The sequence below is a fragment of the Pseudomonas migulae NBRC 103157 genome (assembly GCF_002091715.1).
Taxonomy (GTDB): domain Bacteria; phylum Pseudomonadota; class Gammaproteobacteria; order Pseudomonadales; family Pseudomonadaceae; genus Aquipseudomonas; species Aquipseudomonas migulae_A.
On the sequence record NZ_BDAG01000018.1, the window covers coordinates 57,091 to 114,761 of the forward strand.

Consider the following 57,671-nt stretch of genomic DNA (forward strand, 5'->3'; position numbering starts at 1 on the left):
GATACGCACCTCATCCACCCGGCATTCGACAATCAGCAGCTGGACCCCGGCCGCCTCGGCCTCCAGCGCGACACTGCCGACCACGCTGTCGAGCCAGCTGTTAGCCTGGATATTCTCCCGGGTGATCACCGTCGCACCGCGCTCGAGACTGGCGTAGGTCAGCAGCTCCGACACCATCTCTTCCAGCTCGCCGAGGTCGGCGTACATGTCGGCAATCAGCTCGCGGTTCTGGGTCGGATCAGGCTGCTGCTTGAGCTGGTCGAGCTCGAACGACAACCGCGCAATGGGCGTACGCAATTCATGGGACACCGCGTTGGTCAGCTCACGCTGATTGGCGATCAGGCCTTCGATACGCGCAGCCATCAGGTTGAAGTGTTCAGACAGGTCGCGGATGTTCGAGCGTTTCGACAATCGGATGCGTGACGACAAATCGTTATCGCCAAAACGCTCGGCCGCCAGGCGCAGTTTTTCCAGATCGCGCCAGTGTGGACGTACCCAGAAAATCAACACCAGCCCGATCATCACCGCAATCATCAGATAGGCCGCGGCAATGTAGAACGGCATCAGACTCGGCTCGGCCGGCAACTTGATGCTGAGCAGCTGCGAACCGTCGTCAATGCGCGAGATGAACTGCGTGTACTTGTCGCGCAGCACCAGCTGGCCTTGGGCCAACTCGGCTTTTTCCTGATCGGTCAGGGCCAGTTGATCGGTCTCGACCAGGCTCAGGCCCAGGCCGTAATGGGGGCGCACGGCTTCCAGTTGGCGTTCACGGGCCGCACTGTCCAGGCCGCGCAATTGCTCCACCAGCGACCAGGCCTGGCCACGTACCGCCTCGCGGTTGTAGCTCTGCATCTGACCGTCGAGCAGCGCATCGAACGTGCGCTCGACGGTTTGCAGCCCCAGGATCAGGCCAACCGTCATCACCAGAAACAGCCCGAGAAATAACCGCAGCATCTACAGCTCCCACGCAAACGGATTGAACAGGTAACCCTTGCCCCAGATGGTCTTGATGCACACCGGTTCGCGCGGGTTGTCCTTGAGCTTGCCGCGCAACTTGCTGATGTAGACGTCGACGCTGCGGTTGAGCCCATCGAAAGCGATGCCGCGCATGCGGTTGAGAATGTCATCGCGGGACAGGATCTTGCCCGCGGCGCTGGCCAGCAACCACAGCAGCTCGAACTCCATGGTGGTCAACTCGATGCCCTCGCCCGCCAACCGCACTTCACGGCAACTGCGGTCGATACTCAGATGGCCGAACTCCAGCGCGCTGCACACGCTGCTGTCCGGCGTTTGCCGACGTTGCAACGCACGCAGGCGGGCCAGCAACACCGGTGGCTTGATCGGCTTGATCACGTAGTCGTCGGCGCCGGATTCCAGGCCGAGGATGTGGTCGAGGTCATCTTCCTTGGCGGTGAGGATGACGATCGGCGTGTCGGACACGCTGCGAATTTCGCGGCACACGTGCAGGCCGCTCTGGCCCGGCAGCATCAGGTCGAGAACAACGATTTTCGGTTTGAAGTCGAGAAAAGCTGCCAACGCGAGGTCGCCGCGGTGCACCTGCAAAACCTCAAAGCCATGTTGAGACAGGAAATGCGCTATCAGCCCGGAGAGCCGCTCGTCGTCTTCCACCAGCAATACTTTGCCAAAACCCAGGTTATCCATAACGAACGCTTGCCAACCCTTGAGTGAAGTGGGCGGCATTATGGCGCCAATCAGTGACGGGGCGGAGATGACGGACAGCAAAAACCGGCCTCTTGGGCCGGTTTTCAGTAATCTTTCATACTCTTAAGAGTTTTTAACAATATTGAATCAAGACGCGACATTTGTAGGAGCCGGCTTGCTGGCGATGGCGTCTCTGAGATCGCTATCGCCAGCAAGCCGGCTCCTACAGGTTATGCGGCAACTGGGACGCCGCTGTGGAAGCGAAACTCCACGTCTGGCGACTCGATCAGCTCCTGCTCGGCGGCCCGGACCTTGTCGATCACCTGGGCAATATCCTTGGCATCACCATACTGGTAAGCCAGTTTCAGATAACCCTGAAAATGCCGGGCCTCGCTTTTCAGCAAGCCAAAGTAGAACTTGCCCAGCTCTTCGTCCAGGTGCGGCACCAACGCCTCGAAACGCTCGCAGCTGCGGGCTTCGATGAACGCACCGACCACCAGGGTATCCACCAGTTTCACCGGCTCGTGGCTGCGCACCACTTTGCGCAGGCCCGAGGCGTAACGCCCGGCAGACAGCTGACGCAACTCGATCTTGCGCTTTTTCATCAGGCGCATGACCTGTTCGTGGTGCACCAGCTCTTCCCGGGCCAGACGCGACATCAGGTTGATCAGGTCGACGTGAGAGTGGTATTTGGCGATCAGGCTCAATGCCGTGCTGGCCGCCTTGAATTCGCAGTTCTTGTGGTCGATCAGCAAGGTTTCCTGATCGGCCAGCGCGGCCTGGACCCAGCCGTCCGGGGTGCGGCAACCGAGGAACTCGTGAATTTCGGGAAGGATCATGGGGCTCACGGACAAAAGGTTCAAAACGAAGGGCGCCGATTATACCGGCCCGCCGCCAGACCACCAGCCACGACCGTTGATATGCATCAAGTCCCGAATGCGCAACCAGCAACTATAGTTGTGCAACGCCATGCTTTTTTACCCTATGGAGGTCCCGATCATGCAAGCCATTCGCAGCATTCTGGTGGTCATCGAACCCGAACACTCGGAAAGCCTGGCGCTCAAACGGGCCAAATTGATTGCCGGCGTGACCCAGGCGCATCTGCATCTGCTGGTCTGTGACCGCAAGCATGACCACAGCGGCATGCTGGGCGTGCTCAAGGCGGCGCTGATTGAGGACGGCTACAGCGTCACGACCGAGCAGGCGTGGAACGAAAGCCTGCACGAAACCATCGTCGATGTGCAGCAGGCCGAAGGTTGCGGGCTGGTGATCAAGCAGCATTACCCTGACAGTTCATTGAAAAAAGCCCTGCTGACCCCGGCGGACTGGAAACTGCTGCGCTTATGCCCGACGCCGGTACTGCTGGTCAAAACGTCGAAGCCCTGGACGGGCGGCGTGATTCTGGCAGCGATCGACGTGGGTAATACCGACGACGAACACCGCCACCTGCACAACACCATCATCGATCACGGCTATGACATCTCCAGTCTGGCCAAGGCGCATCTGCATGTCGTCAGCGCCCATCCGTCACCGATGCTGTCGGCGGCCGACCCGACGTTGCAGCTCAGTGAAACGATCGAGGCGCGCTACCGCGAACAGTGCAAGGCCTTTCAGGCCGAGTTCGACATTGATGACGAGCACCTGCATATCGCGGAAGGTCCGGCGGATGTGTTGATTCCGTACATGGTGCACAAGCTGGGTGCAGCAGTGACGGTGATTGGCACGGTGGCGCGGTCCGGGTTGTCCGGGGCGTTGATCGGCAATACGGCGGAAGTGGTGCTGGATGCGGTGGAGAGTGATGTGCTGGTGTTGAAGCCGCAGGAGATTGAGGATCACCTGGAAGAGATGGTGTCTCATCATTGAGAATTGCGGTGAGGGGTAGATCCCATCGCCAGCAAGCCGGCTACTGCAGGTAACCGCGTCACCCTGTAGGAGCCGGCTTGCTGGCGCTGCTTTTCAGATTCAACCGCCAAAGGCATCCTTGAGGAATCCCGGCGCAATGTAGCGCTGGTAATGCGCCTCCGAGAGCAAAAAGAACTCCCGATCAATCGCATCCCGCAGCTCCGGCAGGTTCCAGTCGCGAAACTCCGGCAGCAGGACCATCCCGTAGGCGTCCAGATTATTGATCACCCGCGCGCCCCGGGCGATCAGCTGATAAGCCCAGCAATATTCCGACTGATGCGGCACGAAGCGGATCTTTCGCTGTTCCAGCTGCATTCTCAGCAGCGCCGGATCAAAAATTTCCACCTTGCCGGCCATCACCTGGGACAACAGCTGCTCGAGACGCAGCCACACCGCGCGTTTTTCTTCCTCGTTGTAACCGTTCCAATGGATCACTTCATGGTGGAAACGCTTGCAGCCACGGCAGACCAAGTCACCGTAAACAGTGGAGCAAAGGCCGACGCAGGGGGTCTTGATGGTCTGATTGGGCATAGGTCAGGAAAACACGGGAAAGCAGAACAGGCCGGCATGTTAGCCCTTTGTCTAACATTCATCACCCCTCAAAATTGAGAGCCCAACTTACCTTTAAATTTTTTTTGCCGTAGAATCAGCCAGCCTTTTAAGGCGCCAATGTCCGTTAGAAGCTGTTTTCAAAGCGTCACGAGCACAGTCGTTCCTTCAGAGCGGTGTTGGCGAAGGGTTTTTCCAGCGGGGAAAAGCTCTACGCCAACCCTCATCAGCTCCCCGTTCTGCAGGCGTAAAACTTTGAAAGCAGCTTCTGTAAGGAATTGTCGGTAATTCTGGCTAAGTGGCGCACAACGCCACGCAGCGCATGAGTACGGCAATTTCGGGATGAGCGTCCCGGACACCCATTTGGGACCACTGATGAGGGTAATAACTGTGCTTGAAGCCTACCGCAAACATATCGAAGAGCGTGCAGCACTGGGTATCGTTCCCCAGCCGCTTAACGCCGAACAAACTGCAGGCCTGGTCGAGCTGCTGAAGAATCCCCCGGCTGGCGAAGAAGCTTTCCTCGTTGACCTGATCACCAATCGCATTCCGCCTGGCGTGGACGAAGCAGCCTATGTAAAGGCCGGTTTCCTGTCTGCCCTGGCCAAAGGCGAAGCTACCTCCCCTCTGATCGACAAGAAACGCGCTGTTGAACTGCTCGGCACCATGCAGGGCGGCTACAACATCGTGACCCTGGTTGACCTGCTCGACAACGCCGAACTGGCTCCTGTCGCCGCGGCTCAACTCAAGCACACCCTGCTGATGTTCGACGCGTTCCACGACGTCGCGGAAAAAGCCCGCAACGGCAACGTACACGCCAAAGGCGTGATCCAGTCCTGGGCTGACGGCGAGTGGTTCCGCAACCGCCCTGTCCTGGCCGACAAGATCAGCCTGCGCGTGTTCAAGGTCACCGGCGAAACCAACACCGACGACCTGTCCCCTGCCCCGGACGCCTGGTCCCGCCCGGATATCCCGCTGCACGCCCTCGCCATGCTGAAAATGGCCCGTGACGGCATCGTGCCTGACGTCCAGGGCGTTACCGGCCCGATGAAGCAGATCGAAGAAATGCGCGGTCAAGGCTTCCCGATCGCCTACGTCGGTGACGTGGTCGGTACCGGTTCTTCGCGCAAGTCCGCCACCAACTCGGTGCTGTGGTTCTTTGGCGACGACGTTCCTTACGTGCCGAACAAGCGTGCTGGCGGCTTCTGCTTCGGCAGCAAGATTGCTCCGATCTTCTACAACACCATGGAAGATGCCGGCGCACTGCCGATCGAATTCGACGTCACCAACATGAACATGGGCGACGTGATCGACCTGTACCCGCATGCTGGCAAAGTCTGCAAACACGGCACTGACGAAGTCCTGACCACCTTCGAAATGAAGACTCCGGTGCTGTTGGACGAAGTTCGTGCCGGCGGCCGTATTCCGCTGATCATCGGCCGTGGCCTGACCGACAAGGCTCGCGCCGAATTGGGCCTGGGCCCTACCGATCTGTTCAAACTGCCTGAAGCACCTGTCGATACCGGCAAGGGCTACACCCTGGCACAGAAAATGGTCGGCAAGGCGTGCGGTCTGCCAGAAGGCAAAGGCGTTCGTCCTGGCACCTACTGCGAACCGAAAATGACCACCGTCGGCTCTCAGGACACCACCGGTCCTATGACCCGTGACGAACTGAAAGACCTGGCGTGCCTGGGCTTCTCGACCGATCTGGTAATGCAGTCCTTCTGCCACACCGCGGCCTATCCAAAGCCGATCGACGTGACCACCCACCACACCCTGCCAGACTTCATCATGACCCGCGGCGGCGTTTCCCTGCGTCCGGGCGACGGCATCATCCACAGCTGGCTGAACCGCATGCTGCTGCCGGACACCGTCGGCACCGGTGGTGACTCGCACACCCGTTTCCCGATGGGCATTTCGTTCCCGGCCGGTTCCGGTCTGGTTGCGTTTGCTGCAGCCACCGGCGTTATGCCGCTGGACATGCCGGAATCGATACTGGTGCGCTTCAAAGGCAAGATGCAACCGGGCGTCACCCTGCGTGACCTGGTTCATGCCATTCCCTACTTCGCGATTCAGGCTGGCCTGTTGACCGTTGAGAAGAAAGGCAAGAAGAACGCTTTCTCCGGCCGCATCCTGGAAATCGAAGGCCTGGACGACCTGAGCATCGAGCAGGCTTTCGAGCTGTCCGACGCCTCGGCTGAACGTTCGGCTGCCGGTTGCACCATCAAGCTGTCGAAAGAGTCGATCACCGAGTACCTGAACTCCAACATCACCCTGCTGCGCTGGATGATCGGCGAAGGCTACGGCGATGCGCGTACCCTGGAACGTCGTGCTCAAGCGATGGAAGCCTGGGTTGCCAACCCTGAGCTGATGGTTGCCGATGCTGACGCCGAATACGCTGAAGTCATCGAAATCGACCTGGCCGACATCAAAGAGCCTGTGCTCTGCGCGCCGAACGACCCGGACGACGCCCGTCTGTTGTCCAGCGTTGCTGGCGAGAAGATCGACGAAGTGTTCATCGGTTCGTGCATGACCAACATCGGTCACTTCCGCGCTGCCGGCAAGTTGCTGGATCAGGTCAAAGGTCAGCTTCCAACCCGTCTGTGGCTGTCGCCGCCGACCAAGATGGACGCTCACCAGTTGACCGAAGAAGGCTACTACGGCATCTACGGCAAGGCCGGCGCACGCATGGAAATGCCAGGCTGCTCGCTGTGCATGGGTAACCAGGCACGTGTTGAGCCGAACTCCACTGTGGTGTCGACGTCGACCCGTAACTTCCCGAACCGTCTGGGTGATGGCGCGAACGTTTACCTGGCTTCGGCTGAGTTGGCGTCTGTTGCTTCCATCCTGGGTCGCCTGCCGACCGTCGAGGAGTACATGGAATACGCTGGCAAGATCGACAGCATGGCGGCTGATGTTTACCGCTACCTGTCCTTCGACCAGATTGCCGAGTTCCGTGAGGCTGCTGCGAACGCCAATATCCCGGTTGTTCAAGCCTAAGGCTTTCTCGTTGTAGAAGACGCCGCGTGTCGTGAGATGCGCGGCGTTTTTTATGTTTGGTTTTTTGTGTAAGCGTACGCATCCCCTGTGGCGGCGACGGAAGCAGGTCGGTTTTCAGGCCGCCTCGCTTTGGCTTTTGTTTTTGATCTTGATCTTGATCTTGATCTGCCCGGCGGAAGGCCGTACGTCAGGGGCGCAGGCGCTTGGTTACCTGGCGCTTTTCCAAGTAACCCGCCGTCAGGGCGGAACCCATAGCGGCCGTTACCGCAGGAATGGATATGTACCCCCTCAAAAAACAAGTCGCCTGACGCTCAGCCATCGCTAGCAAGCCAGCTCCTACAAGGGTTCCGGGTACATCTGCAATAACCGACACTCGCCCCAAAAAAAACGGCCAACCCGCAGCGCGGATCAGCCGTCATTCATTCCAGCAAATCAAATCAAACGAGCGGCACCGATCAGGCACTCAGCGAATAAATCAACGCCGAAATAGCCACCAAACCCACGGCCGTCACAAACACATTCGACGCCTGACCCCGAAAGCGCGCCATCGCTGGCACCTTACGAATCGCATACATCGGCATCAGGAACAGAATCGCCGCGATGATCGGCCCACCCAAGGTTTCAATCATCCCCAGAATGCTCGGATTCAACGTCGCCACGATCCAGCACACCACCAGCATAAACGCCGCGGTCATGCGATCCAGAGTCTTGGACGCCGGACGCTTGCCACTCTTCACGATCAGGCCTTTAAGCCCCTCACTGGCACCGATGTAATGCCCGAGGAACGACTTGGAAATCGCCACAAACGCAATCAACGGCGCCGCAAACGCAATGGTCGGATTGCTGAAGTGGTTAGCCAGGTACGACAGGATCGACAGATTCTGCGCCTTCGCTTCCGCCAGTTGCGCCGGCGACAGGGTCAGCACGCAGCTGAACACGAAGAACAGCACCATCACCACCATCAACACATGCGCGCGGGACAGGATCTGCGAACTGCGCTCCTCGGCATGGTCACCGTAGCGACGCTTCTGGTCCACCGCGAACGCCGAGATGATCGGCGAATGGTTGAACGAGAACACCATCACCGGAATCGCCAGCCACAAAGTGTGCAACAGCGCCGACGGCTCAGGCACCGTCGATGCCGTGGTCAGGATGCCGCCATTCCAGTGCGGAACCAGGAACACCGCCAGGAACAGCAACGCCACGATAAACGGATACACCATCAGGCTCATGGCCTTGACGATCACCTGCTCACCGCAACGCACCACGGCCAGCAGGCCGAGGATCAGCACAAACGACAACACCGCGCGCGGTGGCGGCATGATGTGCAGTTGATGCTCAAGGAAACTGCCGACGGTGTTGGTCAGCGCCACGCTGTAGATCAGCAGGATCGGAAAGATCGCAAAGAAGTACAGCAAGGTGATCAGCGCACCGGCCTTGATGCCGAAGTGCTCTTCCACCACTTCGGTGATGTCCGCGCCTTCGCGCCCGGACAATACGAAACGGGTCAGGCCACGGTGTGCGTAAAACGTCATGGGGAACGCCAGCACCGCCAGGATCAGCAACGGCCAGAAGCCGCCCAGACCCGCGTTGATCGGCAAAAACAACGTGCCGGCCCCGATGGCCGTGCCAAACAGGCCGAGCATCCAGGTGGTGTCATGGCGGTTCCAGCCTTCAAGGCTGACAGGTTTCGCCGCTACATAGCGTTCGTTGACGCTATTGGCCTGATCATTCATCCGGTGGGATCTCCGCATTCCGGTCAGTTGCTACCCGGTCAGGACGAGTCGGAAAAATCCGACAGGCAGCGCCCTGGCCGAAACAGGGGCGCGATTGTCCGGGATTAATGAGCAGAAGCAAAGACTTAGGTGAGGAATGGTTGTGCGGATCAGTCAATCTGGAGCGAACACAACCTTGTAGGAGCTGGCTTGCTAGCGACGGGGTCGGAAGGACACCGCAGTATCCAAAATCTTTCGCCAGCAAGCCGGCTCCTACAATTTCGAGTGAGCCTCAATCCCGCACAAGCGTTTCATCGCCAAATGCAGACTCGACTTGATAAAGGTTTCCCGTCATGTATTTTGAACTAATCTTCATTCTGCATGAGGGAAATGCCATGCCACTGGTTCGCATCGATATCAAAAAGCATCAGGACCCCACTCACGCCAAACGCGTCGGTCAGCTGGTTTACGCCGCCATGCACAGCGCCATCGGCGTACCGGAAAACGATAATTTCCAGATCCTCGCCGAACACGACGAGCAGCACTTCATCTTTGATCCGCAATATTTGGGGATCCCTCGCACCGATCAACTGGTGGTGATCCAGATCACCCTGAGCGAAGGCCGAACCGTCGAGCAGAAGAAGCTGCTCTACAAAACCATCGCCGAGAGCCTGAACGCTGAACTGGCGGTGCGACTGGAGGATGTATTCATTAATCTGGTCGAAGTGAAAAAAGAAAACTGGTCGTTCGGCAACGGAATTGCTCAGTACGCCCTCTGATCGCCATCCTCTATCTTTGTGAGCCGCCAATGCCCCGTGTTTCCCGCAAGCAAGCCGAACTCAACCGCGAGATCATCGTCGAGGCGGCCACGCGGCTGTTTCGCGAACGGGGTCTGCACGGTATTAGTGTGATTGATGTCATGGGCGCGGCGGGCCTGACCCATGGCGGCTTCTATGGGCATTTCGAGTCCAGGGAAGCCCTGGCTCAGGAGGCCAGCGGCCGCGCATTCCAGCAATCGGCAGACCGCTGGAAAGACTGGATTGCCGCCAACGAAGACAAGAACGCCGCCCGTCGGGCCTTGATCGGCCCCTACCTGTCGGCCACCAGCCGCGACAATCCGGGCGATAGCTGCCCGGTGGTGGCGTTTGCCGGTGACATATGCCACGAAGCCGCCGACAGCAGCCTGCGCCAAACCTTCATGGAAGGCCTCGGGTCATTGCTCGACACGTTCACGCCCCTGATGGATACCGGCGACGACGCCCGCGATCGTCAACAGGCGCTGGTGCAATATTCCCTCATGGTCGGCGCACTGACGCTCGCCCGGGCCACCCGGGGCGATGCCTTGTCCGATGAAATTCTGGAGGCCGCGCGCACCTTTCTGACAGCGCGCTAACCTGGCGCTCCTGTTCCGCTATGATCATCTGGCAGTGCTGCGATCTTTAATCGTTGCCCATGCGTTTTGAAGCCAGCAATCTCTAAGGATATTCAAGCCACAGGAGCCCAGCATGCCCGCCACTGTCCTGGTACTGGTCGAAACGATCAATGATTACCTGCCGATTCTCGAACATCAGGGTTTTCACCTGATATTGGCGCCAACCCCCGCCGAACGGGCCGAAGCCATTTCGACCCACGGTGCACGTATCGATGCGGTACTGACCCGCGGCCCGCTGGGCCTGTATGCCGATGAAATCGCTGCACTGCCGGCACTGAAGATCATTTGTGTGATTGGTGCCGGTTACGAACAAGTCGACCTGCAGGCCGCTGCCGACCGGGGCATCACGGTCACCAACGGCGCCGGGGTCAACGCCTCTTCTGTCGCCGACCATGCAATGGCGATGCTGCTTTCGATGGTGCGTGACATCCCCCGTTGCGATGCTGCCGTGCGCCGGGGCGAGTGGCCGAAAATCATGCGCCCTTCCCTGGCCGGCAAACGCATGGGCATTCTCGGCCTCGGAGCTGTCGGCATGGCCATCGCCAAACGCGCCGCCAACGGTTTTGACATGACCGTCAGCTACCACAACCGCCAGCACCGCAGCGACGTGCCGTACAGCTTCTGCTCGACACCGACCGAACTGGCCCGCGCCTCGGACTTCCTGGTGGTGGCCACGCCCGGCGGGCTCGGCACCCGTAGCCTGATCAACCGATCGGTGCTGGATGCGTTGGGGCCCAACGGATTTCTCGTCAACATCGCCCGGGCCAGCGTGGTGGTGACCGCCGACCTGATCAGCGCTCTGGAGCAACGACGCATTGGTGGCGCGGCGCTGGATGTCTTCGATCATGAACCACAAGTGCCGGATGCCCTGAAATCGCTGAGCAATGTGATTCTCACGCCACACGTCGCAGGCCTGTCGCCCGAAGCGACCCAGAGCACCGTCGAACTGGTCGGGCGCAACCTGATGGCGTTTTTTTCCGGTCAGCCGGTGCTCACCCCCGTCAGCCTGCCGACATCGGCATCGGCGACGCCGCCCGAAAACAACGCCGCGCTGTAGGACAATTCAAACAGGTGTATCAAAAGCAATGATTGCCCGGCAACACCCTCACCTATAAGGGCCGTTCGTGGTTGTGGCTGCGGGGTGTGCGCATTAGATTAGCCAATAGTTTCAGGCCTCCAGAATAAGCAGAAGGGATAAGCATGGCGCTTACTGACCAGTCCACCCGTATCCGCACCGGCGAAGAACTCGATGCCAGCCTGATCGATCCGTACCTCAAGGCCCACATTCCGGGCCTCAGCGGTTTGCCGCAGATCAGCCAGTTCCCCGGCGGTGCGTCGAACCTCACTTACTTGCTGGAATACCCCGAACAGGAATTCGTCCTGCGCCGGCCGCCGTTCGGCCACAAGGCGAAATCCGCCCACGACATGGGCCGCGAATTTCGTATCCTCAATCAACTGCGCGATGGTTTTCCGTACTGCCCGAAAGCCTATGTGCACTGCACCGACGAATCGGTGATCGGTGCCGAGTTCTATGTGATGGAACGGGTCAAGGGGATCATCCTGCGCGCCGAACTGCCACCGGAACTGGGCCTGGATTCGGCGAAAACCGAAGCCTTGTGCAAAAGCTTCATCGACAAGTTCGTCGAGCTGCATCAGGTTGACTACAAGGCTTATGGCCTGGGCGACCTCGGCAAGCCCGAAGGCTATGTGGCACGACAGATCAAAGGCTGGAGCGACCGCTACGAAAAAGCCCTGACACCGGACGCGCCGCAGTGGGAAACGGTCAAGGCCTGGCTCAACGACAAGATGCCCGCCGATCACCCGACGTCGAGCATCGTCCATAACGACTACCGTTTCGACAACGTGATCCTTGACCCGAACAACCCGATGCAGATCATCGGTGTGCTCGACTGGGAACTCACCACCCTCGGCGACCCGCTGATGGACCTGGGCAACACCCTCGCCTACTGGATCGAAGCCGACGACCCGGCACCGGTGCAACTGATGCGCCGCCAGCCGAGCCACGCACCGGGCATGCTGACCCGCCGCGAATTCGTCGATTACTACGCCCAGCGTTCGGGCATCCAGATCGACAACTTCGACTTCTACTACACCTACGGCCTGTTCCGTCTTGCCGGCATCGTGCAGCAGATCTACTACCGCTTCTTCCATGGTCAGACTCAGGACAAACGCTTTGCGCAGTTCATTCACATGAACAAACTGCTGGAGCAGATGAGCTTGCAGGTCATCCAGAAATCCAGCCTCTGATCCTGATGCGGCTCACTGAAGTCAACTGCAGGAGCGAGCAAGCTCGCTCCTGCAAGGGCCCCTATTCGCTTGAGTGAACAGCATCAGCCTCTGATCCAGACCTCCAAAAACAAGGGAAAACCCATGTCCAAGACTCAGTTGTTCGACCTCGACGGCAAGATCGCTTTCGTCTCCGGCGCCAGCCGTGGCATCGGTGAAGCCATCGCCAAACTCCTGGCCCAACAAGGCGCCCATGTGATCGTTTCGAGTCGCAAACTCGAGGGCTGCCAGCACGTCGCCGACGCGATCATCGCCGCCAGCGGCAAAGCCACTGCCGTCGCCTGCCACATCGGTGAAATGGAACAGATCAGCCAGGTCTTCGCCGGCATCCGCGAACAGTTCGGCCGCCTGGACATCCTGGTCAACAACGCCGCGACCAACCCACAATTCTGCAACGTGCTCGACACCGACCTCAGCGCCTTCCAGAAAACCGTCGATGTGAACATCCGCGGTTACTTCTTCATGTCGGTGGAAGCCGGCAAGCTGATGCGTGAAAACGGTGGCGGCAGCATCATCAACGTGGCGTCGATCAACGGCATCTCGCCGGGGATCTTCCAGGGCATCTACTCGGTGACGAAGGCTGCCGTGATCAATATGACCAAGGTGTTCGCCAAAGAATGTGCGCAGTTCGGGATTCGTTGTAACGCGTTGCTGCCGGGGCTGACCGACACCAAGTTTGCTTCTGCGCTGGTGAAGAACGAGGCGATCTTGAACACCGCGCTGGCGCAGATCCCGCTCAAGCGTGTGGCGGATCCGAGTGAGATGGCGGGGGCGGTGTTGTATCTGGCCAGTGACGCTTCCAGCTACACCACCGGTGTTTCGCTGAATGTGGATGGCGGGTTCTTGTCCTGATTCGCTTTATCGGATGAACAAGAAAGGCAGCCTCGGCTGCCTTTTGTCTGAGTAATCGGTGTATTTGTCCCGAATTCGCCTATCGCACTGGCGGAACCCAAAAACGCCTGTGCCAGTCCCGGACGCTAACCCTTGCCCCTCTAAGGCCAGGGCCACTCTCTTACATTTATCAGCAACTTCACCGATAAATCTCCATCAGGAAGCTCTGCTACCGCCTCGAATGTGCGCGGACCGGTCGTGGTGTACAGGAAGACATCTCCCTGAACAATCCCTTGCCCACTGGTTATTCTTTTGAAGGGTTCTTTTTCAGGCCTGTAAAGAGTCACGCGAACATTGTTGAGAGGAGTGCCATCTGAACGCTTTAGCCTTAAATTAACGCCCGACCAACCGTTAACACGAATATTGACGACTTCTGGAGGAAGAGGTGCGTCCTGGCCTGTTGATTCATACCAGAACCTGAAAGAAGGCTCGTTTTTTTTCACTTCACAGGGAACCTCCAAAACAGTAACCACGTCCCGGCTATAAATAAGAAGTGTGATAGCGCCAGGTGAACCTACAGGAAAAGTCACCCGCGAAGTAAATTTGCCAGCGTCCCTTTCAATGTCTACCCCCCACGCCGGATCTGCGTCTGGTTTCAGGTCACCATGATTGACCACCTCGAAGCGCAGCGTCTGCAAACTCGCCTCTGGGATCTCTACTTCTATCTTGTTTGTCTGATCGGGATACATCACACCGCTTGAACCCGGAACCCATTCGACTCCATTGATCAGTACATTTGCTTTTTCCCAAGGGGGGCTCGAATTAACCATGGCCAAATATTTCTCCGCTTCAGTTCGTCGATACATTGCTTGCTTTACATTGATATGAAAAAGCTGAAAACTTAATTATCGAGACAAAAACAAAGCTTGTAACTGTCACAAGTGACAGCTGGACTAGAACATATTGCGATAACCAGGCTAACAACCAGATGCACTCCACCGAAGCAAGCTGAACATTCTTTTGTATCGACTTGCTTTCAGTTCTGAAACTATTGCCTGTCATCAAGGATCGTCATAACCCAATAGCACTCGCCATATTTTCCGGAGCATCAACTTGGCGACCAAAGGTCGCAACAATCAATATGACCAAAGTGACTGCCGAAATATGCGCAGTTCGGGATTCGTTGTAACGCGTTGCTGCCGGGGCTGACCGACACCAAGTTTGCTTCTGCGCTGGTGAAGAATGAGGCGATCTTGAACACCGCGCTGGCGCAGATCCCGCTCAAGCGTGTGGCGGATCCGAGTGAGATGGCGGGGGCGGTTTTGTATCTGGCGAGTGATACTTTCAGCTACACCACCGGTGTTTCGCTGAATGTGGATGGCGGGGTCTTGTCCTTATTCAGCTACGCAATATGTAAGCGTCGCCCGCGGCAGTTTCACCACGGGCAAGCTCTTAACGCTTTAACACTTACGCACAGCCTCATAGGCAATCAATCCAAATTTACAGACTTGTATTGCTAGACAACTATCCATTTGCACAATCAAAAGTCCAGATTGAAGTTCAGTGTACGAGTAGCGTATTTTTCAAACGTTACACTCATTGTAAAAGTACCCCCCTGATTGGCCGCATTATCATTGACGAATATCTTCCAAACAGTACCTAAATCCTGGGTACCAGCCGGCGTGAATCGCATACCTCCGGGGGCACCCTTCAGAATACTCAGCGTATGTTTCGTAACCGGCGCACCCTGCGGCCGACGAAATTCGAGCTCCAGCCATCGACCTAGAGGGGGATACAACGTTGCACCTGGCTGCCGCTCTACTCCCATGAACCAAACAGTGACTGTAGCTGGAGCATTACTCTTTAACTGGTTCTTCGCAGTTATCAGTTCAGACTCGTTGCTTTCTGTCGAAGCCTTCAAATTGAACGTACCCTGCTTCCCGGAAGCAGCGGTAAACCGCCATTCATCGGTGGTTGGCTGACCCAGAGGGGGCACACTATTAAAATCACTTGGAGCAAGGCCTGCATCAGGCACAACGTTAAGCTTCAGCGGAGTCCCCGCCATTGCAGAGTCGTTCCAGGATACGGTGATTGGGTACGTTTCACCTGCGTTGAACGTTGCTCCGCCAGGTGGCAGTGCAACGTCGCGCACCAACACCATCAACTCATTTCCCAGATTGCTTGAGATCACCACGCTGTCAATCACCGCCGGTAATGCCATATCCGTGGTGTATAAAACTAATTGCACTACGCCACTTCGGTTGTTCTCTGTCTGGATGGTCCAGTTGAAACTGCCATCACCATCGTCGGGATAAACGTGGTGACCAAGAGGCGGATCCGACTCGACGTTTAAGTTCTCGTTATTGTCCCCCACACCAAGGCGCAGCGTTTTCACGCCCCCCGACTCAAACTTGATGCTCAGTTTGTTTTCCTGCTCTCGGAGCAAAATGTTCCTCTTGTCTGTTTTGATCTCCAGACCGTTCAGGAAGAACTTTGCCTGGCTCCAGTCGGGTAGTGTCGTGGCCACTGCGGAGCTGTATGGGTTGGTCATGGCTTCATCTCGATTATCGGTGGTGGCAATGGAGAAAACTGGTCACTTGACTATCGAGAAAATGCACACTTGCTGGAACTGTCAAAAGTAACAGTCTTATTAGATCAAATCGCGATAAATAAATACTAAAAGGAATAACGTCCAACCATGGCGGATTCGAGTGAAATGGCGACGGCGGTGTTGCATCTGGTTAGTGACGCTTCAAGCGACACCATCGGTGTTGCGCTGAATGTGGATGGCGGCTTTCGTTCCTGAGTCACCAAGCTCACGGCGTGATATCGCTTTCCGCAGAGGGTCGACTGTCGACGATAGCACGCTTGAGGACGTTATCGTCCGGCAAGCCAGGCCCATGTAATTATTGCCACTTTTGTTAATTTATCGTTCGTTGACGTGCAGCGTCACAAGTTCTCTCTCTGAACGTTAATCAGTACCGAGGCCGTACGTTTTGTACCATCCGGTAGAGTCGCTTCTGCAGTGCACTCCCTGATACCGACAGTGCGGTATCCAATGAGGGGTGTAGTAAAAAAACCGTTGCTATTGGTTGTTCCGGTAAAGGTGTCTTTTTCTGGCGCAACTATCTTTACAGAGACGCCAATTAAAGGAATCGTTCCTGGGAACATAAGTTTAGCCGATAGGGGAAATGAATTTATTATGCCGACCATAACCATATCAGGTGGTACAGGCGCATCAATCCCCCCAATAATGGCGAATTTTAATGTTACGCCAGAGTAATTTGGTTTTGACAACTGATGATTTGCTGTGATCAACCTCCCCTTTTCTCCCTCAGTGTAGACTTTCAGTCCAAACGTTCCCGACTTCAAATGATTGAGTTTGACCGTCCAACTATGAATAGGCGTCAAGTGCCCGGCAGTAGGCGCGCTAGAAAAGTCGGCCGCCGTAATGTCACCAGCAGGAATCAACTGAATCGCCAAGGGAACGCCAATCAACGTCTGTGCGCCCTTGTAGTCGAGTGTAAGTGTGTACTCGCTCCCCCCAGTGAAATGTCCCCCTGCCGGTATCAGCGAGCCGTTCTGTTTCAACGCCGCTTCATTGTCCAGACTCTGCGACAACACCCTGCTCTGCGGCAGGGTAACGCCGATCGTCATCCCCTGCCCGGTCAGCTCCAACTTGAACCTTCCGGTCCGGGCGCTATTTGCACTAACAGTCCACTCGTGCGGTTTGGATTGCACAACGCTCACATCCCCGTCCTGCAACCCTGCGACCAAAATGGCTGTCAGCGTCAGCGGATAGTCCTGCATTGGGCTTTCTGCGGGAAAGGTCACGGTTACAGTCTTTGAATCATTCCAAAACCACAGGAAACCGCCCGGCGGATAACCGATATTATCCACCTTGACCGTGGGCTTTTCCTGATTGAGATCAGTTGAAACTGCCCAGCACTCAAGCGGCCAAGGCGCCACTTCCTCCTTGCTCAAAAAAAGCAAGGTGATCTTCCCGCTCAGGTCGTCGTCCGATTTGATCTTCCAATTGAAATTGCCATTGTCCGGATCGACCCAGTCGCCGAATTTCGGGAACGCCTCCAACTTCAGCCCTCCGCTCTCAACCAGCTCAAGGTTGAGCTGTCTGGCAAGTTCGGGTGGAGCTTCCACCCTGACGTCGTTGTCCTGTCCGCGGAGTAATACGACAGCCCCCTGCCATGGCACCAGTTTATCGTTAACGAACAAGCTGGCCAGTTCCCAAGGATTTGCAGCAACTGTTCCGGCTTTTAGTTGGATGGTCATAGCGTGATCTCGATAGTCTGTTGATCTGACTATCAAGAAAAACAATGAGTAAGTAACTGTCATAAATGACAGTCCAAGTAGACCAAATCGCAATAAAAGCCGGCGTTGTCAGTAATGATCCCAGCCTACTGAGTGACACAACGAGTCGCAGTAGTCTCCCGCGTCACCTGCCCCTCCTCCGCCCGCACATCACCCAGCACGTCGGTTTTTTCAGACGTTTCACAGGTGCGCTGAGGAATCGGAGGCGGTGCGGCGGGCGGTGGAGGTGGCGGGCTTGCGCAACCGCCAATCAGGGCTGCGCAGAAGGCGAGCGATAACGGTGTAGAAACGCGTTTCCCAAGACTGTTCATTAGGCTGACCTGCAAAAAATGATGTGCTCATTTTTTGTGACAACAAAACTACGCTGGAAAGTCCACGATCCGGCCACAGAAAAAACAATGTGTTCTTCCCGCTGAACTGTCAGTCATTTCCTGAGTATGGGAGCTCATTGATGCAGGGTGTTGCATTCGAGTTCGTAGCGCAGCTCTTCAACCAGTGCCTGCACGGCATCCGGGGTGCGTAGCGCTGTTACGCTCAACCCGCTGACCACCAGATCCACCTGCCCCGACACCGGGTGATAGAGCTTCACCGTCAACGAATGGTCCCCCGTGAGTGTGCACTCACAGGCCAGCGGCGAAAAACTGCGTTCCAGTTGCAGGCGTAATTGCGCCAGAGAAATCATTGCAATTCACCTTGGCGGCGGCGCATCAAGCAGTGCGCTTTGAACGTAACCATGTGACGGTTCCTTTTCATGTATCGAAGGGTTCGCGAAGACTCGTATCGCACCCTTGCAGCCTAAGAACCGCCGTGCCCGATCAGAACATCCATTTGCACTGCCTCAACTAGTGCATTTGCACCTTAACGCTGCCCCTTGGGTCGTCTCTCGCCGGAGAACAATCCGCGCTCGCGCGCCCAGACGATGGCCTCGCTGCGACTGTGAACATCGAGCTTGGAATAAACTGTCGACACGTGATTACGGACGGTGTTGGGGGCCAGTTTCAGGCGCGCGGCGATTTCCTTGTCGGCGAGGCCTTCGCAGATCAGGCCAAGCACATCGCGCTCCCGGGCTGTCAGATCAGTGAAGGACACACTGGGCAATTTTGGCGAGTTGACGCTTTTCACATTGGCGAGTTTTTCGATCAGCGTACGGCTGAACCAGGACGCGTCTTTCATTACCTCTTCAATCGCCGCCACCAATTCCAGCTCGGTGCGTTTGCGCTCGGTGATGTTCATCAGCACCAGCAGGTAGCAGGGGTTGTCCTGAATGTTCACGGTGTCAGCGGAAATCGCGCACTCGATCAGGTCACTGTCTTTCTTGCGTACGCTGACATCGATGCGATCCAGCGTTCCGGTTTTCTCCAGCGTCGCGAACAACCGTGCGCGGGCGCTCTTGTCGTGGATGAAATCGATCTCGGCGATGGTCTTGCCGAGCACTTCTTCACTGGGATAGCTGAGCGTTTCGAGAAACGCCTCATTGACGTCCAGCACCACCTGATCACTGGCGTTGCACACCAGGATCGGCACGGGCGTCAGGCGAAACGCTTTGGCGAACCGTTCTTCACTCTGACGCAGCGCCACTTCGGCCTTGTGCCGAAGATCCATATCGACGAAGGAAAACAACATGCAGTCTTCATCGTGAAGCTCAAGGGGTTGCCCGGCGACGATCACTTGTTTGCTACCGCCCTCGGCCACTTTCAGCACGGCCTGCATCTGGGGAATGGTGGTGTGCTCGCGCAAGCGCTCGATCGCCAGGTCTTTCTTTTCCGCGCCCTCGAGGATGTCCAGCTCATAGGTCGAAACGCCGATGACCTGATCGCGGGTGTAGCCGGTCATTTCCAGAAAACCCGCATTGACCTTGATATAGCGCAAATCACTCAGGCGACAGATCACCGCCGGGGCCGGGTTGGCGTTGAAGGTCTTTTCGAAGCGCTGCTCGGCGCTGGCCCACTCGGTGACGTCATCCATGATCAGCACCAGCGACTCCGGTTTACCGCCGCTGTCGGCCAGGACCATGCTGCGCACGTTGTGGACCCAGGTACGCTCTTCATCGTCGAGCTGAGTCACTTCCACCAGCACATCACTGAATGTTTCACCACGCGCCACGCGGTTGATCGGGTAGTTGTCGGCGGCGACCGGATGGTGATTGCGGTAGCGCAAGGCGAAGCGCTTGGCGTACTCCCGGGCATTGGCGCCCAGGTCGCTGATCCGGCTGACACCGTGCATGGTGAGCGCGGCTTCGTTGGCCCAGAGGAGGGTCTGATCGAGCTCCAGCAGGATCACGCCGTCAGACAGGCCGGCGATGATCTGCTGCAACTGACGGCGATTGGTTTCGGTGGTCAGGACGTCCTGGCTCATTGGATCTCCACAATTCTGATCGCGCCAACCTGTGGCGCTCTGTGAAGATTACGACCGCGAGGGATTGTGATCGTGCAGAAGGAGCTCAAAAGATCGCAGCCTTCGCCAGCTCCTACGAGGTGCGTACACCCTTAAATTCCGTGGTTGTACGCGATCAATGCAGGAGCTGCCGAAGGCTGCGATCTTTTGATTTTCATGCCGCCAGTTGCCCTCCGGCAATCGCCGCCGACGCCGCCAGCATCGCCCGCAACAACACCGCACACCCTGCCGCCAGATCATCCGGTGCTGCGTTTTCGATTTCGTTGTGGCTGATACCGCCTTCGCACGGTACGAAGATCATTCCGGCCGGGCCGAGTTCGGCGAGGAAGATTGCGTCGTGCCCTGCTCCGCTGACGATGTCCATGTGCGTCAAGCCCAGCCCTTGGGCCGCACCGCGCACGGCTTCGACGCAGCCTTTGTCGAAGTACAGCGGCGGGAAGTCGGCGGTGGGTGTCAATTCGAAGGTCAGGCCGTGTTCTTCGCAGGTGTTTTCGATCACTTCTCGGACTTCGGCGATCATCGAATCCAGGCGTGCCGGTTCCAGATGACGGAAGTCCAGGGTCATGCGCACTTCGCCGGGGATGACGTTGCGCGAGCCGGGATAGGCTTGCAGGCAACCGACGGTGCCGCAGGCGTGAGGTTGATGGCCGAGGGCGGCGCGGTTGACGGCCCCGACGATCACGGCGGCGCCGACCAGTGCGTCCTTGCGCAGGTGCATCGGGGTCGGGCCGGCGTGGGCTTCGACACCGCGCAGTTTCAGGTCGAACCATTTCTGGCCGAGAGCCCCCATCACCACGCCGATGGTTTTGCGTTCGTCCTCAAGGATCGGGCCTTGTTCGATGTGGGCTTCAAAATAGGCGCCGACCGCATGGCCGCTGACCTGACGCGGACCGGCATAGCCAATCGCGTTCAGTGCCTCGCCTACGGTGATGCCTTCGGCGTCGACCTTGGCCAGGGTTTCCTCAAGGGTGAATTTTTCCGCGAACACGCCGGAGCCCATCATGCAGGGGGCGAAGCGCGAGCCTTCTTCGTTGGTCCAGACCACCACTTCCAGCGGCGCTTCGGTTTCCACGCCGAGGTCGTTGAGGGTGCGCAGTACCTCGACGCCGGCGAGCACGCCGAAGCAGCCGTCGAACTTGCCGCCGGTGGGTTGGGTGTCAATGTGGCTGCCGGTCATTACCGGTGGCAGGTTCGGATTGCGGCCGGGGCGGCGGGCGAAGATGTTGCCGACGGCGTCGATGCTGACGGTGCAGCCGGCCTCCTCGCACCACTTGACGAAGATATCGCGGGCCTGACGATCGAGGTCAGTCAGTGCCAGGCGACAGACACCGCCCTTGACGGTGGCGCCGAGCCTGGCCAGGTCCATGAGCGACTGCCACAGGCGGTCACGGTTGATGTGCTGATGGGTGGATTGCAGAACGTCTGTGGCAGCGTTCATGGTGATCTCCTCAGGCAGTTGTTATAGGTTTTTCAGGCAATTCTCGGGTGTGTTCGAGGCCGTCATCGCGGGCAAGCCCGCTCCCACAGTGGATCAAGTGCTCCCAAATTTTGTGTACGACCTCAATCCCTGTGGGAGCGGGCTTGCTCGCGAAGGGGCCATCCGTCACACCGGAGATTTCGCGACTGATGGATTAGGCCGCACCGAGCACAACCCGTAATAAATCAACCCGCCCAGCGCCGAGCCAGTGAACCACCCATAGCTGTAAAACCAGCTGAACGCATCGCTGCCCAGCGACAGCAGCGTCAACACCACCGGCACGCCGAATGCGATAAACCCGAACCAGTTCCATGCCGGATACACGTCATCGCGATAAAGCCCGGCCAGGTCCAGTTGCTGTTTCTTGATCAGGAAATAATCCACCACCATGATCCCGGCGATCGGGCCGAGCAGGCTGGAATAACCCAGCAGCCAGTTCGAATAGACCGTTTCCAGGCTCACGTCCGAGACAATCAACCCAAGCTTTTTCAGCAGCTCATGGGCCATCAGCACCAGTCCCACCAGCCCCGTCAGCAACACCGCTTTGGTGCGGTTGATCACCTTCGGCGCGATGTTCTGGAAATCGTTGGTCGGCGAAACAATGTTGGCGGCGGTGTTGGTGGAGAGCGTGGCAATGATGATCAGCGCCATGGCCAGCGCGACCCAGACCGGGCTCTGGATATGGCCGATCAGCGTGACCGGGTCAGACACGGTCACGCCCACCAGTTTCACCGACGCGGCGGTCATCACCACGCCCAGCGAGGCGAACAGGAACATGGTCAGCGGCAGGCCGATGATCTGCCCGACAATCTGGTCCTTCTGGCTTTTGGCGTAGCGGCTGAAGTCCGGGATGTTCAGCGACAACGTGGCCCAGAACCCGACCATCGCGGTCAACCCGGCGGCGAAGTAACTGACCACGCTGGCGCCTTCCGGGCGTTTGGCCGGGATCGCCAGCAGCTCGGTCATCGACACGTTCGGCATGGCCCAGACCAGCAATCCGACACCCACCAGCACCAACAGCGGCGCGGAAAGCGTTTCCAGCCATTTGATCGACTCGGCGCCGCGAATCACCACCCACAGGTTCAGGGCCCAGAACACCATGAAACCGATCACTTCGCCGGTGCCGCCGAGGGATTTCCAGCCCTCGAAGACCGAGCCCAGAAACAGGTGAATCGCCAGCCCGCCAAACATCGTCTGGATGCCAAACCAGCCACACGCCACCAAGGCACGAATCAGGCAGGGAATGTTGGAGCCCAGGATGCCGAATGACGATCGAAGCAATACAGGAAACGGGATGCCGTATTTGGTGCCGGGGAAAGCGTTCAATGTCAGCGGGATCAACACAATGATGTTGGCGAACAGAATCGCTACCAGCGCTTCACCGACCGTCAGGCCGAAATAGGCGGTCAGCACCCCGCCGAGGGTGTAGGTCGGCACACAGATCGCCATCCCGACCCACAGCGCGGTGATGTGCCATTTGTTCCAGGTTCGTTCGCGCACCTTGGTCGGTGCCATGTCGTGGTTATAACGGGGACTGTCTAGGACGTCGCTGCCGGCTTCGAGCTCGAACAAGCCGTCGCGCTCGGTCACTTGCGATCTGATCTGTTGCATGGCCGCTCCACTGTTCTTTGAATTATTTTTTGCTCATCGCGGGCTGGCGGCATCAATTAACGTGCCGGGCACCTCGATTGCGCATCGGGCAGTTCCATAAAAACTTTGTAAAGCACTGATGTTTATCAATTTTATTTATATAACTGGTGAGCCCTCGGTGACTTGCCCGTTCCCTCAGGCCAAAGGACTGGCAAGTTGTCCGAAATATCAGGGCTCAATCTGGTGCGTCGATCTTTTTTTCAAAGTTGCGCATCAACCATAGACCATCCTCAAGCGGCTGATTTCACATAAGAAATCTTGACCATTTTTTGAACCTGTCAAGTGCGTCAAAATGGTGAGAGGCCTCACCATTTTGGTGATTAATCGTTTTAGTATTTATATTTCAATGACTTAAATCGTTTATATGCTTATAAAAAATATTCTTGCTGATTCCCTGATCTCATACTAGCTTCTATTCCTGACAGTGATGACAGGAATACTCCTGTTGACGCTTGCTTCATATAAAACATTTAGAACCGGCACCAGTCGGTCATTGCCTGCGAGGAACTCGGAATGTCTCTGTTGATCCGTGGCGCCACCGTTATTACCCATGATGAAAGTTATCGCGCCGACGTCTATTGCGCCGACGGCGTGATCAAAGCCATCGGCGACAATCTTGATGTTCCAGCGGGCGCCGAAGTACTCGACGGCAGCGGCCAATACCTGATGCCCGGCGGCATCGACCCGCACACGCACATGCAACTGCCCTTCATGGGCACCGTGGCCAGTGAAGACTTTTTCAGCGGCACGGCGGCGGGACTTGCCGGGGGCACCACGTCGATCATCGACTTCGTGATTCCCAACCCGCAGCAGTCGCTGATGGAGGCGTTTCATCAGTGGCGCGGCTGGGCAGAGAAATCGGCCTCGGACTATGGCTTCCACGTCGCGATCACCTGGTGGAGCGAGCAGGTGCGCGAGGAAATGGCCGAGCTGGTCAGCCAGCACGGCGTCAACAGCTTCAAGCACTTCATGGCTTACAAGAACGCGATCATGGCCGCCGACGACACGCTGGTGGCGAGTTTCGAGCGCTGCCTGGAGCTGGGCGCGGTGCCGACAGTGCATGCGGAAAACGGCGAGCTGGTTTATCACCTGCAACGCAAGCTGATGGCGCAGGGCATCACCGGCCCTGAAGCGCATCCATTGTCGCGCCCTTCTCAGGTTGAGGGCGAAGCAGCGAGCCGGGCCATTCGCATCGCTGAAACCCTGGGCACGCCGCTGTACCTGGTTCACGTGTCGACCAAAGAAGCGCTCGACGAAATCACCTACGCCCGCAGCAAGGGCCAGCAAGTCTACGGCGAAGTGTTGGCGGGTCATTTGCTACTGGACGACAGCGTCTATCAACACCCGGACTGGCAGACCGCTGCCGGTTACGTGATGAGCCCGCCGTTCCGTCCTCGCGGCCATCAGGAAGCACTTTGGCACGGGCTGCAATCCGGCAACCTGCACACCACCGCCACCGACCACTGCTGCTTCTGCGCCGAGCAAAAAGCCGCGGGGCGTGACGACTTCAGCAAAATCCCGAACGGCACCGCCGGTATCGAAGACCGCATGGCGGTGTTGTGGGATGAAGGGGTCAACACCGGGCGTTTTTCGATGCAGCAATTTGTCGCGCTGACCTCCACTAACACTGCAAAGATTTTCAACCTCTATCCACGTAAAGGAGCGATTCGCGTCGGTGCCGATGCGGATCTGGTGCTGTGGGATCCCGAAGGTTCGCGGACGATTTCGGCGAAGACCCATCACCAGCAAGTCGACTTCAACATCTTCGAAGGCAAGACCGTACGCGGGGTGCCGAGCCATACGATCAGCCAGGGCCGTGTGGTCTGGACCGATGGGGATTTGCGCGCCGAGCGTGGGGCCGGACGGTATGTCGAACGGCCGGCGTATCCGGCGGTGTTTGATTTGCTGAGCAAGCGGGCGGAGTTGAATCAGCCCGTTGCCGTGAAACGCTGAGATCGAGGCCTTCGGCCCATCGCCAGCAAGCCGGCTCCCACAGTTGAAATGCATTCCCCTGTAGGAGCCGGCTTGCTGCGATCGCGTAGACACAGACGACACAAAAACCAATGCCCACCAGAGGCAGTTACCTCAATAACCGTGAGGGCAACACCGTGATCAAGACCCTGAAGCACCTCCCGCATCCCTACGAGAATGCGGCCGCCCTCGCCGGCCATTTCACCGATCTGGCGCCACCGCTCAACGACCGCCAGGCGCACCTGGAAGCCTCGCGCTGCCTGTATTGCTACGACGCGCCGTGCGTGAATGCCTGTCCGAGCGACATCGACATTCCCTCGTTCATCCGCAATATCCATCAGGACAACGTGCAAGGCGCAGCGCAGAAAATCCTCTCGGCGAACATTCTCGGCGGCAGTTGCGCCCGGGTCTGCCCGACGGAAATCCTTTGCCAGCAAGCCTGCGTGCGCAACAACGCCCATGAATGCGCACCGGTGTTGATCGGCCTGTTGCAGCGCTACGCCGTGGACAACGCGCACTTCAGCGAACACCCCTTCCCTCGCGCCGCAGCCACCGGCAAACGCATCGCCGTGGTCGGTGCCGGGCCGGCCGGTTTGTCCTGCGCTCATCGCAGCGCTATGCACGGGCATGACGTGGTGATTTTCGAAGCGCGGGAAAAGGCAGGCGGCCTCAACGAATACGGGATCGCCAAGTACAAACTGGTGGACGATTACGCGCAGAAGGAACTCGATTTCCTGCTGCAGATCGGTGGCATCGAAATCCGTCACGGGCAGAAACTCGGTGAAAACCTGACCCTCGGCGAACTGCATCAACAATTCGACGCAGTGTTCCTCGGACTTGGCCTCAACGCCAGCAAACAGCTTGGGCTGGCCCACGAAGATGCGCCGGGCTTGCTCGCCGCCACCGAGTACATCCGCGAATTGCGCCAGGCCGATGATCTGACACAACTGCCTTTGGCCGATCATTGCATCGTCCTCGGTGCCGGTAACACCGCCATCGACATGGCCGTGCAAATGGCCCGCCTCGGCGCGCATGACGTGAATCTGGTGTATCGCCGCGGTGCCGAGGACATGGGCGCCACCCACCACGAACAAGACATCGCCAAAGCCAATCAGGTGCGCTTGCTGACATGGGCGCAACCCGAAGAAGTGCTGCTCGACGATCAAGGCAACGTGCGTGGCATGCGCTTCGCTCGCACACACCTGGTGGAAGGTCGACTGCAAACCACTGGCGAAACCTTCGAACTGGCCGCCGATGCAATCTTCAAAGCCATCGGCCAGGCGTTCGATTCAAGCGCCCTTGTCGATCCGCTGGCGCGCGAACTCAAGCGTCAGGGCGATCGGATTCAGGTCGATGAACAGCTGCGCACAAGCATTGCAGGCGTGTATGCCGGCGGTGACTGCACCAACCTCGATCAGGACCTCACCGTGCAGGCGGTGCAGCACGGCAAGCTGGCGGCCGAGGCCATCAACGCTCAACTGATGCTCAACGTGGAGGCTGCGTAAATGGCCGATCTTTCGATTGTCTTCGCCGGCATCAAATCCCCCAACCCGTTCTGGCTCGCTTCCGCGCCACCGACCGACAAAGCCTACAACGTGGTCCGCGCTTTCGAAGCCGGTTGGGGTGGCGTGGTCTGGAAAACCCTGGGTGAAGACCCGGCAGCGGTCAACGTGTCGTCGCGCTACTCGGCGCACTTCGGGGCCAACCGTGAAGTGTTGGGTTTCAACAACATCGAGCTGATCACCGACCGCTCGCTGGAGATCAACCTGCGGGAAATCACCCAGGTCAAAAAGGACTGGCCGGACCGGGCGCTGATCGTGTCGTTGATGGTGCCCTGCGTCGAAGAATCCTGGAAACACATTCTGCCACTGGTGGAAGCCACCGGTGCCGATGGCATCGAACTGAATTTCGGCTGCCCCCACGGCATGCCGGAACGAGGCATGGGCGCGGCAGTCGGTCAGGTGCCGGAGTATGTCGAACAGGTCACGCGCTGGTGCAAGACGTATTGCTCGCTGCCGGTGATCGTCAAGCTCACGCCGAACATCACCGACATCCGCGTCGCTGCCCGTGCGGCCCATCGCGGTGGTGCCGATGCGGTGTCGCTGATCAACACGATCAACTCGATCACCAGCGTCAACCTCGAGCGTATGGTCGCCAACCCCACTGTCGGCAGTCAAAGCACCCACGGCGGTTATTGCGGTTCGGCGGTGAAGCCGATTGCGCTGAACATGGTCGCCGAGATCGCCCGCGATCCCCAGACGCAAGGCCTGCCGATCTCCGGCATCGGCGGCATCGGCAACTGGCGTGACGCAGCGGAATTCATCGCGTTGGGCAGCGGCTCGGTGCAGGTGTGCACGGCGGCGATGTTGCATGGTTTCCGCATTGTCGAAGAGATGAAGGACGGTTTGTCACGCTGGATGGACAGTCAGGGTTACGCCAGCGTGTCGGAATTTTCCGGGCGCGCGGTGGCCAATACCACCGACTGGAAGTACCTGGACATCAACTATCAGGTGATTGCGAAGATTGACCAGGAGGCGTGTATCGGGTGCGGGCGTTGCCATATCGCCTGCGAAGACACTTCCCATCAGGCGGTGTCCAGCGTCAGGCAGGCGGACGGCACGCATAAATATGAAGTGATCGATGAAGAGTGTGTGGGCTGCAATTTGTGCCAGATCACTTGCCCGGTACAGGACTGCATCGAGATGGTGCCGATGGAGAACGGGAAGCCGTTTCTGGATTGGAATCATGATCCGCGCAATCCCTACCATGTAGCTGTTTGAGTCCGGCGGTGCCTGAGCTGGCGCCTTCGCGAGCAAGCCCGCTCCCACATTTGATCTCCAGCGAACACAGCATTTGTGTACGACAGCAATCAAATGTGGGAGCGGGTTTGCTCGCGAGGGGCCGGCAGCACCACTGAAATCCTCAAGGTTCTAGACCGATCCCCCGCAAAATCACACTCGTCACCGTCTGCACCGCCCTCTCAAACTGCATGTCCGACAGCGGCTGGTGATCGTTCAGGATGTTCACCTGATGATCAAAGTCAGCGTAATGCTGGGTCGAGGCCCAGATCATGTACAGCAGGCTTGAAGGCTCCACCGGCAGAATGCGTTTGTCGTCCACCCACTGACGAATTTTCGCCTCTTTCATCTTGGCCCAGTCGTACAGGCTGGCGTCCAGCGCGACACCCAACGTCGGCGCGCCATGGATGATTTCGTTGGCCCAGACTTTCGAGCCGTAAGGCCGGCTGCGGGAGTGGTTCATCTTGGCGCGGATGTAGCTGCTGAGCACGACGCGCGGGTCATCGAACATCTCGAAACACAAGGCGTCCTGCTTCCACACCTCAAGCAAATCGAACAGCACGGCGCTGTACAACTCGGTCTTGGTACTGAAGTAGTAATGCAGGTTGGAACGCGGCAGTTGCACTTCGGCGGCGATGTCGGCCATGGCGGTACCACCGAAACCTTTTTCGGCAAAGACCTTTTCGGCCCCGAGCAGGATTTTCTCGACGTTACTGCGGCGAATCTCGATCTTGTGATTGCCCATGAGGGCTCCCTGACAACAGCGTTGCTCAAGACTAACATCCGCTCTACATCGCGGCGACAGAGGAAAACGAAACTTCGTACGCCCCCGGTGGGAGCGGGCTTGCTCGCGAAGAGGTCATCACATTCAACATCTTTGCTGCCTGGCCCACCGCTTTCGCGAGCAAGCCCGCTCTCACGGTGTTATACGTGCGCTCAAGTCATCGTATAACTTCTAATTGACAATTCGTGAAACCCTCGCAAATAATCGCCGCAATGTTGTACGACGACGTATGACGACAATAAAAACAACAAGAAACATCGGGAGCGTCACAGTGAGCAAGCACGTCCGTAATTCCTTCGCCTGCACCCCTCGCCCATCCTTCGCACGCCGCCATACCCTGAGCCTGATCGGTTGCAGCAGCCTGGCCGTACTCGCCATGCCCATGACCAGTAACGCCGAAGGATTCGTCGATGACGCCAAGGCCACGCTGAACCTGCGCAACGCCTACTTCAATCGCAACTACACCAACCCGGCCTACCCTCAGGGCAAGGCCGAAGAGTGGACGCAAAGCTTCATCCTCGACGCCAAGTCCGGCTTCACTCCGGGCCCGGTCGGCTTCGGCGTCGATGTGCTCGGGTTGTACTCGCAGAAACTCGACGGAGGCAAAGGCACGGGCGGCACCCAGTTACTGCCGATCCACGACGATGGCCGCCCGGCAGACAATTTCGGCCGGATGGGCGTGGCGCTCAAAGGCAAAATCTCGAAGACTGAATTGAAGGTCGGGGAATGGATGCCGGTGCTGCCGATCCTGCGCTCCGATGACGGTCGCTCGCTGCCGCAAACCTTTCGCGGCGGCCAGGTGACGTCCACCGAGATCAGCGGCCTGACGCTCTACGGCGGCCAGTTCCGGCAGAACAGCCCGCGTAACGATGCGAGCATGGAAGACATGTTCATGAACGGAAAATCGGCAGCCTTTAGCTCGGACCGTTTCAACTTCGGCGGCGGTGAATATGCGTTCAACGAGAAGCGCACCCAGGTTGGCGTCTGGTACGCAGAACTCAGCGACATCTACCAACAGCAATATTTCAACCTGAGCCACAGCCAGCCTATCGGCGACTGGACCCTGGGCGCCAACCTCGGCTACTTCATCGGCAAGGAAGACGGCAGCGCCCTGGCCGGCGACCTCGACAACAAAACCGCGTTCGCCATGCTCTCGGCCAAGTACGGTGGCAGTACGTTCTATATCGGCCTGCAGAAACTCAGCGGCGACGACGCCTGGATGCGCGTCAACGGTACCAGCGGCGGCACCCTGGCCAACGACAGCTACAACTCCAGCTACGACAACGCCAGGGAGAAATCCTGGCAGCTGCGTCATGACTACAACTTCGTGGCACTCGGCATTCCCGGCCTGACGATGATGAACCGCTACATCAGCGGCGATAACGTGCACACGGGCGTGATTACCGACGGCAAGGAATGGGGTCGCGAATCGGAACTGGCCTACACCGTACAGAGCGGACCGCTGAAGAACCTCAACGTCAAATGGCGCAACGCGAGCATCCGCAAAGACTTCAGCACCAATGAATTCGATGAGAATCGCATTTTCATCAGCTATCCGATTTCGTTGTTGTAAGCCCACAGACGATCCCCCCCTGTAGGAGCCGGCTTGCTGGCGATGGGCGCACAAGCAACGCGTTTATCCAATGGGTACGCGCAATCGTTAACGCCCATCGCCAGCAAGCCGGCTCCTACAAGGGGGGGGCGTTCAACCCTCTGTCAATTTCCGCCAAAGTCGCGTTGACAAGACCCGGAAACCCTAACGATACTTCGGCAAAGTCATACGACAACCTACAACGAATTCTGACAACAATAATTAGCGTCCAGGAACTGCCATGACCACTACGCCCAACGCCCCTTTCAATCGCCTGCTGCTGACCGGCGCCGCCGGTGGCCTCGGTAAAGTGCTGCGCGAAAGCCTGCGCCCTTACGCCAATGTGATTCGCCTGTCGGACATCGCCGATATCGCGCCAGCCATCGATGACCGCGAAGAAGTCGTACCCTGCGACCTCGCAGACAAGCACGCCGTGCATCAATTGGTCGAAGGCGTGGACGCGATCCTGCACTTCGGTGGCGTCTCGGTCGAACGCCCGTTCGAAGAGATCCTCGGCGCCAACATCTGTGGCGTGTTCCACATCTACGAAGCGGCGCGTCGCCATGGCGTCAAGCGGGTGATTTTCGCCAGTTCCAACCACGTCATCGGCTTCTACAAACAGGACGAAGTGATTGACGCCCACTCCCCTCGCCGCCCGGACAGCTACTACGGCTTGTCCAAGTCCTACGGCGAAGACATGGCCAGTTTCTACTTCGACCGCTACGGCATCGAAACCGTCAGCATCCGCATCGGCTCCTCGTTCCCGGAGCCGCAGAACCGCCGGATGATGAGCACCTGGCTGAGTTTCGGTGACTTGACCCACTTGATCGAGCGCGCCTTGTACGCGCCGAACGTCGGTCACACCGTGGTGTATGGCGCCTCCGACAACAAGAACGTCTGGTGGGACAACCGTTTCGCCACCGCGCTGGGGTTTGCGCCCAAGGACACGTCTGAAGTGTTTCGCGAAAAAGTCGAGGCCCAACCGATGCCGGCCGCTGATGACCCGGCCATGGTCTATCAGGGTGGCGCTTTTGTCGCGGCGGGCCCGTTCGGTGACTGAATCACGCGTCTCGCTTGATCCCCATAACAAAAGCCAAGGGAATGAGTTGCCATGCAAGCCGAATTGATTGTCGATGCCCGCAACGCGGTCGGTGAAAGCCCGGTGTGGGTCTGCGAGGAAAACGCCCTGTATTGGGTCGATATCCCCACTGGGGGCCTGCAACGCTGGAATGCCGGAAACGGTCACGTCGACGCCTGGACTGCACCGCAAATGCTCGCCTGCATCGCGCGTCACAGCGACGGCAGCTGGGTCGCTGGGATGGAGAGCGGATTCTTCAGCCTGCGCCCGCACAACGATGGCAGTCTCGACAGCGAACTGCTGGCCCACGTCGAGCACTCACGTAAAGACATGCGCCTGAACGATGGTCGTTGTGATCGCCAGGGCCGTTTCTGGGCCGGCAGCATGGTGCTGAACATGGGCGCCAACGCAGCCGAGGGAGCGCTGTATCGCTACGCCAATGGCCAGCGTGGCCCACTTGCAGCGCAACTCGGCGGATTCATCGTTCCCAACGGCCTGGGCTTCAGCCCGGACGGCCGGACGATGTACCTCTCGGACTCCCATCCCCTGGTCCAGCAAATCTGGGCGTTCGATTACGACCTCGACAGTGGCGAACCGTCCAACCGCCGACTGTTTGTCGACATGAATCAGTACCAGGGTCGCCCCGATGGCGCGGCGGTAGACGCCGAAGGCTGCTACTGGATCTGCGCCAACGACGCCGGGCTGATTCACCGTTTCACCCCGGATGGCCGGCTGGACCGTTCCCTCAGCGTGCCCGTTAAAAAACCAACCATGTGCGCCTTCGGTGGCAGTCGACTGGACACCCTGTTTGTGACCTCGATCCGCCCCGGTGACGACCATGACGAGCAATCACTGGCCGGTGGGGTGTTCGCCCTCAATCCCGGCGTGAAAGGCTTGCCCGAACCTCAGTTCAACCTCTAGCGACACCTGCTTGTGCTGCACCGCTGCGCCTTTGAATACAAAAAAAATAACAATACGGAGACACACCCATGGACTTCAAACGCACCTTGCTCGCCGCTGCACTCCCCTTGGCTTTTACCCTCAGCAGCGCTGCGAACGCGCTTGAAATAAAATTCGCCGATATCCACCCCGCCGGTTACCCGACGGTCGTTGCGGAAGAACAGCTGGGCAAGACGCTGGTAGCCGACAGCAACGGCGCACTGACCTTCAAGATGTTTGCGGGCGGCGTGCTCGGCTCGGAAAAGGAAGTGGTAGAACAGGCCCAGGTCGGCGCCATCCAGATGGCGCGTGTCAGCCTCGGGATCGTCGGGCCGGTGGTGCCCGACGTCAACGTGTTCAACATGCCCTTCGTGTTCCGCGACCAGGCGCACATGCGCAAAGTCATCGACGGTGAAGTGGGTGACGAAATCCTCGACAAGATCACCAACTCCGAATTCAACCTGGTCGCCCTGGCCTGGATGGACGGTGGCACACGCAACCTCTACACCAAAAAACCGGTACGCAGCATTGCAGACCTCAAGGGCATGAAAATCCGCGTGCAGGGCAACCCGATGTTCATCGAAACCATCAACGCCATGGGCGGTAACGGCATTGCGATGGACACCGGCGAAATCTTCAGTGCCTTGCAGACCGGGGTGATCGACGGCGCGGAAAACAACCCGCCGACCCTGCTTGAACACAACCACTACCAGAATGCCAAGTTCTACAGCCTGACCGGCCACCTGATCCTGCCTGAACCCATCGTGATGTCGAAAATCACCTGGAACAAACTCACCCCCGAGCAACAAGTCCTGGTGAAGAAAACCGCCAAGGCCGCACAGGCTCAGGAACGCACCCTGTGGGACGCCAAATCCGCCAGCAGCGAAGAGAAACTCAAGGCAGCAGGCGTCGAGTTCATTACCGTCGACAAAAAACCTTTCTATGAGGCCACAGCCTCGATTCGCGAAAAATACGGCGCGCCTTACGTCGACCTGATCAAGCGCATCGAAGCCGTTCAGTAACCCTCCCTGCATTCATGAAAGGCCCCGCGCCGCTGACGTTGGTGTACGTCTGCGCGCGCCCGGTTACGGTGGAACCCGATGAAGAATCTACTGCTGCGTATCAACGACAGGATTTACATGACCTGCATCTGGGTCGCGGGCCTGTCAGTCCTGGCCATTTCCCTGATCATTCCGTGGGGCGTCTTTGCCCGGTACGTCCTTGGCACCGGCTCCAGCTGGCCTGAGCCCAGCGCAATTTTGCTGATGATGGTGTTTACCTTCATTGGCGCGGCGGCCAGCTACCGCGCTGGCGCGCACATGGCGGTGGCCATGCTCACCGACCGCATGGCGCCGAAACTGCGCAAAGCCATGAGTATTTTTTCCCAGTTGTTGATGGCGACCATTTGCCTGTTCATGGCGATCTGGGGCACCAGGCTGTGCCTGTCCACCTGGAACCAGTTCATGAGCGCCCTGCCCACCTTGCGTGTCGGTATCACCTACATGCCGATCCCGATTGGCGGGGTGCTGACGCTGATTTTCGTGCTGGAAAAACTCTTGCTCGGTGACCAGAGCAACCGTCGGGTCGTGCGTTTCGACCTGGTTGAAGAAAGCGAAGGTGCCGCATAAATGGACGCTCTGATTCTGCTGGGCAGCTTTATCGCGTTGATCCTGATCGGCATGCCGGTCGCCTATGCCCTGGGACTGTCCGCCCTGATCGGGGCGTGGTGGATCGATATTCCGTTCCAGGCGCTGATGATTCAGGTCGCGGGTGGAGTGAACAAATTCTCCTTGTTGGCGATTCCGTTTTTCGTGTTGGCGGGCGCGATCATGGCCGAAGGCGGCATGTCGCGACGGCTGGTAGCGTTTGCAGGGGTGCTGGTGGGGTTTGTGCGCGGAGGTCTGTCACTGGTCAACATCATGGCCTCGACCTTCTTCGGCGCAATTTCCGGTTCTTCAGTGGCCGACACCGCATCGGTCGGTTCGGTACTGATTCCGGAAATGGAACGCCGTGGCTATCCGCGCGAATTCGCCACCGCCGTGACCGTCAGCGGTTCAGTGCAAGCCTTGCTGACACCGCCGAGCCACAACTCGGTGCTCTATTCGCTGGCCGCTGGCGGCACGGTCTCGATCGCCTCGCTGTTCATGGCCGGCGTCGTGCCGGGTTTGTTGATGAGCGCGTGCCTGATGGTGCTGTGCCTGATCTTCGCGAAGAAACGCAACTACCCCAAGGGCGAAGTCATTCCCCTGCGCCAGGCCCTGAAAATCTGCGGTGAAGCCCTGTGGGGGCTGATGGCGATGGTGATCATCCTCGGCGGGATTCTCTCGGGTATTTTCACCGCCACTGAATCGGCGGCGATTGCGGTGCTCTGGTCGTTCTTCGTGACCATGTTCATCTACCGCGACTACAAGTGGAGCGAGCTTCCGAAACTGATGCACCGCACGGTGCGCACGATCTCGATCGTGATGATCCTGATCGGTTTTGCTGCCAGCTTCGGCTACATCATGACGCTGATGCAGATCCCGGCGAAGATCACTACGATGTTCCTGACCCTGTCGGACAACCGTTACGTGATCCTGATGTGCATCAACGTGATGCTGCTGTTGCTCGGCACGGTGATGGACATGGCGCCGCTGATCCTGATTCTGACGCCGATTCTGATGCCGGTGATTCTGGGCATTGGTGTGGACCCGGTGCAGTTCGGCATGATCATGCTGGTGAACCTGGGCATCGGATTGATAACACCGCCAGTAGGTGCGGTACTGTTTGTGGGGTCGGCCGTGGGTAAAGTCAGTATCGAGAAGACCGTGAAGGCGTTGCTGCCATTTTATGGCGTGCTGTTCCTGGTGCTGATAGCCGTGACCTATATTCCGGCACTGTCGCTGTGGTTGCCGCATCTGGTGTTGTAACGACCGCGACGGTTGACCTGCAGGAGCCGGCTCCTGCAGGTACGCCGTTTCACCCCTCACTATTTATCGCTGGTGAACATGACGCCCCTACTCCTCGAGCTCGAAGACGAGTTCACCCACCTCACCCTCGCCCCGGAAATCGGCGCAGCCCTCGTCAACTGGACCGTGCGCAGCAGCGGTCAGCCGTTGTTGCGCCACGGCGATGCTCACGCACTGCGCACCGGCCTGCCCGGCAAACTCGGTTGTTTTCCCTTGGTGCCATGGTCCAACCGCATTTCCGATGGCGGTTTCGATCGCCCGGACGGCTGGCTCGCGCTTGAGCCCAACAGCCTTACCGATCCCCTGCCGATTCACGGCAGCGCCTGGCAGCAGCCATGGCAAGTGGTCTCGCAGGCCCGCGATGAAGTCGTCTTGCAACTCGACAGCAACACACCCTTTGCCTATCGCGCCAGGCAGCGTATCCAGCTCAGCAAGGGCAAGCTGAGCATCGAGCTGCACGTTACGCACCTGGCCGAGCGTGCCGCGTGGCATGGCCTGGGGTTGCACCCGTATCTGCCGCGCACCGCCGGCACACGGTTGCAGGCCAAGGCCGAACAGGTCTGGTTGTGCGACACCTCGAAGCTGCCGACCCGACTCGCCCCGTTGCCTGCCGAATGGGATTTCCGTCAGCTCAAGCCCCTGCCCGACACACTGGTCGACAACGGTTTCTGCCAATGGGATGGCCATTGCCTGATCCAGCAACCGGACCTCGGTTATGAACTGGAATGCCAGGCCCGCGGCAGTGATTACTACCTGCTCTACTGCCCGGTGGACCTGGCGTTTTTCTGCATCGAACCGGTGAGCCATCCGGTCAATGCGCACCACTTGCCCGGTCGGCCCGGATTAGTGTTGCTGGAGCAAGGTCAATCCGCCGAACTGGGTTTCAGCCTGCAATACCGCGCTTACCCCAGTAACTGACTCAGCACTGCGCGCAACTTGCCGGGTTTCACCGGTTTGTTCAGCAACGGCGCATCCAGCCGCTGCAAGGAGCGCCGGCACTGATCGGTGCGGTCCGCGGTGATAATCACCGCGGGAATGGTCTGGCTGAAATGTTCGCGCAAGTGCCGCACCACCTCACAGCCCACCACCCCGTGATCGAGGTGATAGTCCGCCAGAATCAGTTCCGGCGCCTGGCCCTGCAACGCGGCCAGTGCCGAGGTTTCGTCGGTGGCGACGACCACTTCGCAACCCCATTGCCCGAGCAATGCGCTCATGCTTTCCAGAATGCTCACTTCATTGTCCAGCACCAGCAACCGCCGGCCCGGCAACGGATTACCGGTACCCGGCTGAGGCGCCGCGAGGCTGATGGGTAACGGAACCTCATGGGAAATCGGCACCTCAATGCTGAACATCGAACCGCGTCCCGGCAGCGAATGCACCTGGATCCGGTAGTCGAGGATCTTGGCGATGCGTTCGACGATTGCCAGCCCCAGCCCCACGCCTTTGCGGTCGGCAGCACGGCCAACGTCCAGTTGATTGAATTCGAGGAAGATCGAGTCGAGGCGATCCGCCGGGATCCCGCGCCCGGTGTCCCAGACTTCCAGACGCAGTCGGTCGCCGCGACGCCGGGCCCCGAGCAGGATGCTGCCTTGATCGGTATAGCGGCAGGCGTTACTGAGGAAGTTGCGCAGGATGCGGGTCATCAGGCGCAGGTCGGTGCGAATGGCGAAATCGCCCCTGTGCACGCGCAAACGCAACCCGGCCGCATCGGCCACTGACCGGAACTCGGACACCAGCGGCCCAAACAATTCATCGAGGCGGTACAACGCGACATCCGGTTTGACCGCGGCCTGATCGAGCCGGGAAATGTCCAGCAAATCGGTGAGCAAATCTTCCGCCCCTTCCAGGGCCTGATGGGTGCGTTCGACCAGCACCTGTTCGACGTCCGGCAGTTTGCGCTCACGCAGGGTCGAGATCAGCAAACGCGCGGCGTTGAGGGGTTGCAGCAGGTCATGACTGGCGGCGGCGAGGTATTTGTCCTTGCTGCGATTGGCGGCCTCGGCGGCGTCACGAGCATCGCGCAAGGCCTCGGCGATCTGTTTACGCTGGGTGATCTGTTGCTGCAGGTTGCGGTTGGCTTCGAGTAATTCGTCGGTGCGCGCGGTGACACGCTGTTCCAGTTCGTCATTGAGCTGTTGCAGCCGCTGCTGAGCCTGTTTGCGTTCGGTGATGTCGGCGACAAAACCCTCCACCAACCCTTCCTGATCGGGCTTGAGCAGCAGGTTCATCAGTACGTCGAGGCTGCTGCCGTCCTTGCGCCGCAACTGGGTTTCATAGCCATGCAGGCTGCCCTGATGCCGGAGGATTTCGCCGATGTTTTCCAGTTCCCGGGCGCCGCCGACAAACAGGTTGCTCGCCAGATCCGCCAGGGAAAACAACACATCCTGAGGGTTTTCATAACCCAGCATCCGCGCCAGTGCCGGGTTCGCGGCGCGCATGCCTTCGAGCAGGCTGGCCTGGAAGATCCCGTGCACCGCATTTTCGAACAGCCACTTGTAGCGATTACGCTCCGCTTCGAGCTCGTCGAGGCGCGCGGCGAGTTCCGGGTAATGGCTCTTGCGCGCCGAGTGGCTGCCTAATCCGAGTAACCCCGCCAGCGCGCGTTGTTGTTCGTCAGAGGGCTTCGCCATAGACGACCTCGACATCGCGCTGGCTGGATTCGCGCGGGTTGGTCAGGATGCACGGGTCGTGCATGGCGTGTTGCGACAGGAACGGGATGTCTGTCGTGCTGACACCGTGCAAACCGAGGGTTTCGTGAAAGCCGATGGCGTGTTTCAACGCGATCAGGTGCTCAACCAGACGCCCGCAGATCTGCCGGTGATTGAGGCCTCGGCAATCGATGCCGAACGTCTCGGCAATCACCTTGAACCGTTCCGGCGCGGAGCTGTAATTGAAGGCCACCACGTGCTCGACCAGCACCGCGTTACACAAGCCGTGCGGCAAGTCGAGAAAACCGCCAAGGCTGTGGGACATGGCGTGCACCGCGCCGAGGATCGCGTTGGAGAACGCCAGCCCGGCCTGCATGCTGCCGAGCATGATCTTCTCACGCAGGGCGATGTCGCTCGGGTTGGCGATCATCTGCACCAGGTTGCCGTTGATCAGGCGCATCGCTTCCAGCGCATGGGGGTCGGTCAAGGGACCGTGACCGGTGGACACGAAGGCTTCGATGGCATGCACCAACGCGTCGATACCGGTACAGGCCGACAGGAACGGGTCCATGCTCAGGGTGGTTTCCGGGTCGATCAGCGACACGTCCGGCACCACTGCCTTACTGACGATGGAGAACTTCATGCGTTCTTGCTGGTTGGAAATGATCACGAACTGCGAGACATCCGCCGAGGTGCCCGCGGTGGTCGGAATCAGGATCAGCGGCGGGCTGGGCACGCGGATGGTATCGACGCCCTCGAACTCAAGGATGCTACGCCCGTGGGCGACGACGATGCCGATGCCTTTGCCGCAATCCATCGGGCTGCCGCCGCCGACCGCCACGATCACATCGCAGTGGTTTTCCTTGTACAGCTCGGCACCAAGCATGACTTCTTCAACCCGTGGGTTGGGCGAAACGTCGCTATACAGAAAGTAATCGATGCCCTGCGCTTGCAGGCTGGCCTCGACATCGGCGACCCAACCGGCGGCGATCACGCCGGGATCGCTGACGACCAGGACCTTGCGGGCGCCAAAGGTCTTGGCGTAGTTGCCGACGTTATGCCGACAGCCGGCACCGAAGATGATTTCAGGGGAAACGAATTTACGCAGCTGACTGAGACTCTGGCTCATTGGAAAGCCTGTTTTTTATTGTTTTGAAAGGTAAAGCCACACTAACCCATCCGGCTGTGAATGCAATCAGACCAATGGCTGGTCCCTCCGCAGATCCTCTGTAGGAGCCGGCTTGCTGGCGATGGCGGCCGCAATGGCGATGCATGGCTCGCGGGCCTCATCGCCAGCAAGCCGGCTCCTACAAGGGGGGTGTGTGCAAGGTGGGCTATCCGCGATAGATCAGCCGCGATGCCTTCTCGTTACGTAACGTCAAATGTTCCATCCCCTGCCCCGGCGCATCGGCTTCCTCGCGTGCCTTGAGGATCACACCGTGGTGCGGCGACTTGCTGCACACCGGGTCGGCATTGGCGGCATCACCGGTCAGCATGAACGCCTGGCAGCGGCAGCCGCCGAGGTCCTTGTGCTTTTCATCGCAGGAGCGGCACGGTTCCTTCATCCAGTCGTCGCCGCGAAAGCGGTTGAAACCGAAGGAATCAGTCCAGATGTGCTCGATGCTGTGCTCGCGCACATTGGGAAACGTCACCGGTAATTGGCGGGCGCTATGACAGGGCAACGCCGTGCCGTCCGGGGTGATGTCGAGGAACAGATTGGCCCAGCCGTTCATGCAGGTCTTGGGGCGCTCTTCGTAATAATCCGGGGTGACGAAGATCAGCTTGCACGGATGGCCCTGCGCCTCGAGCCGTTGGCGATACTCATTGGTGATGCGCTCGGCGCGCTGTAATTGTTCGCGGGTCGGAAGCAGGCCCACGCGGTTGAGCTCGGCCCAACCATAGAACTGACACGTCGCCAGTTCGACGAAATCCGCTTCCAGCTCCAGGCACAAGTCGATGATCCGGTCGATGCGATCGATATTGTGCCGATGGGTAACGAAATTCAGCACCATCGGATAACCCTGGGCTTTCACCGCGCGGGCCATGGCGAGCTTCTGCGCGAACGCCTTGCGCGAGCCGGCGAGCATGTTGTTGACCGCTTCGTCGGCAGCCTGGAAGCTGATCTGGATGTGGTCGAGCCCGGCGACCTTGAAATCCCGGACTTTCTGTTCGGTCAGGCCGATACCCGAGGTGATCAGGTTGGTGTAGTAACCCATGTCCCGTGCGGCTTTGATCAATTGCGCCAGGTCCTGGCGCACCAACGGCTCGCCACCGGAAAAACCCAGTTGCGCAGCGCCCATTTCCCGCGCCTCACGGAACACGCGAATCCATTCTTCGGTACTCAATTCCGCGCCTTGTTGAGCGAAATCCAGCGGGTTGGAACAATAGGGGCATTGCAGCGGACACCGATACGTCAGCTCCGCCAACAGCCACAGCGGTGGCCCCGGACGCGACTCATTCGATCCAGAATTGAGCATGGGCCACCTCCAGAAACGCCAGCACATCCTCGTCGATCCCCGGCACACCGGGAAAACTCGCCGAGAGTAAATCGATGATCACCGCCACACTGCGCTGACCGTCCAGCAGATCGAGAATCTGCCCGGCACTGGCGTTGAGTTTGATCATGCCTTCGGGGTACAGCAGCACATGACAGTCCTGACGCGGCTCCCACTGCAAGCGAAAACCCTGGCGCAACGTGGGTGATTGCTCACGTTTGATCAGGCTCACAGCGCGATCCCCCGGTGCCAGACGTGCTCGGTTGTCACCGTGTGATACGGCGGGCGTTCCAGCTCGTAGGCCATGCTCATGGCGTCGAGCATGCTCCACAGTACGTCGAGCTTGAACTGGAGGATTTCCAGCATCCGCTGTTGGCCTTCGACGGTGACGTAATGTGCCAGGGTGATGCGCAAACCGTGCTCGACATCACGCCGCGCCTGACTCAGGCGCGTGCGGAAATAGTCGTAGCCGGCGACGTCGATCCACGGGTAATGCGTTGGCCAGGCGTCGAGCCGTGATTGGTGGATCTGCGGTGCGAACAGCTCGGTCAGCGAACTGCTGGCCGCTTCCTGCCAGCAGGCGCGACGGGCGAAATTGACGTAAGCGTCCACGGCGAAGCGTACGCCGGGCAATACCAGCTCCTGGGACAGGATCCGTTCACGGTCCAGACCCACTGCTTCACCGAGGCGCAGCCAGGCTTCGATTCCACCTTCGCTGCCAGGCACACCGTCGTGGTCGAGAATCCGTTGCAGCCATTCGCGGCGCACGTCGCGGTCCGGGCAGTTGGCCAGAATCGCGGCATCCTTGAGCGGAATGTTGATCTGGTAGTAGAAGCGGTTGGCGACCCAGCCCTGGATCTGCTCGCGAGTGGCGCGACCGGCGTACATGGCTTGGTGGAAGGGGTGGTGGATGTGGTAATAGGCGCCTTTTGCACGCAAGGCCTGCTCGAATTCGGTGGGGGTCATGGGCGTGTCGGTCATTGCGGGGCTCCGGGAAAGCTGCTGTGTCTGATCTGGCCTCATCGCTGGCAAGCCAGCTCCCACAGGTTTTGTGTACTCCGCAGAACCTTGTGGGAGCTGGCTTGCCAGCGATGGCGCCAACGGCTACAACTCAATACTCATGCCGTCATAGGCCACTTCGATCCCGCGTCGCTCCAGCAACGCCCGCTCAGCCGAGTCTTCATCGAGGATCGGATTGGTGTTGTTGATGTGGATCAGCACCTTGCGCTGGCGGCTGAAACCCTCAAGCACTTCAAGCATGCCGCCCGGTCCGCTTTGCGGCAGGTGGCCCATTTCACTGCCCAGGCTCTGGCCGACTTCACACACACGCATCTCGTCATCGCGCCACAACGTGCCGTCCAGCAACAAACAGTCGGCGCGTTGCATCCAGCTCGACACCTCATCGTCGATCTGGCCCAGGCCCGGCGCATAGAACAGCGACGCGCCAGTGCGCAGGTCTTCGATGAACAGGCCAATGGTGTCGCCCGGCTGTGGATTGCCACGATTGGGCGAATAAGGCGGCGCGTTGCTGACCAACGGAATCGCCCGAAACTGCAAATGCCTGCACGCCGCGATAGTGAACGGCTTGCGGTCCAGCCCCACGGGTTGCCACTGCAAACCGCCGTTCCAGTGTTTGAGCATGGTGAACAACGGGAAACCGCTACTCAGGTCTTCATGAACCCGCTCGGTGCACCACACTGAATGCGGGCAACCTTCGCGCAGGCTCAACAGGCCGGTGCAATGGTCGATCTGGCTGTCCATCAGGACCACGCCGGCAATCGCCGTGTCGCGCAAGCGGCGGGCCGGTTGCAGCGGCGCGAAACTCTCGAGTTGCGCGCGGATGTCCGGGGACGCATTGCACAGCACCCAGTCCACACCGTTGTCGCTCAGGGCAATGGAAGACTGCGTACGCCGTTGCGCCCGCAGACTGCCGCTGCGCAGACCGGCGCACTGGCGGCAATTGCAGTTCCATTGCGGAAAACCACCGCCAGCGGCGGAACCGAGAACGCGAATGTGCATGGGCAATGCTCCAGAAGGCAGGCCCGGCCAACGCAGCGGCTGGCCGGGTGCACGATCAGCGGTTGGCGAAATACATCGTTACTTCGAAGCCAATGCGCAGATCGGTAAACGCGGGTTTAGTCCACATGGGTCAATCCTCTTCTTGTGCCGGACGATTCCGGTAAAGCCATTAATGCACGGGGCGGCAGGCGCCCGAATGCTACTTTGGAAGGAGGTTGTGGGTGCGTTGGTAGGGGGTTGGCAGATGCACAAAACCAATGTGGGAGCGGGCTTGCTCGCGAAAGCAGTGTGTCAGTCAGCGTACAGGTCGACTGACACACCGCATTCGCAAGCAAGCCCGCTCCCACAGGGGGATACGGTGTGTTGGCGGAAGTTAGAAGAACCCGAGCGGATTGATGTCGTAGCTCACCAGCAGGTTTTTGGTCTGCTGATAGTGGTCGAGCATCATCTTGTGGTTTTCACGACCGACACCGGATTTCTTGTAGCCGCCGAACGCAGCGTGCGCCGGGTACAGGTGGTAGCAGTTGGTCCAGACACGCCCGGCCTTGATCGCCCGGCCCATGCGGTACGCACGGTTGATGTCGCGGGTCCACAGGCCGGCGCCGAGGCCGAATTCGCTGTCGTTGGCAATCGCCAGGGCTTCGGCTTCGTCCTTGAATGTGGTGATGCCCACCACCGGGCCGAAGATTTCTTCCTGGAACACGCGCATCTTGTTGTGGCCCTTGAGCAGGGTCGGCTGGATGTAGTAACCCGTCGACAGGTCACCCTCCAGGCGTTCGGCCGCCCCGCCGGTGAGCAGCTCGGCGCCCTCCTCCTGGGCAATTTTCAAGTACGAGAGGATCTTGTCGTATTGCTGCTCGGACGCCTGGGCGCCGACCATGGTTTCGGTGTCCAGCGGGTTGCCGCGCTTGATCTTGACGATCTTCTGCATCACCACTTTCATGAAGTCGTCGTAGATCGATTCCTGCACCAGGGCGCGGGACGGACAGGTGCAGACTTCGCCCTGGTTGAAGAACGCCAGCACCAGGCCTTCGGCGGCTTTCTCGATGAACTGCGGCTCGGCGTTCATGATGTCTTCGAAGAAAATGTTCGGCGACTTGCCGCCCAGTTCAACGGTGCTCGGAATAATGTTCTCGGCCGCGCATTTCATGATGTGCGCACCAATCGGGGTGGAACCGGTGAAGGCAATCTTGGCGATGCGCTTGCTGGTGGCCAGTGCTTCACCGGCTTCGCGACCGAAACCTTGCACGATGTTCAACACACCGGCCGGCAGCAGATCGGCGATCAGTTCGGCGAAGATCATGATCGACAACGGCGTCTGCTCTGCAGGCTTGAGCACGATGCAGTTACCGGCGGCCAGGGCCGGGGCGAGTTTCCACGCGGCCATCAGCAGCGGGAAGTTCCACGGGATGATCTGCCCGACTACGCCCAATGGTTCGTGGAAATGGTAGGCGGTGGTCAGCTCGTTGATCTCGGCGGCGCCGCCTTCCTGCGCGCGGATGCACCCGGCGAAATAGCGGAAATGATCGGCGGCCAGCGGCACGTCGGCGTTCAGGGTTTCGCGCACGGCCTTGCCGTTGTCCCAGGTTTCGGTGACGGCGAGGATTTCCAGATTCTCCTCGATGCGGTCGGCGATTTTCAGCAGCACCCGCGAGCGGTCCTGCGCCGAGGTCTTGCCCCAGGCATCGGCTGCGGCGTGAGCGGCGTCGAGGGCCTTGTCGATGTCGGCGGCGCTGGAGCGCGGGAACTCGGCGATCACTTCACCGGTGACCGGCGAGGTGTTAGTGAAGTATTCGCCATTGACCGGCGCGACGAACTCGCCGCCGATGAAGTTGCCGTAGCGCGCCTTGAACGTGACGACGGCGCCTGGTGTTCCGGGTTGTGCGTAGATCATGGTGAGCCTCTGTCTGGGTCGATGCCTGTCGGGCAAACAGGCGATGAACCGATAGTAGAGAGCCCCGCGTGCTGAACGAATGCGCCGTTGGCAGGGGGGTTCTCGTTATTTGGTCGTAGGTTTCACACAAATCCCAATGTGTGCGGGCTTGCTCGCGAAGGCGGTACGGCAGTCAATCAATGTGTTGAATGTGAAGCCGCTTTCGCGAGCAAGCCCGCTCCCACAGGGGTTATGCGCTTGACTCAACGTTAGTGCTTGGCTACGAGGTCTTTCGGCAATTTGAAGGTCCAGAGCATGCCGCCCTGGTTGAAGTCCTTGACGCGCTTGGCCACTTCGCCGCCCCACAGCGGCACGGCGCCACCCCAACCGGACAGGACCGAGACGTACTGTTCGCCGTCCATTTCCCAGGTCACGGGCGAACCCAGCACGCCGGAGCCGGTCTGGAACTCCCAGACCTTCTCGCCGGTCTTGGCGTTGAACGCCTGCAGGAAACCTTCCGGCGTACCGGTGAACACCAGGTTACCCTTGGTGGTCAGCACCCCGCCCCACAGCGGCGCGAAGTTTTTGTGGCGCCAGACTTCCTTGCCGGTTTTCGGGTCGATGGCGCGCAACACGCCGATGTAGTCTTCGTTCAACGGCTTGATGGTGAAACCGGCACCGAGGAACGCCGCGCCTTTCTTGTAGGCGATGCCCTCGTTCCAGATGTCCATGCCCCATTCGTTGGACGGCACGTAGAACAGCCCGGTGTCCTTGTTGTAGGCCATCGGCATCCAGTTTTTCGCGCCGAGAAACGCCGGGGCGACAAACACCGAACTGCCTTTGGCTTCCGTGCCCGGTGCGCCGGGACGGCTGGCTTCGTTGTAGATCGGCCGCCCCTCTTTATCGAGGCCGGTGGCCCAAGTGATCTTGTCCACGAACGGGAAGCCACGGATGAACTTGCCGTTGGTGCGGTCCAGCACATAGAAGAAACCGTTACGGTCGGCGGTTGCCGCTGCTTTGATTTCTTTACCGCCTTCGGTGTAGTTGAACGAGACCAGCTCGTTCACGCCGTCATAGTCCCAACCGTCGTGAGGCGTGCTCTGGAAGTGCCATTTGATCGTGCCGTCGTCCGGGTTCAGCGCCAGACGCGACGATGAATAAAGGTTGTCGCCAGGACGCAGGTGCGAGTTCCATGGCGCCGGGTTGCCGGTACCGAACAGCAGCAGATTGGTTTCCGGGTCGTAGTAACCGCCAAGCCAGGGCGCCGCGCCGCCGGTTTTCCAGAGATCGCCTGGCCAGGTCTTGCCCGCTTCGCCACCGGAAATGCCGTTCTCCACCGCCTTGCCGTTCTTGTAGACGTAGCCCATGTGGCCTTCGACGGTTGGACGACTCCACAGCAGGTCGCCGTTTTTCGGGTCGTAGGCTTCGATCTTGCCGACCACCCCGAACTCGCCACCGGCCACGCCGGTAATCAGTTTGCCGTTGATCACCAAGGGGGCGGCGCTGATCGAATAGCCTTCCTTGTGGTCGGCGACTTTCTTGCTCCAGACGACTTTGCCGGTGTCTTTGTTCAGGGCCACGAGTTTGGCGTCGAGGGTGCCGAAGAACACCAGGTCGCCGTACAGCGCCACGCCCCGGTTGATCACGTCGCAGCACGGGCGGATGTCATCGGGCAGGCGCGCATCGTATTGCCAGAGCTTCTTGCCGGTGCGCGCGTCCACCGCAAACACCCGCGAGTAGGAACCGGTCATGTACATCACGCCGTCCTTGATCATCGGCTGCGCTTGCTGACCGCGTTGTTTTTCGCCGCCGAAGGAGAACGCCCAGACCGGCCGCAAGTCCTTCACGTTGTTGACGTTGAGGGTGTCGAGCGGGCTGTAGCGCTGACCCTGGACGCCCAGACCGTTGGTGACGATCTGCTCCGGGTTCTTGGGGTCCTGGAGAATGTCCTGGTCGGTGACGGCGGCCAATGCCGTGCCGGACAACAGCATGGCACTGAGCAACAGGCTCAAGACGAAGGGTTGGCGACGTGCGGGTTGGGTCATGACGGCTGCCTCTGCGGTTTTTGTTATACCCGGGAAATTTTCCCGGTCTGGTGCAGATTCTTGGGCGCCGCCGCCCTTCCAACAATTGCCCGCAGTGCTGAGATTGCTAGTTCCTTAGTAGCGGGTCGGAGGAGATAAACACCGAATGCGTGATCAACACAAACCTGTAGGAGCCGGCTCGCTGGCGATTCATGCGACGCGGTGTGTCTGACAGATCGCGGCGTCTGGATCACCAGCAAGCCGGCGCCTACAGGTTTTGCGTTACCCCGATCTCGAGATCCGTAGGAGCCGGCTTGCTGGCGATCGGGACGGCGTGGTGCATCAGACAGACCGCTGCGTCTGGATCGCCAGCAAGCCGGCTCCTACAGGTTTGAGTCAACGCGCTTCATTTGTGTGCGTTCGTAGCGCGGGTAGAGATGACTGACGCTGCGGATCAGTTCGTAGCGGCTCAGGCTGATCGCCGCGAACCGTTCAGGTATGGGGCTGCGGATCATCTCGCCCATTTCGCTGCCATTGGCCGCGCCGTCACGCATCAGCTGATCGAGCCAGCCAAGGTAGTCGCGCATTTGCTCGAAGGGTTTTGTGTCCGTGGCCAGCGGTCCATGGCCGGGCACAATCATTGTCCACGGCAAGCCTTGCAGCGTCGCAATGTCCGCCAGCCACACCGACAACCCCGGACTGTTGGGCGTGGTCAGCGCCCGTTGGTAAAACACCAGATCCCCGGCAAACAGCACGCCGGTTTTCTGGTCGAGAATAGCCAGATCAGCGCCAGTGTGCCCACCCAGGCTCAGCAGGCGCAGATCGTGATTCCCAAAAGTTCGCACGCCCGATGTCAGCGTCTCGGTCGGCAACACCACTTCGGTGCCACGCATCCAGTCACCCACCAGTCGGTACATGTTCTCGGCCATGGCATCGCCCTGTTGCCCAAGCAACTCAATTGTGCCGGCCAACGCGCCGATCGGCACGTCACTGAAGGCTTGATTACCCAGCACATGGTCCGGGTGATGGTGTGTCAGCAACACCTGGATCACCGGTTTGTCGGTGGTCGCGGCGATGGCTTTGCGCATCGCTTCGCCGTAACGCTTCGACGGCCCGGTATCAATCACCACCACACCGCGCTCAGTCACGATGAATGCGGTGTTGACGATGTTGCCACCGTTGCCCTTGGCGAAATTATCGGTGCTGCCTTCCAGTAGCCAGGTGTCTGCAGCGATCTGCCGGGGCTTGAGTGAATAGTCGAGATCGGCCAGCGCAGGAAGGCTCAGGCTCATGAACAACAGCAGCATCCAGTGCATCACGCGCTCCTTTGAGTCAGGGAATGGCCGCATCAAACTGGTTGCCGCTGTTGTCGCGCAGCAACAAGCGCGTCTGCCCTGCCCCTTCGATGTCGAACGCCAGGTTGGGGTTTTCGCTGACAGCGGGAAACAGTTCGAGGCGGGCCAGTAACTGATCGTTGTGATCGCGCAGCTCAGCATGGTTGATGAAAAACTCCGGGATGCCGCCGACCATGCCGTTATCCATCGGATGCGCCACCTGCAAGCGCAAGCGGCTGAATTCGCCGCGGGGATAACGTCCGCCGAGCACCTCGCCGATGTGTTCTTCCCAGCCCGGCTGGGTGCGCACCACACTCGGCGCCGTACAACCACCGCCCGCCGCATCGATCAGGGTCGAGCCGACATGCCACAGCCCATCGCGAGTCAGGACCGCTGCGCGCAGCGGCGTGGCTTGTTCGACACGAATGCGGATCGACAGCCAGGGCAACACCCGCTCCAGCGGCTGGAAATCGACAATCTTCGGCAAAGGATTGAGCTCGGCCCAAGCGAGGATTTTTACCACCTCGCCCTTGAACGCCCGGGCGTCGATTTCCAGCGGCACTTGCCGGGCGTCTTCCGCGAACGACGGCGCCAGCAGCTTGACCCGCTCGTCGAACACGAACGGCGCATCGCCAAGCATCTGCTTGTGATAGAAGGCCCACATGACCGACGGCACCGGGTCTTTACCCGGTTCGATGGCTGCCGCGTGCGCGGCCAAGGGTAGCCAACAGGCCAACAGACAACGCACGCTCCAGTTCATTGTCGATACATCTCTGGCACGTCATACCGCAGGCCGTAACGGGCATAGATGGCTTTCACCGAGCCCTCGCGGATCAAGGTTTCCAGCGCCTCTTCCACGGCATAGGCCAATTGACGATTGCTTTCGTGCACCGCCATGCCGATCTCCCAGAGTTGCTTGCCCATGTTCGGATAGGCGTTTTCAGCCAGCGCAAGCTGCGGGTCCGCCGCCTCGTGAACCTGCCAGTCGATCTCGCCGCGCATCGCCATGACCGCGTCGACTTCACCGGCCTTCATGGCCGCGAACGCCTGGGGCACGCCGGGATAATGGCGGGTTTTGCCGGCGAGCATGCCGTTGAATACCGAGGTCAGGTAGAACGACGGCACGCTGTCGACCTCGACGCCAATCGGGTGGTGCTCGAACACCGCGACACTGCCCACCGACTCCAGCCGACGGCGGTCATAAGCGACTTGCCATTGCTCGTTCTGGTACGGACCGAACATCACCACATGGCCGTTTTCCAGTTCGCCCAGTTCGTTGCGCTTGCGCGCGTAATCCTGGTCATAGGGCACGCGCATCATCAGGTCGGCCAGTTGCAGGTCGTGCAACTGGCTGGCGCGCCAGATGTAGTCGCGCAAGTCGTCGTCGAGCTTCTCGCCGGCGGGCGCCCAGATCAGTTTCAACTGAACGCCAAGGGCTTTGGCAAAGGCCTCGGCCAGTTCGACATCGACGCCACGGGGCTGGCCGGCGTCTTCGAAGCTGTAGGGGGCAAAGTCTTTGTAGACCGCTACCTTCAGCTCCCCGGCAGCGATCATTTCGTCATAGGTACGGACCTGCGCCTGCACCGCCTGGCAGCACAGCAGCACAGCGCTGATCAACACCGTGAGCAGGCGCATGCATTACTCCTCGACGCGGACGCTGTCCAGGTAAGTGCGCACCGCCCACAGGGCTTCCTGACTCAGGTAATCGGCCATCTTCGGCATGTACACCCGGCCGTCCCGCACGGCGCCGTTGCGGACCCGTTCGACGAACCATTCATCACCGGCCTCGCCGACATCGAGCATGCGCAAATCAGGCGCGATGCCGCCGGATTTGGCTTCCAGGCCATGACAGGCCGCGCAGTTCTGGTTGTAGGCCGACGAGCCGATTTCCACGGCTTTGTCGTGCTCGGCTGTCGTACGGTAAGGGTTTACCGCTGCCCAGCCATCGGCATCAACCTGTACGCCGGCGTCCTTGATCGGGGTCAGTCCCTTGGTTTCGACGGCTTGTGGGACCACATTGCCGTGGGCCCAGACCGAACCTGCACTGATAAAGCCGGCCAGCAGTCCGGCAACGAGCAAGGCGTTGCGTTTTGTTGTCATTGTTATGCCCTCAGGATTGCACGCAAAACCTCTTGGCAGAGGCTATGGCAACCATCTTAGGAAGCGTTTCGCGCAAGCCCCATGCTGCTTTGGTGGCCGCCACCCAGTACCTTGGTAGTAGGGCTTGTGGCGCACACCTAAATCAGATGCCGCCTGGGAAATCTTCCCGGCAACAGCGGGACTTTTTCCGTATTCGCCACACCGTCGGACGAACCACCCTGTGCAGGCCAAAACCTCCACTGGGAACTGCAACCATGACAATAAGATCGCTACCCGCCCCTTCCCCTCTGACCCTCGCCGTGAAAGCCTTTTTGCTGGTGAGCAGCCTGTCTCTGAGCGCTGCCGGCCAAGCCGCGACCGAACCTGCCTCGAAGGCGCACAACGTGAGTTGGGAAGACATTGCCAACGATCACCTGACCACCAAGGACGTTCTGCAATATGGCATGGGCACCAACGCCCAGCGCTGGAGCCCGTTGGCCCAGGTCAACGACAAGAACGTGTTCAAACTGACGCCCGCCTGGTCCTATTCGTTCGGCGATGAGAAACAGCGCGGCCAGGAATCCCAGGCCATCGTCAGTGACGGCGTGGTGTACGTCACCGGTTCGTATTCACGGGTATTTGCCCTCGACGCCAAGACCGGCAAACGCCTGTGGACCTACAACCATCGCTTGCCGGACAACATTCGTCCGTGCTGCGATGTGGTCAACCGTGGGGCGGCGATTTATGGCGACAAAATCTACTTCGGCACCCTCGACGCGCGGCTGGTCGCGCTGGACAAGAACACCGGTAAAGTGGTGTGGAACAAGAAGTTCGGCGACCACGCTGCCGGCTACACCATGACCGGTGCCCCGGTGCTGATCAAGGACAAGACCAGCGGCAAGGTGCTGTTGATCCATGGCAGCTCCGGCGATGAATTCGGCGTGGTCGGGCAGCTGTTTGCCCGCGACCCGGACACCGGCGAAGAAGTGTGGATGCGGCCTTTCGTCGAAGGCCACATGGGCCGGTTGAACGGCAAGGACAGCACCCCGACCGGCGATGTCAAGGCCCCGTCCTGGCCAAACGATCCGACCACTGAAACCGGCAAGGTCGAAGCCTGGAGTCACGGTGGCGGCGCCCCTTGGCAGAGCGCCAGTTTCGATCCGGAAACCAACACCATCATCGTCGGCGCCGGCAACCCTGGCCCGTGGAACACCTGGGCACGCACCGCCAAGGATGGTAACCCGCACGATTACGACAGCCTCTACACCTCGGGCCAGGTCGGCGTCGACCCGAGCACCGGCGAGGTGAAATGGTTCTACCAGCACACGCCGAACGATGCCTGGGATTTTTCCGGCAACAACGAGCTGGTGCTGTTCGACTACAAGGACAAGGACGGTAAAACGGTCAAGGCCACCGGCCACGCGGACCGCAACGGTTTCTTCTACGTGGTCGACCGCAACAACGGCAAATTGCAGAACGCCTTCCCCTTCGTCGACAACATCACCTGGGCCAGCCACATCGACCTGAAGACCGGGCGGCCGGTCGAAAATGAAGGCCAGCGCCCGGCGAAACCACTGCCGGGCGAAACCAAAGGCAAACCGGTTGAAGTTTCGCCGCCGTTCCTTGGCGGCAAGAACTGGAACCCGATGGCCTACAGTCAGGACACCGGGCTGTTCTACATTCCAGGCAACCAGTGGAAAGAGGAATACTGGACCGAAGAGGTCAACTACAAAAAAGGCTCGGCTTATCTGGGCATGGGTTTCCGCATCAAGCGTATGTACGACGATCACGTCGGCACCTTGCGCGCGATGAACCCGACCACGGGCAAAGTGGTCTGGGAGCACAAGGAGACGCTGCCGCTGTGGGCCGGCGTGCTGGCGACCAAAGGCAACCTGGTATTCACCGGCACCGGCGACGGTTTCTTCAAGGCCTTCGACGCAAAAACCGGCAAGGAGCTGTGGAAGTTCCAGACCGGCAGCGGCATCGTCTCGCCGCCGATCACCTGGGAACAGGACGGCGAGCAGTACATCGGCGTAACCGTCGGGTATGGCGGCGCGGTGCCGCTGTGGGGTGGCGACATGGCCGAGCTGACCAAACCGGTGGCTCAGGGCGGGTCGTTCTGGGTGTTCAAGATTCCGAGCTGGGATAACCAGACCGCGAAACGCTGATTGCCCCATCGCCAGCAAGCCGGCGCCTACAGATTCACGCGATCTGTAGGAGCCGGCTTGCTGGCGATAGCCCCCTCCCACACGATGAGACTTCCGCCATGAAATACCTGCCCCTGTTGCTATTACTAAGCGCGCTCCCGGCCTATGCCGATGACGGCAACGACGCCCCACTGATCATCAATGGCTGCACCCTCGCCGAGCACAGCCAGTGCCCCGGCGCCAATCTGAATGGCGCCAACTTGCGCAATCAGGACCTGCGCAACATGAACCTCAGCGGCGCCGACCTGCGCAATGCCGATTTGCGTCACGCCCGCCTCGACCTCGCCAATCTGGAAAAAGCCCGGCTGCAAGGCGCTAACCTGACGCGTGCCAGCCTGCAACAAAGCAATCTGCGCCTGGCGGATTTCAGCGGTGCAACGCTGATGGCGATTCAAGGCTGGGGCCTGTTTGCCCAGGGCGCGCAATTCCAGGACGCCAACCTCAGCGCCGCCTACCTGCAGTTTGCCCGTCTCTCCGGGGCCAAACTGCACAACGCCAATCTGCGGGCGGCGGATCTGGAAATGACCTGGTTGAGCAAGGCCGATCTCAAAAGCGCGGATCTCAGCGATGCCAATCTGCAGGAAGCCAAGTTTGGCGAAAGCAACCTGGAGCAGGCGAACCTCAATGGCTCGCGCCAGCATTATGCGAATTTTCAGGATGCGAATATGGAGGGCTGCATCGGTTGCCCGACGACGTGGGATAAATAACACCTCCCCCTGTAGGAGCCGGCTTGCTGCGGGCGGCGTTCCGACGATAGCGGTGTGTCAGTCAACATTTATTCTGACTGACACACCGCTATCGTCGGAACGCCGCCCGCAGCAAGCCGGCTCCTACAGGGGGAATGTGTGAATTCGATTACCCCGCCTTGCGCACGACTCCCATATCGATCCCCAGATGCACCAGCTCGGCGTGGGAGCTGACCTGCAATTTGCTCTTGAGCAACGTCAGGTGATTGGAGACGGTCTTGCTGCTGATGCTCAGCTGCTCGGCAATCAACCGGGCCGGGGTGCCTTTGGCGAGCATCACGAAAATCTCCAGTTCACGTTGGGTCATGCTCTGCAAACGCGGATCGCTGGCGTCCCGTTGCGGGTGACAGACCAGTTGTGTGGCCAGCGGTTGTTCGATGTAGGCGTGGCCGGCGAGGATGCGCCGCACCGCCTCGATCAACACATCCGGCGCCGAGCTTTTGGTCAGGTAGCCCGAGGCGCCCGCGTCCAGTGCCTGACGTACCAACGGCAGTTCGTCGTGCATGCTGAAAAACAGCACGCGCAGTTGCGGCAGACGCTGTCGCAGGCGGCGTGTGGTTTCCAGCCCGCTGATCCCCGGCAGGCCGAAATCCATGATCACCAGATTCGGTACCGCTTCCTGAACCCTGATCAGCGCGTCTTCACCCGTCGCTGCTTCACGCACTTCCATCGCCGGCAGCAACGCGCGCAACAACGTCGCGTAGCCCTGACGGACCACCGCATGGTCATCCACCAGCAGAATATTCATGACGCCTCCAAAGGCATGCTCAAGGCCAGCGCCCAACCGGCGCCAGGGTGACTGATGATGCGTAGCTCGCCGCCCAGACTGCGGGCACGCTCGAACATCGAATACAAACCGACACCCGGCCGCGGTGACTGGTGTGCACCGCAACCGTTGTCACGAATCAGCAAGCGCAACTGCCCGCTGCGATGGTGCAGGCGCACCCGCACCTCGCTGGCACCGGCGTGGCGGGCGACGTTGGTCAAGGCTTCCTGCAACAGGCGGTAGAGATGGGCCTTGTCTGGCGCGGACAACGACGGCAAGTGCGCGCTGACCCGTAAACGGCAATCGATTCCTTGTCGAGCCTGCCATTGTTCCACCAGCAATCCGAGGGCTTCGGCCAGTGGCAGGTGTTGCAACACGACCGGGTAGAGGTCATGAACCAACGCTCTGAAACCTTGTTGAAGGTGTTCGCAGTTGTGTTCCAGCTCACGCACCGTGCGCTCCACGGTGTCAGGTTGATCGGCGACCAATCGCAACAGACAGGCCTGAGCCCGAATCCCCGCGAGGTATTGGCCGAGATCGTCGTGCAGGGTCTGCGCCAGATGAGTGCGTTCCTGCTCCTGCACCGCCAGCAAGGTCTGGGTCAGTTGCGTGTTGTCGGCACGCGCTTGCTCCAGCGCTTCGGTCATGCGGTTGAAATGCGCCGCCAGTTGCCGCGCTTCCGGCAGCCCTTGCGCACGCAATCGCACCTTGAGCTGGCCGCCAGAGACCTGTCGCAACGCGCGCAGCAACTCGTCGAGCAGGCCCATGCCCCGGCGCACGGCCCAGCGGATGGTCAACAGGCTCAACAACAACGCCAGGCCACACAGGCTCAGCAATTGTTGGAGAGAATCCCAGACTTCATCGATTTCATCCCGTGGGTCGATCGCGATCTGCACGCGTCGGCCATCCTGCAAATTAAGTACTCGCGCATGGTGCCGGGCCTCGGCAAACAGCAATCGCCCGAGCCAGGCGTCGAGCCCATCCTGCGTCGGCGATTGTGCCACCTGGTCCGGTTCGAGCCAGCGCACCCGCACGTGACGCAGACTTTGCGTTAGCCGTGGCTGCAGGCTGACGGGATCACGCTCGGCGGTTTCGCTCAAGTATTCGACCACCGCCTCGGCGGATTGCAGCTCACGCTCCACGTCCGCCAGCGCCTGGTGCACCAGCAAGCCCATGCACGCAAAGGTGACCAGGGCGAAAAATCCGCAGACCCAGAGGTTGATCCGCCACAGCGCTGACAAGCCTAGCGCCCCGGTGTCGCGGGCAAGACCGGCAGCAACGCGGGCCGCGGGCCGTGGAGTTTATCGACGCCGATCAGGCTCAAGATCAGCAGCAACGGCAGGAGCAGCGCTTTGAGAATACGCATGGTCGATCTCCTCCAGAGTGATGGCCGTTGTTGCCCATGCTAAAACCGCGCCGCCCTCGGCGAGTTACTACCTTGGTACTGCCTCACTGGTACTTTCTGCATATTTCCTTCTGCCTCGCAGGCTTCCTATGCTGGCGCTACCTGTAATGGAGTGCCTTATGCGCCAGCTTGCCCCTTACGCCCTGATCTACCTGCTGGCGATTGCCTGCGCCGCCGGGCTGGCGACCCAGAGTCAGGCGGCCGACGCGCCCTTGCAGGTGCAGATCGGCTACCTGGGTTATCGCCCTGATCCGGGACCGCTACTGTCCAACGTCATTCCCGAGCCGGTCGATGCCGGAGAGCGTGGCGCCGAACTGGCGATCACCGACAGCAACAGCACCGGGCGTTTTCTCAATCACAGTTACAGCCTGACCAGCGTCAATGCCGACAGCCCGCAGGCCTTGCTTGAGGCGGCCAAGGCTCAACACGCGCAGGGTCTGCGCCTGTTTGTGGTGAACGCGCCAGTGGCCAGCCTGCGCCAACTCAGCGCCGCCCTGCACGACAGCTTGCTGTTCAACGCTGGCAGCGCGGATGACAGCCTGCGAACCACCGACTGCTTGCCGAACGTGCTGCACACGCTGCCGAGCCGGGCGATGCTGGCCGATGCGCTGGCGCAATTTCTGGTGGTGCGCAAATGGCAACGGGCACTGCTGATCGTCGGCCCGACCGCTGACGATCAAGCCTATGCCGCCGCCCTGCGCCGCGCGGCGAAACGCTTCGGTGTGCAACTGGTCGCGGAAAAGGCCTGGAGTTTCGATAACGACCAACGCCGCAGCGCTCAGGCCGACATGCCGCTGTTCACCCAGACCGCCGAGTACGACGTGGTGCTGGTGGCCGATGAACGCGGTGACTTCGGCGAATACGTGCCCTACCAGACCTGGTATCCGCGCCCGGTGGCCGGCACTCAAGGCCTGACCCCGGTGGGTTGGCACAAGACCGTGGAAACCTACGGCGCCGCACAATTGCAAAAGCGCTTCGAAGCCATGGCCGGGCGCTGGATGAACGACCGCGACTTTGCCGCGTGGATGGCCGTGCGCAGCATCGCCAGTGCAGTGAGCAAACTGCGTCAGGCCGATCCGATGGCGATCCGCACGCTGGAAATCAGCGATCAATTGCCACTCGACGGCTTCAAGGGTCGCAAGCTCAGTTATCGCCCTTGGAACGGCCAGTTGCGGCAACCGATCCCCATCGTCCAGCCACGGGCGCTGGTCAGTACCTCGCCGCAGGACGGCTTTCTGCACCCTTTCAATGAAATGGACAGCCTCGGTTACGACAAGCCCGAGGTCAGCTGCCGCTTTCCCTGATAGAGCCACCACAACAATAAGGAATCTGCCATGCGCCGCACCCTGCTTTCATGCGCCCTGCTGCTCGCTGCCGGGCACGCCGCGGCCAGCACCGCCTGGGTCTCGAACGAGAAAGACAACAGCCTCAGCCTGATCGACATGCAGACCTTGCAAGTCACCGATACCCTGCCCGTCGGCCAGCGTCCGCGCGGTCTGTTGCTGTCCCACGACAACAAGCTGCTGTACATCTGCGCCAGCGATTCGGACCGGGTGCAGGTGATGGACGTGGCCACGCGCAAGATCATCAAGGAACTGCCTTCGGGCAAGGACCCCGAGCAATTCGCCCTGCACCCGAACAATCGCTGGCTCTACGTTTCCAACGAGGACGATGCGCTGGTGACGGTGATCGACACCGAAACCTCCAAGGTGCTGAGCCAGATCAACGTCGGCGTCGAACCCGAAGGCATGGCCGTCAGCCCGGACGGCAAATGGGCGGTGAACACCAGCGAAACCACCAACATGCTGCACTGGATCGACACCAGCACCCAGACCCTGGCCGACAGTACGCTGGTGGACCAGCGTCCGCGTTTCGTCGAGTTCGCGCCCGATGGTTCCAAGCTCTGGGCCTCGGCGGAAATCGGCGGCACGGTGACCATTCTCGACGTCGCGACCCGCCAGGTGCTCAAGACCCTGACCTTCCAGATCAAAGGCGTACACCCGGACAAGGTTCAGCCGGTCGGCATCAAACTCAGCGCCGACGGCAAGTACGGTTTCGTCGCGCTCGGCCCGGCCAATCATGTGGCAGTGATCGATGCCCGGACCTTCGAGATCCTCGACTACCTGCTGGTCGGCCGACGCGTCTGGCAGATGGCGTTTACCCCGGATCAGAAGCAATTGCTGGCAACCAATGGTGTCAGCGGCGACGTGTCGGTGATCGATGTCGACAGCCTCAAGGTCAGCAAATCGGTGAAGGTCGGGCGCTATCCGTGGGGCGTGGTGGTGACGCCATGAACGCACTGGAAGTCAACGACCTGAGCTTTACCTATGGCGCGCGGGAGGCGTTGCACCAGGTGAGTTTCAGCCTGGAGCCGGGGCGTTTTGCGGCACTTCTGGGGCCCAACGGTGCAGGAAAATCGACCCTGATCGCGCTGCTCACCCGGCTCTACGATTTGCAGCGTGGCGACATCCGCGTCGGCGGCTGTTCACTGCGTAATGCGCCGCGCCCGGCGCTGCGGCAATTGGGTGTGGTGTTCCAGCAAAGTACCCTGGACCTGGACCTCAGCGTCGAGCAGAACCTGCGCTATCACGCTGCGCTGCATGGGATGTCGCGGCGCCAGACCGGCTTGCGGGTCGACGCCGAACTGGAACGGCAAACGCTGACCGAACGCCGGCGCGAGCGGGTGCGCGAATTGAATGGCGGGCATCGTCGCCGGGT

General features: G+C 59.6%; 51 protein-coding genes and 2 pseudogenes (2 of these 53 only partly in view). 24 read left to right on the forward strand and 29 right to left on the reverse strand.

What is annotated here, in order from left to right; genetic code table 11:
• The 3 genes from PMI01S_RS15505 to PMI01S_RS15515 form a co-directional block, all read right to left on the reverse strand.
• Positions 1-954 carry the 5' portion of an ATP-binding protein gene (locus tag PMI01S_RS15505; RefSeq protein ID WP_084320862.1) on the reverse strand. 333 nt of this gene lie to the left of the window's left edge, so 954 of the gene's 1,287 nt are visible here — the first part of the coding sequence; its start codon is at positions 952-954; its stop codon lies off the left edge, out of view.
• Positions 955-1,662 carry a winged helix-turn-helix domain-containing protein gene (locus PMI01S_RS15510; RefSeq protein WP_084320863.1) on the reverse strand — a complete coding sequence of 236 codons (708 nt, stop codon included), beginning with the start codon at positions 1,660-1,662 and terminating at the stop codon, positions 955-957.
• A gap of 230 nt (positions 1,663-1,892) precedes the next feature.
• A complete protein-coding gene (locus tag PMI01S_RS15515) occupies positions 1,893-2,501 on the reverse strand; it encodes a MiaE family protein (protein ID WP_007944531.1) in 609 nt (202 codons plus the stop codon).
• A gap of 160 nt (positions 2,502-2,661) precedes the next feature.
• Here PMI01S_RS15515 and uspL point away from each other — a divergent pair, with 160 nt between their 5' ends.
• On the forward strand, positions 2,662-3,525 hold the full coding sequence (gene uspL, locus PMI01S_RS15520) for a universal stress protein UspL (protein WP_084320864.1): 864 nt from the start codon (positions 2,662-2,664) through the stop codon (positions 3,523-3,525).
• Between the two features lie 99 nt (positions 3,526-3,624).
• Here the strand turns inward: uspL and PMI01S_RS15525 are convergent, their stop codons facing one another.
• Positions 3,625-4,095, reverse strand: a complete 471-nt coding sequence (locus PMI01S_RS15525) for a DUF1289 domain-containing protein (RefSeq protein ID WP_084320865.1) — start codon at positions 4,093-4,095, stop codon at positions 3,625-3,627.
• A 408-nt stretch (positions 4,096-4,503) separates the two neighbouring features.
• Here PMI01S_RS15525 and acnB point away from each other — a divergent pair, with 408 nt between their 5' ends.
• A complete protein-coding gene (gene acnB / locus PMI01S_RS15530; protein WP_084320866.1) occupies positions 4,504-7,113 on the forward strand; it encodes a bifunctional aconitate hydratase 2/2-methylisocitrate dehydratase in 2,610 nt (869 codons plus the stop codon).
• Between the two features lie 455 nt (positions 7,114-7,568).
• Here acnB and PMI01S_RS15535 read toward each other — a convergent pair whose 3' ends face one another.
• Complete coding sequence (locus PMI01S_RS15535) at positions 7,569-8,849, reverse strand: HAAAP family serine/threonine permease (RefSeq protein WP_084320867.1); 1,281 nt, start codon at positions 8,847-8,849, stop codon at positions 7,569-7,571.
• 374 nt (positions 8,850-9,223) lie between these two features.
• On the opposite strand from PMI01S_RS15535, the gene PMI01S_RS15540 reads away from it, so the two are divergent.
• The 5 genes from PMI01S_RS15540 to PMI01S_RS15560 all read left to right on the forward strand — a co-directional run bounded on the left by PMI01S_RS15540 (position 9,224) and on the right by PMI01S_RS15560 (position 13,419).
• Positions 9,224-9,607, forward strand: coding sequence for a tautomerase family protein (locus PMI01S_RS15540; RefSeq protein ID WP_084320868.1), 384 nt, complete (start codon positions 9,224-9,226; stop codon positions 9,605-9,607).
• A 29-nt stretch (positions 9,608-9,636) separates the two neighbouring features.
• A complete protein-coding gene (locus PMI01S_RS15545) occupies positions 9,637-10,221 on the forward strand; it encodes a TetR/AcrR family transcriptional regulator (protein WP_084320869.1) in 585 nt (194 codons plus the stop codon).
• A 112-nt stretch (positions 10,222-10,333) separates the two neighbouring features.
• Complete coding sequence (locus PMI01S_RS15550) at positions 10,334-11,317, forward strand: 2-hydroxyacid dehydrogenase (protein ID WP_084320870.1); 984 nt, start codon at positions 10,334-10,336, stop codon at positions 11,315-11,317.
• Between the two features lie 143 nt (positions 11,318-11,460).
• Positions 11,461-12,528, forward strand: coding sequence for a phosphotransferase family protein (locus tag PMI01S_RS15555; protein WP_084320871.1), 1,068 nt, complete (start codon positions 11,461-11,463; stop codon positions 12,526-12,528).
• Positions 12,529-12,651: 123 nt separating this feature from the next.
• On the forward strand, positions 12,652-13,419 hold the full coding sequence (locus PMI01S_RS15560; protein ID WP_084320872.1) for an SDR family oxidoreductase: 768 nt from the start codon (positions 12,652-12,654) through the stop codon (positions 13,417-13,419).
• A gap of 140 nt (positions 13,420-13,559) precedes the next feature.
• On the opposite strand, the gene PMI01S_RS15565 is transcribed toward PMI01S_RS15560, so the two are convergent.
• The gene (locus tag PMI01S_RS15565; RefSeq protein ID WP_139811117.1) at positions 13,560-14,228 is read right to left on the reverse strand and encodes a hypothetical protein; all 669 of its coding nucleotides are present in this window, start codon (positions 14,226-14,228) and stop codon (positions 13,560-13,562) included.
• Positions 14,229-14,521: 293 nt separating this feature from the next.
• Here PMI01S_RS15565 and PMI01S_RS15570 point away from each other — a divergent pair.
• Positions 14,522-14,792, forward strand: a pseudogene (locus tag PMI01S_RS15570) (SDR family oxidoreductase); the annotation flags it as partial.
• Positions 14,793-14,938: 146 nt separating this feature from the next.
• On the opposite strand, the gene PMI01S_RS15575 reads toward PMI01S_RS15570, so the two are convergent.
• On the reverse strand, positions 14,939-15,949 hold the full coding sequence (locus PMI01S_RS15575) for a hypothetical protein (RefSeq protein ID WP_084320874.1): 1,011 nt from the start codon (positions 15,947-15,949) through the stop codon (positions 14,939-14,941).
• Positions 15,950-16,096: 147 nt separating this feature from the next.
• On the opposite strand from PMI01S_RS15575, the pseudogene PMI01S_RS31140 reads away from it, so the two are divergent.
• Positions 16,097-16,204, forward strand: a pseudogene (locus PMI01S_RS31140) (short-chain dehydrogenase); the annotation flags it as partial.
• A gap of 143 nt (positions 16,205-16,347) precedes the next feature.
• Here PMI01S_RS31140 and PMI01S_RS15580 read toward each other — a convergent pair.
• The 5 genes from PMI01S_RS15580 to PMI01S_RS15600 all read right to left on the reverse strand — a co-directional run bounded on the left by PMI01S_RS15580 (position 16,348) and on the right by PMI01S_RS15600 (position 23,209).
• Positions 16,348-17,688 carry a hypothetical protein gene (locus PMI01S_RS15580; RefSeq protein WP_084320875.1) on the reverse strand — a complete coding sequence of 447 codons (1,341 nt, stop codon included), beginning with the start codon at positions 17,686-17,688 and terminating at the stop codon, positions 16,348-16,350.
• A gap of 484 nt (positions 17,689-18,172) precedes the next feature.
• The gene (locus tag PMI01S_RS15585; RefSeq protein ID WP_084320876.1) at positions 18,173-18,409 is read right to left on the reverse strand and encodes a DUF1652 domain-containing protein; all 237 of its coding nucleotides are present in this window, start codon (positions 18,407-18,409) and stop codon (positions 18,173-18,175) included.
• 176 nt (positions 18,410-18,585) lie between these two features.
• Complete coding sequence (locus PMI01S_RS15590; RefSeq protein ID WP_084320877.1) at positions 18,586-20,082, reverse strand: PAS domain S-box protein; 1,497 nt, start codon at positions 20,080-20,082, stop codon at positions 18,586-18,588.
• 193 nt (positions 20,083-20,275) lie between these two features.
• Positions 20,276-21,559 carry a Zn-dependent hydrolase gene (locus tag PMI01S_RS15595; protein ID WP_084320878.1) on the reverse strand — a complete coding sequence of 428 codons (1,284 nt, stop codon included), beginning with the start codon at positions 21,557-21,559 and terminating at the stop codon, positions 20,276-20,278.
• Positions 21,560-21,724: 165 nt separating this feature from the next.
• On the reverse strand, positions 21,725-23,209 hold the full coding sequence (locus PMI01S_RS15600) for an NCS1 family nucleobase:cation symporter-1 (protein WP_084320879.1): 1,485 nt from the start codon (positions 23,207-23,209) through the stop codon (positions 21,725-21,727).
• 552 nt (positions 23,210-23,761) lie between these two features.
• Here PMI01S_RS15600 and hydA point away from each other — a divergent pair.
• The 3 genes from hydA (at position 23,762) to preA (ending at position 27,999) form a co-directional block, all read left to right on the forward strand.
• The gene (gene hydA, locus PMI01S_RS15605; RefSeq protein WP_084320880.1) at positions 23,762-25,201 is read left to right on the forward strand and encodes a dihydropyrimidinase; all 1,440 of its coding nucleotides are present in this window, start codon (positions 23,762-23,764) and stop codon (positions 25,199-25,201) included.
• Between the two features lie 155 nt (positions 25,202-25,356).
• On the forward strand, positions 25,357-26,724 hold the full coding sequence (locus PMI01S_RS15610) for an NAD(P)-dependent oxidoreductase (RefSeq protein ID WP_084320914.1): 1,368 nt from the start codon (positions 25,357-25,359) through the stop codon (positions 26,722-26,724).
• Complete coding sequence (gene preA / locus PMI01S_RS15615) at positions 26,725-27,999, forward strand: NAD-dependent dihydropyrimidine dehydrogenase subunit PreA (RefSeq protein WP_084320881.1); 1,275 nt, start codon at positions 26,725-26,727, stop codon at positions 27,997-27,999. It abuts the gene before it with no gap.
• A 142-nt stretch (positions 28,000-28,141) separates the two neighbouring features.
• Here preA and PMI01S_RS15620 read toward each other — a convergent pair whose 3' ends face one another.
• Entirely contained in the window at positions 28,142-28,762 is a 621-nt protein-coding gene (locus tag PMI01S_RS15620; RefSeq protein ID WP_084320882.1) for a TetR/AcrR family transcriptional regulator, read from the reverse strand.
• A gap of 310 nt (positions 28,763-29,072) precedes the next feature.
• Between PMI01S_RS15620 and PMI01S_RS15625 the strand changes: the two genes are divergently transcribed.
• The 7 genes from PMI01S_RS15625 to PMI01S_RS15655 all read left to right on the forward strand — a co-directional run bounded on the left by PMI01S_RS15625 (position 29,073) and on the right by PMI01S_RS15655 (position 36,275).
• Positions 29,073-30,374 (forward strand): OprD family porin, encoded by a 1,302-nt coding sequence (locus tag PMI01S_RS15625; RefSeq protein ID WP_084320883.1) that lies wholly within the window; start codon positions 29,073-29,075, stop codon positions 30,372-30,374.
• 259 nt (positions 30,375-30,633) lie between these two features.
• Complete coding sequence (locus tag PMI01S_RS15630; RefSeq protein WP_084320884.1) at positions 30,634-31,452, forward strand: NAD-dependent epimerase/dehydratase family protein; 819 nt, start codon at positions 30,634-30,636, stop codon at positions 31,450-31,452.
• A 51-nt stretch (positions 31,453-31,503) separates the two neighbouring features.
• On the forward strand, positions 31,504-32,391 hold the full coding sequence (locus tag PMI01S_RS15635) for an SMP-30/gluconolactonase/LRE family protein (RefSeq protein WP_084320885.1): 888 nt from the start codon (positions 31,504-31,506) through the stop codon (positions 32,389-32,391).
• Between the two features lie 68 nt (positions 32,392-32,459).
• Positions 32,460-33,431, forward strand: coding sequence for a TRAP transporter substrate-binding protein (locus PMI01S_RS15640; RefSeq protein WP_084320886.1), 972 nt, complete (start codon positions 32,460-32,462; stop codon positions 33,429-33,431).
• 78 nt (positions 33,432-33,509) lie between these two features.
• Entirely contained in the window at positions 33,510-34,037 is a 528-nt protein-coding gene (locus PMI01S_RS15645) for a TRAP transporter small permease (protein WP_084320887.1), read from the forward strand.
• Entirely contained in the window at positions 34,038-35,318 is a 1,281-nt protein-coding gene (locus tag PMI01S_RS15650) for a TRAP transporter large permease (RefSeq protein ID WP_084320888.1), read from the forward strand. It begins immediately after the preceding gene.
• 78 nt (positions 35,319-35,396) lie between these two features.
• Positions 35,397-36,275 carry an aldose 1-epimerase gene (locus PMI01S_RS15655; protein ID WP_084320889.1) on the forward strand — a complete coding sequence of 293 codons (879 nt, stop codon included), beginning with the start codon at positions 35,397-35,399 and terminating at the stop codon, positions 36,273-36,275.
• On the opposite strand, the gene PMI01S_RS15660 is transcribed toward PMI01S_RS15655, so the two are convergent.
• From PMI01S_RS15660 to pedF, 13 genes are all read right to left on the reverse strand, one after another.
• The gene (locus PMI01S_RS15660) at positions 36,260-37,987 is read right to left on the reverse strand and encodes a PAS domain-containing hybrid sensor histidine kinase/response regulator (protein ID WP_084320890.1); all 1,728 of its coding nucleotides are present in this window, start codon (positions 37,985-37,987) and stop codon (positions 36,260-36,262) included. The two genes, PMI01S_RS15655 and PMI01S_RS15660, sit on opposite strands and share 16 nt — an antisense overlap.
• A complete protein-coding gene (gene ercA, locus PMI01S_RS15665) occupies positions 37,971-39,134 on the reverse strand; it encodes an alcohol dehydrogenase-like regulatory protein ErcA (RefSeq protein WP_084320891.1) in 1,164 nt (387 codons plus the stop codon). Before ercA ends, PMI01S_RS15660 begins: the two co-directional genes overlap by 17 nt.
• 205 nt (positions 39,135-39,339) lie before the next feature.
• The gene (gene pqqE / locus PMI01S_RS15670) at positions 39,340-40,482 is read right to left on the reverse strand and encodes a pyrroloquinoline quinone biosynthesis protein PqqE (RefSeq protein WP_084320892.1); all 1,143 of its coding nucleotides are present in this window, start codon (positions 40,480-40,482) and stop codon (positions 39,340-39,342) included.
• Entirely contained in the window at positions 40,460-40,732 is a 273-nt protein-coding gene (gene pqqD, locus PMI01S_RS15675) for a pyrroloquinoline quinone biosynthesis peptide chaperone PqqD (RefSeq protein ID WP_084320893.1), read from the reverse strand. Before pqqD ends, pqqE begins: the two co-directional genes overlap by 23 nt.
• Positions 40,729-41,481: a pyrroloquinoline-quinone synthase PqqC gene (pqqC, locus tag PMI01S_RS15680; protein WP_084320894.1), complete on the reverse strand. Its 753-nt coding sequence runs from the start codon at positions 41,479-41,481 to the stop codon at positions 40,729-40,731. Before pqqC ends, pqqD begins: the two co-directional genes overlap by 4 nt.
• A 123-nt stretch (positions 41,482-41,604) precedes the next feature.
• Entirely contained in the window at positions 41,605-42,519 is a 915-nt protein-coding gene (gene pqqB / locus PMI01S_RS15685; RefSeq protein WP_084320895.1) for a pyrroloquinoline quinone biosynthesis protein PqqB, read from the reverse strand.
• A 55-nt stretch (positions 42,520-42,574) separates the two neighbouring features.
• Entirely contained in the window at positions 42,575-42,646 is a 72-nt protein-coding gene (pqqA, locus tag PMI01S_RS15690; RefSeq protein ID WP_003253598.1) for a pyrroloquinoline quinone precursor peptide PqqA, read from the reverse strand.
• A gap of 246 nt (positions 42,647-42,892) precedes the next feature.
• Positions 42,893-44,413, reverse strand: a complete 1,521-nt coding sequence (exaC, locus tag PMI01S_RS15695; RefSeq protein WP_084320896.1) for an acetaldehyde dehydrogenase ExaC — start codon at positions 44,411-44,413, stop codon at positions 42,893-42,895.
• Positions 44,414-44,661: 248 nt separating this feature from the next.
• Positions 44,662-46,437 (reverse strand): PQQ-dependent methanol/ethanol family dehydrogenase, encoded by a 1,776-nt coding sequence (locus PMI01S_RS15700; protein ID WP_084320897.1) that lies wholly within the window; start codon positions 46,435-46,437, stop codon positions 44,662-44,664.
• 362 nt (positions 46,438-46,799) lie between these two features.
• Positions 46,800-47,732 (reverse strand): quinoprotein relay system zinc metallohydrolase 1, encoded by a 933-nt coding sequence (locus PMI01S_RS15705; RefSeq protein ID WP_084320898.1) that lies wholly within the window; start codon positions 47,730-47,732, stop codon positions 46,800-46,802.
• Between the two features lie 16 nt (positions 47,733-47,748).
• On the reverse strand, positions 47,749-48,510 hold the full coding sequence (locus PMI01S_RS15710; protein ID WP_084320899.1) for a quinoprotein dehydrogenase-associated SoxYZ-like carrier: 762 nt from the start codon (positions 48,508-48,510) through the stop codon (positions 47,749-47,751).
• On the reverse strand, positions 48,507-49,385 hold the full coding sequence (locus PMI01S_RS15715; protein WP_084320900.1) for a substrate-binding periplasmic protein: 879 nt from the start codon (positions 49,383-49,385) through the stop codon (positions 48,507-48,509). The genes PMI01S_RS15710 and PMI01S_RS15715 overlap by 4 nt, the downstream gene beginning before the upstream one ends.
• Before the next feature lie 3 nt (positions 49,386-49,388).
• Positions 49,389-49,850 carry a cytochrome c-550 PedF gene (gene pedF / locus PMI01S_RS15720; protein WP_084320901.1) on the reverse strand — a complete coding sequence of 154 codons (462 nt, stop codon included), beginning with the start codon at positions 49,848-49,850 and terminating at the stop codon, positions 49,389-49,391.
• 254 nt (positions 49,851-50,104) lie between these two features.
• Between pedF and exaA the strand changes: the two genes are divergently transcribed.
• Positions 50,105-51,997 carry a quinoprotein ethanol dehydrogenase gene (exaA, locus tag PMI01S_RS15725; protein ID WP_084320902.1) on the forward strand — a complete coding sequence of 631 codons (1,893 nt, stop codon included), beginning with the start codon at positions 50,105-50,107 and terminating at the stop codon, positions 51,995-51,997.
• Positions 51,998-52,095: 98 nt separating this feature from the next.
• Complete coding sequence (locus PMI01S_RS15730) at positions 52,096-52,743, forward strand: pentapeptide repeat-containing protein (RefSeq protein WP_084320903.1); 648 nt, start codon at positions 52,096-52,098, stop codon at positions 52,741-52,743.
• 148 nt (positions 52,744-52,891) lie between these two features.
• Here PMI01S_RS15730 and PMI01S_RS15735 read toward each other — a convergent pair whose 3' ends face one another.
• Genes PMI01S_RS15735 through PMI01S_RS32025 form a run of 3 tightly spaced genes read right to left on the reverse strand, consistent with a single transcriptional unit; the run spans position 52,892 to position 54,914 of the window.
• The gene (locus PMI01S_RS15735; RefSeq protein WP_084320904.1) at positions 52,892-53,530 is read right to left on the reverse strand and encodes a response regulator; all 639 of its coding nucleotides are present in this window, start codon (positions 53,528-53,530) and stop codon (positions 52,892-52,894) included.
• On the reverse strand, positions 53,527-54,789 hold the full coding sequence (locus PMI01S_RS15740) for a HAMP domain-containing sensor histidine kinase (RefSeq protein WP_084320905.1): 1,263 nt from the start codon (positions 54,787-54,789) through the stop codon (positions 53,527-53,529). The genes PMI01S_RS15735 and PMI01S_RS15740 overlap by 4 nt, the downstream gene beginning before the upstream one ends.
• A 2-nt stretch (positions 54,790-54,791) precedes the next feature.
• Positions 54,792-54,914, reverse strand: a complete 123-nt coding sequence (locus PMI01S_RS32025; RefSeq protein WP_255326110.1) for a hypothetical protein — start codon at positions 54,912-54,914, stop codon at positions 54,792-54,794.
• Positions 54,915-55,072: 158 nt separating this feature from the next.
• Here PMI01S_RS32025 and PMI01S_RS15745 point away from each other — a divergent pair, with 158 nt between their 5' ends.
• The 3 genes in view from PMI01S_RS15745 to PMI01S_RS15755 are tightly spaced (at most 30 nt apart) and all read left to right on the forward strand, a layout consistent with a single transcriptional unit that may run on beyond the window.
• A complete protein-coding gene (locus PMI01S_RS15745) occupies positions 55,073-56,257 on the forward strand; it encodes a lanthanide ABC transporter ABC transporter substrate-binding protein PedA1 (protein WP_084320906.1) in 1,185 nt (394 codons plus the stop codon).
• Between the two features lie 30 nt (positions 56,258-56,287).
• Positions 56,288-57,247 (forward strand): YVTN family beta-propeller repeat protein, encoded by a 960-nt coding sequence (locus tag PMI01S_RS15750; RefSeq protein ID WP_084320907.1) that lies wholly within the window; start codon positions 56,288-56,290, stop codon positions 57,245-57,247.
• On the forward strand, positions 57,244-57,671 hold the 5' portion of the coding sequence (locus PMI01S_RS15755) for a lanthanide ABC transporter ATP-binding protein PedB/LutE (protein WP_084320908.1). The gene runs 304 nt beyond the window's last position; the window shows 428 of its 732 coding nt (coding positions 1-428); its start codon is at positions 57,244-57,246; the stop codon falls past the right edge of the window. The genes PMI01S_RS15750 and PMI01S_RS15755 overlap by 4 nt, the downstream gene beginning before the upstream one ends.

Coding starts and splice junctions, on each gene's coding strand:
- PMI01S_RS15510 (WP_084320863.1), bottom strand. CDS start 1,662: ATGGATAACCTGGGTTTTGGCAAAGTATTGCTGGTGGAAGACGACGAG.
- PMI01S_RS15515 (WP_007944531.1), bottom strand. CDS start 2,501: ATGATCCTTCCCGAAATTCACGAGTTCCTCGGTTGCCGCACCCCGGAC.
- uspL (WP_084320864.1), top strand. CDS start 2,662: ATGCAAGCCATTCGCAGCATTCTGGTGGTCATCGAACCCGAACACTCG.
- PMI01S_RS15525 (WP_084320865.1), bottom strand. CDS start 4,095: ATGCCCAATCAGACCATCAAGACCCCCTGCGTCGGCCTTTGCTCCACT.
- PMI01S_RS15535 (WP_084320867.1), bottom strand. CDS start 8,849: ATGAATGATCAGGCCAATAGCGTCAACGAACGCTATGTAGCGGCGAAA.
- PMI01S_RS15540 (WP_084320868.1), top strand. CDS start 9,224: ATGCCACTGGTTCGCATCGATATCAAAAAGCATCAGGACCCCACTCAC.
- PMI01S_RS15545 (WP_084320869.1), top strand. CDS start 9,637: ATGCCCCGTGTTTCCCGCAAGCAAGCCGAACTCAACCGCGAGATCATC.
- PMI01S_RS15550 (WP_084320870.1), top strand. CDS start 10,334: ATGCCCGCCACTGTCCTGGTACTGGTCGAAACGATCAATGATTACCTG.
- PMI01S_RS15555 (WP_084320871.1), top strand. CDS start 11,461: ATGGCGCTTACTGACCAGTCCACCCGTATCCGCACCGGCGAAGAACTC.
- PMI01S_RS15560 (WP_084320872.1), top strand. CDS start 12,652: ATGTCCAAGACTCAGTTGTTCGACCTCGACGGCAAGATCGCTTTCGTC.
- PMI01S_RS15565 (WP_139811117.1), bottom strand. CDS start 14,228: ATGGTTAATTCGAGCCCCCCTTGGGAAAAAGCAAATGTACTGATCAAT.
- PMI01S_RS15575 (WP_084320874.1), bottom strand. CDS start 15,949: ATGACCAACCCATACAGCTCCGCAGTGGCCACGACACTACCCGACTGG.
- PMI01S_RS15580 (WP_084320875.1), bottom strand. CDS start 17,688: ATGACCATCCAACTAAAAGCCGGAACAGTTGCTGCAAATCCTTGGGAA.
- PMI01S_RS15585 (WP_084320876.1), bottom strand. CDS start 18,409: ATGATTTCTCTGGCGCAATTACGCCTGCAACTGGAACGCAGTTTTTCG.
- PMI01S_RS15590 (WP_084320877.1), bottom strand. CDS start 20,082: ATGAGCCAGGACGTCCTGACCACCGAAACCAATCGCCGTCAGTTGCAG.
- PMI01S_RS15595 (WP_084320878.1), bottom strand. CDS start 21,559: ATGAACGCTGCCACAGACGTTCTGCAATCCACCCATCAGCACATCAAC.
- PMI01S_RS15600 (WP_084320879.1), bottom strand. CDS start 23,209: ATGCAACAGATCAGATCGCAAGTGACCGAGCGCGACGGCTTGTTCGAG.
- hydA (WP_084320880.1), top strand. CDS start 23,762: ATGTCTCTGTTGATCCGTGGCGCCACCGTTATTACCCATGATGAAAGT.
- preA (WP_084320881.1), top strand. CDS start 26,725: ATGGCCGATCTTTCGATTGTCTTCGCCGGCATCAAATCCCCCAACCCG.
- PMI01S_RS15620 (WP_084320882.1), bottom strand. CDS start 28,762: ATGGGCAATCACAAGATCGAGATTCGCCGCAGTAACGTCGAGAAAATC.
- PMI01S_RS15630 (WP_084320884.1), top strand. CDS start 30,634: ATGACCACTACGCCCAACGCCCCTTTCAATCGCCTGCTGCTGACCGGC.
- PMI01S_RS15635 (WP_084320885.1), top strand. CDS start 31,504: ATGCAAGCCGAATTGATTGTCGATGCCCGCAACGCGGTCGGTGAAAGC.
- PMI01S_RS15640 (WP_084320886.1), top strand. CDS start 32,460: ATGGACTTCAAACGCACCTTGCTCGCCGCTGCACTCCCCTTGGCTTTT.
- PMI01S_RS15645 (WP_084320887.1), top strand. CDS start 33,510: ATGAAGAATCTACTGCTGCGTATCAACGACAGGATTTACATGACCTGC.
- PMI01S_RS15650 (WP_084320888.1), top strand. CDS start 34,038: ATGGACGCTCTGATTCTGCTGGGCAGCTTTATCGCGTTGATCCTGATC.
- PMI01S_RS15655 (WP_084320889.1), top strand. CDS start 35,397: ATGACGCCCCTACTCCTCGAGCTCGAAGACGAGTTCACCCACCTCACC.
- PMI01S_RS15660 (WP_084320890.1), bottom strand. CDS start 37,987: ATGGCGAAGCCCTCTGACGAACAACAACGCGCGCTGGCGGGGTTACTC.
- ercA (WP_084320891.1), bottom strand. CDS start 39,134: ATGAGCCAGAGTCTCAGTCAGCTGCGTAAATTCGTTTCCCCTGAAATC.
- pqqE (WP_084320892.1), bottom strand. CDS start 40,482: ATGCTCAATTCTGGATCGAATGAGTCGCGTCCGGGGCCACCGCTGTGG.
- pqqC (WP_084320894.1), bottom strand. CDS start 41,481: ATGACCGACACGCCCATGACCCCCACCGAATTCGAGCAGGCCTTGCGT.
- pqqB (WP_084320895.1), bottom strand. CDS start 42,519: ATGCACATTCGCGTTCTCGGTTCCGCCGCTGGCGGTGGTTTTCCGCAA.
- exaC (WP_084320896.1), bottom strand. CDS start 44,413: ATGATCTACGCACAACCCGGAACACCAGGCGCCGTCGTCACGTTCAAG.
- PMI01S_RS15700 (WP_084320897.1), bottom strand. CDS start 46,437: ATGACCCAACCCGCACGTCGCCAACCCTTCGTCTTGAGCCTGTTGCTC.
- PMI01S_RS15705 (WP_084320898.1), bottom strand. CDS start 47,732: ATGCACTGGATGCTGCTGTTGTTCATGAGCCTGAGCCTTCCTGCGCTG.
- PMI01S_RS15710 (WP_084320899.1), bottom strand. CDS start 48,510: ATGAACTGGAGCGTGCGTTGTCTGTTGGCCTGTTGGCTACCCTTGGCC.
- PMI01S_RS15715 (WP_084320900.1), bottom strand. CDS start 49,385: ATGCGCCTGCTCACGGTGTTGATCAGCGCTGTGCTGCTGTGCTGCCAG.
- pedF (WP_084320901.1), bottom strand. CDS start 49,850: ATGACAACAAAACGCAACGCCTTGCTCGTTGCCGGACTGCTGGCCGGC.
- exaA (WP_084320902.1), top strand. CDS start 50,105: ATGACAATAAGATCGCTACCCGCCCCTTCCCCTCTGACCCTCGCCGTG.
- PMI01S_RS15730 (WP_084320903.1), top strand. CDS start 52,096: ATGAAATACCTGCCCCTGTTGCTATTACTAAGCGCGCTCCCGGCCTAT.
- PMI01S_RS15735 (WP_084320904.1), bottom strand. CDS start 53,530: ATGAATATTCTGCTGGTGGATGACCATGCGGTGGTCCGTCAGGGCTAC.
- PMI01S_RS32025 (WP_255326110.1), bottom strand. CDS start 54,914: ATGCGTATTCTCAAAGCGCTGCTCCTGCCGTTGCTGCTGATCTTGAGC.
- PMI01S_RS15745 (WP_084320906.1), top strand. CDS start 55,073: ATGCGCCAGCTTGCCCCTTACGCCCTGATCTACCTGCTGGCGATTGCC.
- PMI01S_RS15750 (WP_084320907.1), top strand. CDS start 56,288: ATGCGCCGCACCCTGCTTTCATGCGCCCTGCTGCTCGCTGCCGGGCAC.